The organism is Duganella sp. FT27W (genome assembly GCF_009295655.1).
GTDB classification, from domain to species: Bacteria; Pseudomonadota; Gammaproteobacteria; order Burkholderiales; family Burkholderiaceae_D; genus Rugamonas; species Rugamonas zoogloeoides.
In genome coordinates this window covers 114469-170170 of sequence record NZ_WHIV01000005.1, presented here as the reverse complement: position 1 = coordinate 170170, position 55702 = coordinate 114469, and the positions used below count along the sequence as shown (strand labels likewise).

The 55702-nt window shown below is 64.1% G+C and carries 58 protein-coding genes (2 of these 58 running past the window's edge); 20 read left to right on the top strand and 38 right to left on the bottom strand.

Annotated elements, in window-relative coordinates:
- The 3 genes in view from F8197_RS22785 to F8197_RS22775 are tightly spaced (at most 8 nt apart) and all read right to left on the bottom strand, a layout consistent with a single transcriptional unit that may run on beyond the window.
- Positions 1-562 carry the 5' portion of a heme A synthase gene (locus F8197_RS22785; RefSeq protein ID WP_227012376.1) on the bottom strand. It extends 602 nt beyond the left edge of the window, so the window shows 562 of its 1164 coding nt (coding positions 1-562); the start codon lies at positions 560-562; the stop codon falls past the left edge of the window.
- Positions 563-570: 8 nt separating this feature from the next.
- On the bottom strand, positions 571-1191 hold the full coding sequence (locus F8197_RS22780) for an SCO family protein (RefSeq protein WP_373996947.1): 621 nt from the start codon (positions 1189-1191) through the stop codon (positions 571-573).
- Positions 1169-1906 carry an SURF1 family protein gene (locus F8197_RS22775; protein ID WP_152883830.1) on the bottom strand — a complete coding sequence of 246 codons (738 nt, stop codon included), beginning with the start codon at positions 1904-1906 and terminating at the stop codon, positions 1169-1171. Before F8197_RS22775 ends, F8197_RS22780 begins: the two co-directional genes overlap by 23 nt.
- A 34-nt stretch (positions 1907-1940) precedes the next feature.
- On the opposite strand from F8197_RS22775, the gene F8197_RS22770 reads away from it, so the two are divergent.
- Entirely contained in the window at positions 1941-2141 is a 201-nt protein-coding gene (locus F8197_RS22770) for a twin transmembrane helix small protein (protein ID WP_056137660.1), read from the top strand.
- Positions 2142-2229: 88 nt separating this feature from the next.
- On the opposite strand, the gene F8197_RS22765 is transcribed toward F8197_RS22770, so the two are convergent.
- From F8197_RS22765 to F8197_RS22740, 7 genes are all read right to left on the bottom strand, one after another.
- A complete protein-coding gene (locus tag F8197_RS22765) occupies positions 2230-3090 on the bottom strand; it encodes a cytochrome c oxidase subunit 3 (protein ID WP_152883828.1) in 861 nt (286 codons plus the stop codon).
- A gap of 28 nt (positions 3091-3118) precedes the next feature.
- The gene (locus tag F8197_RS22760) at positions 3119-3316 is read right to left on the bottom strand and encodes a DUF2970 domain-containing protein (protein ID WP_056137662.1); all 198 of its coding nucleotides are present in this window, start codon (positions 3314-3316) and stop codon (positions 3119-3121) included.
- Positions 3317-3871: a cytochrome c oxidase assembly protein gene (locus F8197_RS22755; RefSeq protein ID WP_152883826.1), complete on the bottom strand. Its 555-nt coding sequence runs from the start codon at positions 3869-3871 to the stop codon at positions 3317-3319.
- Position 3872: 1 nt separating this feature from the next.
- Positions 3873-3974, bottom strand: a complete 102-nt coding sequence (locus F8197_RS28985) for a cytochrome oxidase small assembly protein (protein WP_227012375.1) — start codon at positions 3972-3974, stop codon at positions 3873-3875.
- Positions 3971-5566, bottom strand: a complete 1596-nt coding sequence (gene ctaD / locus F8197_RS22750) for a cytochrome c oxidase subunit I (RefSeq protein WP_019921378.1) — start codon at positions 5564-5566, stop codon at positions 3971-3973. Before ctaD ends, F8197_RS28985 begins: the two co-directional genes overlap by 4 nt.
- 25 nt (positions 5567-5591) lie before the next feature.
- The gene (gene coxB, locus F8197_RS22745) at positions 5592-6776 is read right to left on the bottom strand and encodes a cytochrome c oxidase subunit II (RefSeq protein WP_373996979.1); all 1185 of its coding nucleotides are present in this window, start codon (positions 6774-6776) and stop codon (positions 5592-5594) included.
- A 404-nt stretch (positions 6777-7180) separates the two neighbouring features.
- Positions 7181-8104 (bottom strand): methyltransferase domain-containing protein, encoded by a 924-nt coding sequence (locus tag F8197_RS22740; protein ID WP_152883822.1) that lies wholly within the window; start codon positions 8102-8104, stop codon positions 7181-7183.
- Between the two features lie 142 nt (positions 8105-8246).
- Here F8197_RS22740 and F8197_RS22735 point away from each other — a divergent pair, with 142 nt between their 5' ends.
- Together F8197_RS22735 and trmL are read left to right on the top strand one after the other, a co-directional pair.
- Positions 8247-8984 (top strand): ComF family protein, encoded by a 738-nt coding sequence (locus F8197_RS22735; protein WP_152883820.1) that lies wholly within the window; start codon positions 8247-8249, stop codon positions 8982-8984.
- 19 nt (positions 8985-9003) lie between these two features.
- Positions 9004-9474 carry a tRNA (uridine(34)/cytosine(34)/5-carboxymethylaminomethyluridine(34)-2'-O)-methyltransferase TrmL gene (gene trmL / locus F8197_RS22730; RefSeq protein WP_373996946.1) on the top strand — a complete coding sequence of 157 codons (471 nt, stop codon included), beginning with the start codon at positions 9004-9006 and terminating at the stop codon, positions 9472-9474.
- Between the two features lie 143 nt (positions 9475-9617).
- On the opposite strand, the gene F8197_RS22725 is transcribed toward trmL, so the two are convergent.
- The 5 genes from F8197_RS22725 to F8197_RS22705 form a co-directional block, all read right to left on the bottom strand.
- Entirely contained in the window at positions 9618-10619 is a 1002-nt protein-coding gene (locus F8197_RS22725) for a LacI family DNA-binding transcriptional regulator (protein ID WP_152883817.1), read from the bottom strand.
- Positions 10620-10689: 70 nt separating this feature from the next.
- Positions 10690-12093 (bottom strand): MFS transporter, encoded by a 1404-nt coding sequence (locus tag F8197_RS22720; protein ID WP_152883815.1) that lies wholly within the window; start codon positions 12091-12093, stop codon positions 10690-10692.
- A 158-nt stretch (positions 12094-12251) separates the two neighbouring features.
- A complete protein-coding gene (locus F8197_RS22715; protein WP_056137669.1) occupies positions 12252-13535 on the bottom strand; it encodes an MFS transporter in 1284 nt (427 codons plus the stop codon).
- 103 nt (positions 13536-13638) lie between these two features.
- On the bottom strand, positions 13639-13965 hold the full coding sequence (locus tag F8197_RS22710) for a thioredoxin family protein (RefSeq protein WP_152883814.1): 327 nt from the start codon (positions 13963-13965) through the stop codon (positions 13639-13641).
- Positions 13962-14822: a ChaN family lipoprotein gene (locus F8197_RS22705; protein ID WP_227012374.1), complete on the bottom strand. Its 861-nt coding sequence runs from the start codon at positions 14820-14822 to the stop codon at positions 13962-13964. Before F8197_RS22705 ends, F8197_RS22710 begins: the two co-directional genes overlap by 4 nt.
- A gap of 253 nt (positions 14823-15075) precedes the next feature.
- Here F8197_RS22705 and F8197_RS22700 point away from each other — a divergent pair, with 253 nt between their 5' ends.
- A complete protein-coding gene (locus F8197_RS22700) occupies positions 15076-15384 on the top strand; it encodes a hypothetical protein (protein WP_152883813.1) in 309 nt (102 codons plus the stop codon).
- 43 nt (positions 15385-15427) lie between these two features.
- On the opposite strand, the gene F8197_RS22695 is transcribed toward F8197_RS22700, so the two are convergent.
- The gene (locus F8197_RS22695) at positions 15428-16987 is read right to left on the bottom strand and encodes a sensor histidine kinase (protein ID WP_152883811.1); all 1560 of its coding nucleotides are present in this window, start codon (positions 16985-16987) and stop codon (positions 15428-15430) included.
- Between the two features lie 184 nt (positions 16988-17171).
- Between F8197_RS22695 and F8197_RS22690 the strand changes: the two genes are divergently transcribed.
- Together F8197_RS22690 and F8197_RS22685 are read left to right on the top strand one after the other, a co-directional pair.
- Entirely contained in the window at positions 17172-17516 is a 345-nt protein-coding gene (locus tag F8197_RS22690) for a hypothetical protein (RefSeq protein ID WP_152883809.1), read from the top strand.
- Entirely contained in the window at positions 17509-18354 is an 846-nt protein-coding gene (locus F8197_RS22685) for an HDOD domain-containing protein (RefSeq protein ID WP_152883808.1), read from the top strand. Before F8197_RS22690 ends, F8197_RS22685 begins: the two co-directional genes overlap by 8 nt.
- 77 nt (positions 18355-18431) lie before the next feature.
- Here F8197_RS22685 and F8197_RS22680 read toward each other — a convergent pair whose 3' ends face one another.
- Positions 18432-18770, bottom strand: a complete 339-nt coding sequence (locus tag F8197_RS22680) for a hypothetical protein (RefSeq protein ID WP_019921364.1) — start codon at positions 18768-18770, stop codon at positions 18432-18434.
- A gap of 329 nt (positions 18771-19099) precedes the next feature.
- On the opposite strand from F8197_RS22680, the gene F8197_RS22675 reads away from it, so the two are divergent.
- From F8197_RS22675 to F8197_RS22625, 11 genes are all read left to right on the top strand, one after another.
- On the top strand, positions 19100-20200 hold the full coding sequence (locus F8197_RS22675; RefSeq protein WP_152883806.1) for a PhoH family protein: 1101 nt from the start codon (positions 19100-19102) through the stop codon (positions 20198-20200).
- Positions 20184-20675, top strand: a complete 492-nt coding sequence (gene ybeY, locus F8197_RS22670) for an rRNA maturation RNase YbeY (RefSeq protein WP_152883804.1) — start codon at positions 20184-20186, stop codon at positions 20673-20675. Before F8197_RS22675 ends, ybeY begins: the two co-directional genes overlap by 17 nt.
- 98 nt (positions 20676-20773) lie before the next feature.
- Positions 20774-21658, top strand: a complete 885-nt coding sequence (locus tag F8197_RS22665) for an HlyC/CorC family transporter (protein WP_152883803.1) — start codon at positions 20774-20776, stop codon at positions 21656-21658.
- Positions 21658-23253 (top strand): apolipoprotein N-acyltransferase, encoded by a 1596-nt coding sequence (gene lnt / locus F8197_RS22660; protein ID WP_152883801.1) that lies wholly within the window; start codon positions 21658-21660, stop codon positions 23251-23253. The genes F8197_RS22665 and lnt overlap by 1 nt, the downstream gene beginning before the upstream one ends.
- Positions 23254-23359: 106 nt before the next feature.
- The gene (glyQ, locus tag F8197_RS22655) at positions 23360-24316 is read left to right on the top strand and encodes a glycine--tRNA ligase subunit alpha (RefSeq protein ID WP_152883799.1); all 957 of its coding nucleotides are present in this window, start codon (positions 23360-23362) and stop codon (positions 24314-24316) included.
- A 15-nt stretch (positions 24317-24331) separates the two neighbouring features.
- Positions 24332-26446 carry a glycine--tRNA ligase subunit beta gene (glyS, locus tag F8197_RS22650; RefSeq protein ID WP_152883797.1) on the top strand — a complete coding sequence of 705 codons (2115 nt, stop codon included), beginning with the start codon at positions 24332-24334 and terminating at the stop codon, positions 26444-26446.
- Positions 26447-27034, top strand: coding sequence for a D-glycero-beta-D-manno-heptose 1,7-bisphosphate 7-phosphatase (gene gmhB / locus F8197_RS22645; RefSeq protein WP_152883795.1), 588 nt, complete (start codon positions 26447-26449; stop codon positions 27032-27034).
- A 66-nt stretch (positions 27035-27100) separates the two neighbouring features.
- On the top strand, positions 27101-27802 hold the full coding sequence (locus tag F8197_RS22640; RefSeq protein ID WP_373922119.1) for a lysophospholipid acyltransferase family protein: 702 nt from the start codon (positions 27101-27103) through the stop codon (positions 27800-27802).
- Positions 27803-27837: 35 nt separating this feature from the next.
- Positions 27838-28815, top strand: coding sequence for a M48 family metallopeptidase (locus F8197_RS22635; RefSeq protein WP_373996978.1), 978 nt, complete (start codon positions 27838-27840; stop codon positions 28813-28815).
- An 81-nt stretch (positions 28816-28896) separates the two neighbouring features.
- Entirely contained in the window at positions 28897-29076 is a 180-nt protein-coding gene (locus F8197_RS22630) for a hypothetical protein (RefSeq protein WP_082488493.1), read from the top strand.
- 98 nt (positions 29077-29174) lie between these two features.
- Positions 29175-29903, top strand: coding sequence for a hypothetical protein (locus F8197_RS22625; protein WP_152883793.1), 729 nt, complete (start codon positions 29175-29177; stop codon positions 29901-29903).
- Here the strand turns inward: F8197_RS22625 and waaA are convergent.
- From waaA to rfbB, 9 genes are all read right to left on the bottom strand, one after another.
- On the bottom strand, positions 29900-31198 hold the full coding sequence (gene waaA / locus F8197_RS22620; RefSeq protein ID WP_152883791.1) for a lipid IV(A) 3-deoxy-D-manno-octulosonic acid transferase: 1299 nt from the start codon (positions 31196-31198) through the stop codon (positions 29900-29902). The two genes, F8197_RS22625 and waaA, sit on opposite strands and share 4 nt — an antisense overlap.
- 1 nt (position 31199) lies before the next feature.
- The gene (gene waaC, locus F8197_RS22615) at positions 31200-32210 is read right to left on the bottom strand and encodes a lipopolysaccharide heptosyltransferase I (RefSeq protein ID WP_152883789.1); all 1011 of its coding nucleotides are present in this window, start codon (positions 32208-32210) and stop codon (positions 31200-31202) included.
- Between the two features lie 4 nt (positions 32211-32214).
- Positions 32215-33597, bottom strand: coding sequence for a phosphomannomutase/phosphoglucomutase (locus F8197_RS22610; RefSeq protein WP_152883787.1), 1383 nt, complete (start codon positions 33595-33597; stop codon positions 32215-32217).
- Positions 33598-33793: 196 nt separating this feature from the next.
- Entirely contained in the window at positions 33794-34108 is a 315-nt protein-coding gene (locus tag F8197_RS22605; RefSeq protein WP_056137692.1) for an H-NS family nucleoid-associated regulatory protein, read from the bottom strand.
- A 65-nt stretch (positions 34109-34173) separates the two neighbouring features.
- Entirely contained in the window at positions 34174-35265 is a 1092-nt protein-coding gene (locus F8197_RS22600; protein WP_152883786.1) for a glycosyltransferase, read from the bottom strand.
- A gap of 256 nt (positions 35266-35521) precedes the next feature.
- Complete coding sequence (rfbD, locus tag F8197_RS22595) at positions 35522-36379, bottom strand: dTDP-4-dehydrorhamnose reductase (RefSeq protein ID WP_152883784.1); 858 nt, start codon at positions 36377-36379, stop codon at positions 35522-35524.
- A complete protein-coding gene (gene rfbC / locus F8197_RS22590) occupies positions 36376-36921 on the bottom strand; it encodes a dTDP-4-dehydrorhamnose 3,5-epimerase (RefSeq protein WP_152883783.1) in 546 nt (181 codons plus the stop codon). Before rfbC ends, rfbD begins: the two co-directional genes overlap by 4 nt.
- Positions 36918-37826: a glucose-1-phosphate thymidylyltransferase RfbA gene (gene rfbA, locus F8197_RS22585; protein WP_152883781.1), complete on the bottom strand. Its 909-nt coding sequence runs from the start codon at positions 37824-37826 to the stop codon at positions 36918-36920. Before rfbA ends, rfbC begins: the two co-directional genes overlap by 4 nt.
- The gene (gene rfbB / locus F8197_RS22580; protein WP_152883779.1) at positions 37823-38896 is read right to left on the bottom strand and encodes a dTDP-glucose 4,6-dehydratase; all 1074 of its coding nucleotides are present in this window, start codon (positions 38894-38896) and stop codon (positions 37823-37825) included. The genes rfbA and rfbB overlap by 4 nt, the downstream gene beginning before the upstream one ends.
- Positions 38897-39036: 140 nt before the next feature.
- Here rfbB and F8197_RS22575 point away from each other — a divergent pair, with 140 nt between their 5' ends.
- Positions 39037-39915, top strand: a complete 879-nt coding sequence (locus F8197_RS22575; protein ID WP_152883777.1) for a symmetrical bis(5'-nucleosyl)-tetraphosphatase — start codon at positions 39037-39039, stop codon at positions 39913-39915.
- Here F8197_RS22575 and F8197_RS22570 read toward each other — a convergent pair.
- Genes F8197_RS22570 through F8197_RS22545 form a run of 6 tightly spaced genes read right to left on the bottom strand, consistent with a single transcriptional unit; the run spans position 39912 to position 44562 of the window.
- Positions 39912-40676, bottom strand: coding sequence for a 1-acyl-sn-glycerol-3-phosphate acyltransferase (locus F8197_RS22570; protein ID WP_193333537.1), 765 nt, complete (start codon positions 40674-40676; stop codon positions 39912-39914). The genes F8197_RS22575 and F8197_RS22570 overlap by 4 nt on opposite strands.
- Positions 40677-40680: 4 nt before the next feature.
- Positions 40681-41985, bottom strand: a complete 1305-nt coding sequence (locus tag F8197_RS22565) for a dihydroorotase (protein WP_152883775.1) — start codon at positions 41983-41985, stop codon at positions 40681-40683.
- 8 nt (positions 41986-41993) lie between these two features.
- Positions 41994-42959 (bottom strand): aspartate carbamoyltransferase catalytic subunit, encoded by a 966-nt coding sequence (locus F8197_RS22560; protein WP_019921341.1) that lies wholly within the window; start codon positions 42957-42959, stop codon positions 41994-41996.
- 17 nt (positions 42960-42976) lie between these two features.
- Positions 42977-43492: a bifunctional pyr operon transcriptional regulator/uracil phosphoribosyltransferase PyrR gene (gene pyrR / locus F8197_RS22555; RefSeq protein ID WP_152883774.1), complete on the bottom strand. Its 516-nt coding sequence runs from the start codon at positions 43490-43492 to the stop codon at positions 42977-42979.
- Positions 43493-43494: 2 nt separating this feature from the next.
- Positions 43495-43881, bottom strand: coding sequence for a Holliday junction resolvase RuvX (gene ruvX, locus F8197_RS22550; RefSeq protein ID WP_056137713.1), 387 nt, complete (start codon positions 43879-43881; stop codon positions 43495-43497).
- A 12-nt stretch (positions 43882-43893) separates the two neighbouring features.
- The gene (locus F8197_RS22545) at positions 43894-44562 is read right to left on the bottom strand and encodes a YqgE/AlgH family protein (protein ID WP_152883772.1); all 669 of its coding nucleotides are present in this window, start codon (positions 44560-44562) and stop codon (positions 43894-43896) included.
- Between the two features lie 136 nt (positions 44563-44698).
- On the opposite strand from F8197_RS22545, the gene F8197_RS22540 reads away from it, so the two are divergent.
- Positions 44699-46147 carry a deoxyribodipyrimidine photo-lyase gene (locus F8197_RS22540; RefSeq protein ID WP_152883770.1) on the top strand — a complete coding sequence of 483 codons (1449 nt, stop codon included), beginning with the start codon at positions 44699-44701 and terminating at the stop codon, positions 46145-46147.
- Here the strand turns inward: F8197_RS22540 and F8197_RS22535 are convergent.
- From F8197_RS22535 to F8197_RS22510, 6 genes are read right to left on the bottom strand one after another with little or no spacing between them, the layout of a single operon-like run.
- Positions 46128-51560, bottom strand: coding sequence for an Hpt domain-containing protein (locus F8197_RS22535; protein ID WP_152883768.1), 5433 nt, complete (start codon positions 51558-51560; stop codon positions 46128-46130). The genes F8197_RS22540 and F8197_RS22535 overlap by 20 nt on opposite strands.
- Before the next feature lie 30 nt (positions 51561-51590).
- The gene (locus F8197_RS22530; RefSeq protein ID WP_152883767.1) at positions 51591-53819 is read right to left on the bottom strand and encodes a methyl-accepting chemotaxis protein; all 2229 of its coding nucleotides are present in this window, start codon (positions 53817-53819) and stop codon (positions 51591-51593) included.
- Between the two features lie 15 nt (positions 53820-53834).
- Complete coding sequence (locus F8197_RS22525) at positions 53835-54422, bottom strand: chemotaxis protein CheW (protein ID WP_152883765.1); 588 nt, start codon at positions 54420-54422, stop codon at positions 53835-53837.
- 3 nt (positions 54423-54425) lie between these two features.
- A complete protein-coding gene (locus tag F8197_RS22520; protein WP_019921333.1) occupies positions 54426-54791 on the bottom strand; it encodes a response regulator transcription factor in 366 nt (121 codons plus the stop codon).
- Between the two features lie 19 nt (positions 54792-54810).
- Positions 54811-55194, bottom strand: coding sequence for a PleD family two-component system response regulator (locus tag F8197_RS22515; protein WP_019921332.1), 384 nt, complete (start codon positions 55192-55194; stop codon positions 54811-54813).
- Positions 55195-55240: 46 nt separating this feature from the next.
- On the bottom strand, positions 55241-55393 hold the full coding sequence (locus tag F8197_RS22510; protein WP_019921331.1) for a rubredoxin: 153 nt from the start codon (positions 55391-55393) through the stop codon (positions 55241-55243).
- Positions 55394-55489: 96 nt separating this feature from the next.
- On the opposite strand from F8197_RS22510, the gene F8197_RS22505 reads away from it, so the two are divergent.
- On the top strand, positions 55490-55702 hold the start of the coding sequence (locus F8197_RS22505) for a bifunctional hydroxymethylpyrimidine kinase/phosphomethylpyrimidine kinase (protein WP_056137728.1). It continues 657 nt past the right edge of the window; only the first 213 of its 870 coding nucleotides appear in the window; its start codon is at positions 55490-55492; the stop codon falls past the right edge of the window.

Below are 55702 nucleotides of genomic sequence, written 5' to 3'. Positions count from 1 at the left end.
GGCCGCCGTACCACACCAGCAGCGCCAGCAAGCCCATGCCCAGCAGCAGGTGGATGGTGACGATCACCGGTTGCAGCTTGAGCGTGACTGTCCAGGCGCCGAACGCCCCTTGCAGGCAGACAAAGAAGAACAGGAAGGTCGGCATGCCCGGCTTGTACTCGGGCCGGGTGCCCTGCGACTTGCGCCACTGGTACCACGCCTGCGCCATCATCGCCACGATCAGCACGCCGATGGCCATGGCCAGGTAGCGGTGGATCATCTCGATCCAGGCCTTGGCCACGGTGACCGGGCCGGTGGGGTTCAGGGTTTCGGCTGCCACAATGTCCGCGTGCGCCAGGAACGGGTTGGCGGCGCCGTAGCAGCCGGGCCAGTCCGGGCAGCCGAGGCCGGAATCGGTCAAGCGCGTAAACGCACCGAACACGATCAGGTCGAGCGTGAGAAACACGCTCACCCAGATCAGCTTGCGGTACTTGTTGGCGTCGGACGACGTCCATACCAGCGACAGCGGCAGCAGCGCCACCAGCAGCGCCGTGATGGCCATTTGAGCGAGAGTCAGGTGCATCGTATTCTTTATCCTATGGCAGAAGCTTTAAGCAGTTTGGCGATGTCCTTGTGGACCTTGCCCGCCTTGGCGGTGTCGCTGGAGACGGCGCCTTTCGGGAAGCGCATCATCAGGTTGCCCAGCGGGTCGATCAGGTACACGTAGTCGGCGGCGCGCTCGCCCTGCTCCACCGGCAGCCATTTGGCAACCACCGCAGCCGGCGCGCGCAGCATGTGGGTGCCGTCGTTGACGCGCATGATCATGGTCTCGAGCGGCTGCTCGTCGGTGATCAGCCATACCCGTTCGACCCGGTCCATGGCCTTGCCCTGCATGGTGCGCAGCTGGCGCATGGCAAACAGCTGGTCCTGGCAGTCCTGCTGGCAGTCCGACGGTCCCACCTTGAGCATCACCCACTTGCCGCGATAGTCTGCCAGCGTGGCCGGGCTGCCGTCGAGCTGTTTGCTGGCCATCGACGGGATCGGATACTGGCGCGCATCGAGCAGGGTGCCGTAGTTGGTCTCGCCGCCCTTGGGCTTGACCACGTAATACATGAAGTACGACGCCAGCAGCGGCGCGGCGCACACGGCGATCACCGCCAGCAGCTTCCAGCGTCCGCGCGCCGTTTGTTTAGTGTTTGCCTGATTTTCCACGTCTGAATCCGTTCACGACAAAAAAGATGACCGCCATCGCCGCCAGCGCATACCACTGGAAGGCGTAGCCCTGGTGTTTTTCGGGATTCATGCCCGAAGCCGGCCATTCGCGGCCCATGCGCAGGTCGTCGCCATACGGGCGCGCCGGCGTGCCTTGCTGCAGTACGAACGGTTGCATGGTCAGACCGCTTGCTTTGGCCACTTGCAGCGGGTCGGCGTTTTGCACGATGGCGCCGGGCGCCACGGCGGGCCCCGCGCCCAGTTCCATCACGTGGCCCGAGTGCAGGCGCGCCACGCCGTCCACCGTGACGGTGCCCGTTGGCGTATTGAACGCGGGCAATTTGTCGCGCGCCAGCGGATCGCGCGGCAGCCAGCCGCGCTGCACCAGCACGTGCATGTCCGAGCCGTCGATTTTAAACGGCATCAGCAGGTACACGCCGGCGCGGCCCTGGTACGGACGGTTGTCGAGGTACAGCGGCCAGTCCTGGACGAAATGGCCGGTGGCGCTGACGCGGCGGTATTCCACAGCGGCTGCGGCCAGCGGCGCCCCGGTCAGCGCCAGGGGTGCGGCGGCGGCGCCGTGGTCGAGGCGCGCCCGGGTGGCGATTTTCTCGTCAGCGCGGCGTTCCTGCCAGTTGCCCAGGGCGATGCCCAGCGCCACCACCAGGACCGTGGCGATCAAGGGAATCAATTTAAATCGGAAGGCAATCGGCATTACAATGAAGCCTCACTCATCTCGCTGCCCTGTCATGAAAATTGTCGTCGCCATCGCGTTCGTCCTGATCATCGGCAGCCTCGGTTCCGCGCTGTTCTTCCTCATGCGCGACAAGGGCAAGAGCAACAACACGGTCCGCTCGCTGGCGGTGCGGGTGGGCTTGTCGATCACCCTGTTCGTGATGATCCTCGTGGCTTACAAGCTCGGCTATATCCAGCCTACCGGCCTGCGCTGATCCTTATTTACAGCACCAGAAAAAACGGCCGCACCGGACATTCCCGTGTGCGGCCGACAGCATTATAGCGCCGATGTTTGGGGTATGTTCACAGCCAGTAGATCACCACGTACAGGCCCAGCCACACCACGTCCACGAAGTGCCAGTACCATGCCGCCCCTTCGAAAGCGAAGTGGTTGTCAGGTGTGAAATGTCCTTTTAATACCCGGTATAACACCACCGACAGCATGATTGCGCCCATCGTCACGTGGAAGCCGTGGAAGCCGGTCAGCATGAAGAAGGTCGAGCCGTAGATGCCGGATGTCAGCTTCAGGTTCAGTTCGCTATACGCGTGGATGTATTCATAGACCTGGAAGCCCATGAAGGTGGCGCCCAGCAGCACGGTGGCAAACAGCCAGATTGCCGTCTGCGCGCGGTGGCCGGCGCGCAGCGCGTGGTGGGCGATGGTGAGCGTCACGCCCGACGTCAGCAGCAAGGCGGTGTTGATGGTCGGGATCGGGAACGGTCCCATGGTGCGGAACTCGTCGACGGTACCGGCCGGGCTGGCGCCACCCCAGTGCGCGGCAAAGTCGGGCCAGATGAATTTATGGTCGATGTCGCCCAGCCACGGCATGGAAATCACGCGGGCGTAAAACAGCGCGCCGAAAAAGGCGCCGAAGAACATGATCTCGGAAACGATGAACCACGCCATCGACCAGCGGAACGAGTAGTCGATGCGCTGGCTGTACAAGCCGCCCTCGGATTCACGGATGGCATCGCCGAACCAGAAGTACAGCACCGCGATGATGCCGGCCAGGCCGACCATGTTGACCGGCATGCCCCACGCCACATCGTTGACCCACGCCGAGGCGCCGGCCATGGTGACCAGCAGCGCGATACCGGCCAGCAGCGGCCAGCGCGACGGCCCCGGCACGAAGTAATACGGTGCTGCGGTATTGTGTGCGCTCATCTCGATCTCCCCTGTCATTTTGTAAGGATTATTTTGCTACCGCCCACTGCACGGCCAGGATCAGCAGCCCGATGAACAGGGCCACGGCGATCAGCGCCGCGATCACGATGTGCACCGGGTTGAGCCGGGCGTCATCGTTGTCGAAATCACTTTTGCGGCGCAGGCCGAAGAACGACCACACCACCGCTTTCAACGAATACCAGAACGACGCCGGCTGCTTGTCCATCTAGTTCGCCGCCGTCTTGTCCATGCCGCCCACTTCGAAGAACGTGTACGACAGGGTGATGGTCTTGACGTCGCGCGGCAGCTTGGGGTCGATGTAGAACATCACGGGCATCTGCCGCGCTTCGTTCGGCTTCAATGCCTGCTGCTTGAAGCAGAAGCACTCGACCTTTTTAAAATGCTGCATGGCGTTCTGTGGTGCGTAGCTCGGTATCGCCTGCGCCGCCACGTCGCGGTTCTGGGTGTTGACCACCTCGTACGTCACCGTGGCCAGTTCGCCCGGGTGCACCGTCATCGATACCACCGTGGGCCGGAAGCGGTACGGGCCCTGGCTGTTGGCGTCGAACTCGATGGTGATGCTGCGGGTGGCGTCCACCTGCGTGTTCTGGTCGTATTCGACCGTGCCGTCCTTTTGCGTGAGCACGTTCAGGCCCAGCGCTTCGCAGATCTGGCGGTAGAACGGGTTCAAGGCATAGGCAAAGCCGAACATCACCACGGCCGTGACCAGCAGCTTGCCGAGCAAGGTACGATTCAATCCGGAGGCGCCGGTTTTCTTCATGTCAGCTCAGCCAGATACGCTTGACGAACACCGACAGGAAAAACAGCACCGCCAGTCCGGCCAGCCACAGCGCCATGCGCACATTGTTGGGCTTTTTGTTCATTTGAATTGCGGTGGCGTTTCAAACGTATGGAACGGCGCCGGCGACGGCACGGTCCACTCGAGGCCCTCGGCGCCCTCCCACGGCTTGGCTTCCGCTTTCTTGCCGCCGCGAATGGTCGGGATCACCACGCCGAACAGGAAGAACACCTGCGACAGGCCGAAACCGAAAGCGCCGATGGTGGCGATCATGTTGTAGTCGGTGAACTGCGCCGAGTAATCGACATAGCGGCGCGGCATGCCGGCCAGGCCCAGGAAGTGCATCGGGAAGAACGTCACGTTGAACGAAATCAGCGACAGCCAGAAGTGCGCCTTGCCCATGGTTTCGTTGTACATGTGGCCGGTCCACTTGGGCGACCAGTAGTAGAAGCCGGCAAATAGCGCGAACAGCGAACCGGCGACCAGCACGTAGTGGAAGTGCGCCACCACGTAATACGTATCCTGCAGCTGGATGTCGATCGGCGTGACCGCCAGGATCAGGCCGGTAAAGCCGCCGATGGTGAACACGAAGATGAAGCCGACCGTAAACAGCATCGGCGTCTCGAACGTCATCGAACCCTTCCACATGGTGGCGATCCAGTTGAACACTTTAACGCCGGTGGGCACCGCGATCAGCATGGTGGCGTACATGAAGAACAGTTGCGACGTCACCGGCATGCCGGTGGTAAACATGTGGTGGGCCCACACGACAAACGACAGGATCGCGATCGACGCAGTGGCATAGACCATCGATGCGTAGCCGAACAGCTGCTTGCGTGCAAACGCGGGCAGGATCTGCGAGACGATGCCGAACGCCGGCAAGATCATGATGTACACCTCGGGGTGGCCGAAGAACCAGAAAATATGCTGGTACATCACGGGGTCGCCACCGGCGGCCGCGTTGAAGAAGGTGGTGCCGAAGTGGCGGTCGGTCAGGGTCATGGTAATCGCCCCGGCCAGCACCGGCATCACCAGGATCAAGAGGTAGGCGGTGATCAGCCAGGTCCAGCAGAACATCGGCATTTTCATCAGCGTCATGCCCGGTGCACGCATGTTGAGGATGGTGACGATGATGTTGATCGAGCCCATGATCGACGAGGCGCCCATCAGGTGCATGGCGAAAATCGCCATGTCCATGCCCGGTCCCATCTGGGTGGACAGCGGCGCGTACAGGGTCCAGCCGGCGGCCGTGGCGCCACCCGGCACCAGGAACGACGTGGCCAGCAGCAGCGCGGCCGGCGGCAGCAGCCAGAACGAGAAATTGTTCATGCGCGCAAACGCCATGTCGGACGCGCCGATCTGCAGCGGTATCATCCAGTTGGCGAAGCCCACGAAGGCCGGCATGATGGCGCCGAACACCATCACCAGGCCGTGCATGGTGGTCAGCTGGTTGAAGAACTCGGGCTGGAAGAATTGCAGGCCGGGCTGGAACAGCTCGCTGCGGATCATCAGCGCCAGCACCCCGCCCGACAGCAGCATCACAAACGAGAACCACAGGTACAGCGTGCCGATGTCCTTGTGGTTGGTGGCGAACAGCCAGCGTTTCAGGCCGGTCGGATGGTCATGGGCGTGATCGTGCGAGTGATCGTGGCCGTGATCGATGGTGCTTGTGCTCATTGTGTCTCCTGCTGTTCTGCTGGATTTATTTACGTGCAGCCACGATTTCGGCCGGTTGGACGATGTTTTGTTCTGGCTTGTTCGACCAGCTGTTGCGGGTGTACGTGATCACGGCCGCGATTTCGGTGTCGGACAGCTGCTTCCACGCCGGCATTTCGGCGGGATATTTACCGCTCTTCTGGCCATTGAGCAGCACGTGGATTTGCGCTGCCTTGTCGCCGTTGACCACGGCCGAGCCGTCCAGCGGCGCGAAGGCACTGGGCACGCCCTTGCCGTTGGCCTGGTGGCAGACCGCGCAGTTGGCGGTATAGACTTTTTCGCCGCGCGTTTTCAGCTCGTCGATGGTAAAGGTTTTGTTCGGATCGTCGGCCAGCGCCGCCATTTCCTTTTTCTTGCCATCGACCCAGGCTGTGTAATCGGCGTCGGACACCACGCGCACGACGATCGGCATGAACGCGTGCTCCTTGCCGCACAGCTCGGAGCAATAGCCGCGATAGGTGCCGGTGTGTTCAGCCTTGAACCAGGTGTCGCGCACGAAGCCGGGAATCGCATCCTGCTTGACGGCAAACGCGGGGATCGACCACGAGTGGATGACGTCGGCGGCGGTGGTGACGATGCGGATCTTTTTATGGACCGGCACCACCATCTCGTTATCGACGTCCATCAGGTACGTGTCGCCACGCTTTTCGGTGGGGGCAAAGCCGGGCGCACCCACTTGCGCGCGCGGCGTGGCCAGGTTGGACAGGAAGGAAATGCCGGTGCCCTCCCCGCTCAGGTAGTCGTAGCCCCACTTCCATTGCATGCCGGTGACCTTGATGGTGATGTCGGCATTGCTGGTGTCTTTCATGCCGACCACGGTGCGGGTGGCGGGCAGCGCCATGCCGATCACGATCAGGAACGGCACCACGGTCCAGGCGATTTCGACGGCGGTCGATTCGTGGAAGGTGGCCGGTTTGTGGCCCAGCGATTTGCGGTGCTTGAAGATCGAGTAGAACATCACGCCGAACACGGCGACGAAGATCACCAGGCACACGACCATCATCCACGTGTGCAGGTCGTAAACCTCGGTGGCGATGCGGGTGGCGGGCGGCTGCAGGTTCAGTTGTTTTTCAATCGGACCGCCGGTGCCGCCGGTGGCCGGGCCGTACGTTCCGGCGGTTTCCGCTGCCCTCGCTGCAATACTGGCTGCCGTCATCGTAAAGCCGAGCATGAACGATGTAAGTCGCTTCGCAAGTGTCATGTTTTCCCCAACAAACCCAAGTGTAATTATTTTGTAACGACCTGGATTCCGGTAAACCAAACCCGCGTCGCTCCTTAAACAACTTCAGGTCCCGTTTGCACACTGCCGGGACTCTGAAGCCTTTGTCTCCATCCCCTACGTCACAGCGTGCTGCGAGAGAACAATACAAAAGCCTGATGCTGCTTAAATCAACTGCTCGCTTCGTTTCAATTGGTGCCCGGATAACGGCTTTGCCCATGATTCACAGGCAAAGTTGGTTATTGATTATATAGAACAAAAACCACGCACATCAACAAATAAACGATTTTGCAACTCTGTTGTCCCCGGGACGCATTTTGCTTGCGTCCAAGGCGTGATCGCGCTATGTGCGACCTTTAATTCTTCTTGCGCGGCAGGTCGAAGCGGATGATCGCCTCGCCCTTGGACGTGGTGCGCGGCGCCGGCCGGAACGCGTGGCCGTAGATCACCTCGAACGTCAGCGCCAGCTTGCCGTCGGGCCAGCGCTGGCGTTCCAGCGCCGCCAGCATGCGCTGCCAGGCCTGCTTGCCCATCAGCCCCTGGCTGCGCGTACCGAGCGGATTGCCGCCCAGCGCGCGCACGTCGGCCAGCAGCGCTTGCGCCGTGTCGTACGTGACCGTGATCACTTCCATGTCGAGCACCGGCGTGGAAAACCCCACTTCCACCAGCTGGTCGCCGAAGTCGTGCATATCGACAAACGGCAGCACGTGCGGCGCCAGGTCGGCCTCGGCAAACGCCGTGCGCAGCTCGCGCAGGGTGTCGGGCCCGAAGCACGAAAACATCAGCAGGCTGTTGACCCGCAGCACCCGGCGCCATTCGGCAAACACGCGGTCGGGCTGCGGATGCCAGTGCAGCGCCAGGTTGGACCACACCAGGTCGATCGAGTTCGGCGCCAGCGGCAAATCGGCAAAATCGCCGCACAGCAGGTCGATGCCGGCCTTCAACGGCAGCAGCTTGGACAGCAGCTGGTTCAGCGACGACTGCCTGGCGCCCTGGCTGCGCACGGCGCGCAGCGGCGCCTCGGCCGCATCGACGCCGAGAATCTGGGCGGCAGCGTACATTTTTTGCAACACACCAAGGTCGGCGCCGTCGCCGCAACCGGCATCGAGCACGCGCAAGGGCGCGATTTTAACCAATTCCAGCCGGTCCACCATCCGCGAGGCAATTTCCCGGCGCAAAAAATCGGCGGGGCGGGTGCGGTCGAGACGGGAAAACAGGGCGCGCACATGATCGAGATCAATCGGAGCGCTGAGTTTGGGCGGGTTGGCAGGCACGTGCATATATGGTTGACAGTTGGGTTCCACCTGCGATGGGCCGTGCCGGATGACGCCAGGCGGCCGCAGGTTGATGCGATAATGTCGGCAGTGTACATGGTTGGCGCCCGGCTGGCCGCCATGGGCCGCGTTTTTTGGGAAACATGGCATGAATGGCAAGCTGATCCGGCGAGCGCTCCACCTGCTGTTGCCCACCTCGTGCGCGCTGTGCGGCGCCGGCAGCGACGACACCCTGTGTGCGGCCTGCGTGGACCAGTTTTTCGGTACCGCTGCCGCCGTGCCGCGCTGCCCTTGCTGCGCCAATCCGGTCGTGGCTGGCGCCACGCTGTGCGGCCACTGCATCGCCGCGCGGCCCGCATTCGACCGCACCGTGGTCGCTTGCGACTACGCGCTGCCGGTCGATCAACTGGTGCTGCAGCTGAAATTCGGCCACCGGCTGGCCCTCGCGGCGCTGATGGCGCGGCGGCTGGCGGTCGTGGTCGCGGCGGCAACTGCGGCGGACGGCAGTCCCGGCGCCCTGCCCGATCTGCTATGCCCGGTGCCGCTGGGCCCGCGCCGGCTGGCGCAGCGCGGCTACAACCAGGCGCTGGAAATTGCCCGGCCGCTGGCGCGCAGCCTGGGCGTGGCGCTGCATGCCAGGCTGGTGGCGCGTATCCGCGAGACAGCCGCGCAAAGCAGCGTGGCGCCCGAGGACCGGCGCGCCAATATCGCCGGCGCGTTTGCCGTGCCCGCCCCGGCGCTGGCACTGCTACGCGGCCGCCATATCGGCGTGGTGGACGATGTGATGACCAGCGGCGGCACGCTCGACGAAATGGCGGCCACCCTCAAGCGCCACGGCGCAGCGCGCGTGAGCAACCTGGTGTTCGCGCGCACCCCGCCCCATTGAATTTTTGAAGGAGAACAAAGTGTTTCACGTCGTACTGGTCCACCCCGAAATTCCGCCCAATACGGGCAACGTCATCCGCCTGTGCGCCAATACCGGCGCCCAGTTGCACCTGATCGAGCCGCTCGGCTTTCCGCTCGAAGATTCCAAGCTCAAGCGCGCCGGCCTCGACTACCACGAGTACGCGAAAATGAAGGTGCACGCCGACTGGCAGTCGTTCTGCGCCGACCTGCAACCGGACCCGTCGCGCATGTTCGCCATGACCACGCGCGGCTCGTCGCCGTTCGCGGACGCCAGCTTCCGGCCGGGCGATGTATTCGTGTTCGGTTCGGAAACCGCCGGCCTGCCGCCCACCCTGCGCGACAACTTCCCCGCCGAACAACGGATCCGCCTGCCGATGCGGCCCGACAATCGCAGCCTCAACCTGTCCAATACCGTGGCAGTGGTCGTTTTCGAAGCCTGGCGCCAAAACGGCTACGCCGGCGGCGTCTAGCGCCTGACAACACCGCCATAGCGGCGTTGCAGCTCCTTGCCGTACTAGCGTACTGTCTTCGTCGCTGCGCCTTGCTCTGGCGGCGTTCTCAGGTGCTATTACCAGCCAATACGGCGAGGAGTTGCAACGCCATGGAGGCTTCGTCAGGCGCTCGCATTTCGGCGGGATGTGGAGGCGCGCAGGATGAGTTGCGGTTCGATCATGCCGGTCTCCGGCTCCGGCTTGCCATCGATGGCGGCGATCAGTTTTTCCATTGCAGTCGCCCCCATCCGCTCGCTTTGCATATCGACCGTGGTCAGTGCCGGCGACGTGTACTGACCGTACGAGATATTGTCGAAGGCCGCCACCGACAGGTCGTCCGGCAGCGAAAAGCCCAGGGTTTGCGCTGCCTTCATGAAGCCCAGCGCCATCAAGTCGTTGTAGCAGATCAGCGCATCGGGCGGATTGCCGCCCAACAGGATCGCCGAGCACACGCGTTCGCCCTCGGCCGAGGTGGGCGTGCCGCCCTCGTACACATCCAGGTCCAGGTCATGTTCGGCCAGGCACGCGCGGATGGCGTCGAGCCGGTCGTGGTCGCGCCGGGCGCGGGCAAAGCGCAGGTAGGCGAACCGGCGGTGCCCGAGCGACAGCAGGTGCCGCGCCAGCATGGCGGCGCCGCGCGTATCGTCGCTGCTCACCCACTGCAAGGGCAGCCGCGTGGGCCGGCCGAAGTACACCAGCGGCTTGCCCAGGTCCATCAGCCAGTCCATCTCCGACTCGACCATGCGCGAAAACAGGATCAGGCCATCGACGCGGCGGCTCAGCGCCTCGACCAGCGGCCGCTCGCGGTCGGCGTTTTCTTCGGTATCGACCAGCAGCAAGGTGTAGTTATGGGCCAGGGCCACGCGGTTGGCGCCCTTGACGATGCTGGTGAAATGGGGATTGTTGATGTCGAGGATGGACAGGCCGATGCTGCGCGTGCGGCCCGTGATCATCGACTGCGCCAGCGGATTGGACCGGTAGCCCAGCTTGGCGATCACTTCCTTGATGGTGGCTTCGACTGCCGGTGAGAACCGTTGCGCGCCGTTGACGAACTTCGACACGGTGGCGGTCGAAACACCGGCGGCGGCGGCCACGTCACGGATGGTTGCTACGTTTTTTTTCATTGCAGGCAGGAAGTGGGCGCGTGATCGATCGTGGCAACGATCTTAGCACGCGCCCAAGGTGCTTCAAGCCTTACAGATCGGTAATTTCCTTGTGGCGCGGCACCAGGATTTTCATGACGGTCCACGCTGCCAGGTAAGCCACGGCGCAAATCGCGAACATGATCATGTAACCGGTGTAGATATCGTTGACGGCCTTGTAGTGATCGAACACCCAGCCGCCCAGCTTGGTCAGCAGCACGCCGCCGATACCGCCGGCCATGCCGCCGATACCGACCACCGACGCCACCGCTTTTTGCGGGAACATGTCCGACACGGTGGTAAAGATGTTGGCCGACCAGGCCTGGTGGGCCGAGGCGCCGATACCGATCAGGATCACGGGCACCCAGAAGCTGATCGAACCGAGCGGTTGCGCCAGCAGCACCAGCAGCGGGAACAGCGCAATCACGAACATCGCCCGCATGCGGCCGTCATACGGCGCATAACCACGGGCCATGAAGTAGCTGGGGAACCAGCCGCCGCCGATCGAACCGATCATGGTCATACTGTAGAGCACGGCCAGCGGCACGATGATGGCGTCGCCTTTCATGCCGTACTGGGCCGACAGATAGGTTGGCAACCAGAACAGGAAGAACCACCACACGCCGTCGGTCATGAACTTGCCGAAAGCAAAAGCCCAGGTCTGCGGGTATTTCAGCAGCTGGAACCACGAGGTTTTACGGGCGGCAGCGGCCGACGCTTCCTCGGTGGTTTCGGTTTTGACCACCTGGTCGCTGCGGATATAGGCCAGTTCGGCAGCGCTCATGCGCTTTTGCTGTTCCGGCTTGTCGTACAACCACAGCCACAGCGCCATCCAGAAGAAGCCGACCGCGCCGATGATGATGAACGCCCACTGCCAGCCCCACACGGAAGCGATCAGCGGCACGCTGATCGGCGCCAGGATCGCACCCACGTTGGCGCCGGAATTGAAGATACCGGTGGCGAACGAGCGCTCTTTCTTGGGGAAGTATTCGGCGGTGGCCTTGATCGCGGCCGGGAAGTTACCGGCCTCGCCGATCGCCAGCACTGCACGCGACACCATGAAACCGATAATCGACGGTACCACCACCAGGCCGAAGGCGCCGGCCACCACGGCAATGCCCTCGCCCATCGGCACCGCAAACGCGTGCAGGATGGCGCCGAGCGACCAGATCACGATCGCCACGACATACGCGGACTTGGTGCCGATACGGTCGACCACGCGACCGGCCAGCAGCATCGAGACCGCGTAAACGAACTGGAACGCGGCAGCGATATTGGCGTAATCGGTATTGGTCCAGCCGAATTCCTTGGACAGGTCCGGCGCCAGCAGGCTGAGCACCTGGCGGTCGAGATAATTGATGGTGGTGGCAAAAAACAACAAGGCACAGATGGTCCACCGGTATTTACCGACGGCCTGGCCGACTGACTGCGGGTTGACGGGCTCGCTCAGATTCATGGCATCACTTTGTATTATGTTTATGTTGATGATCTCTCTGTCTCCACGAGATCATGTCATATGTCATCGTACAACCATCAAAGTTGTGAAGCAAGAAAAAAGAAGTGGCTGCTCAGAGGCAGCCACCAAATGATCAAATCGTTGCGCGAAGCGTGTTTTTATGCCGCTGCCGCCATCCTCGGGCGGGCCAGCAACAAGGCGACCAGGCTGATCACCGCCGCCCCACTCAAGTAGTAGCCCACGTACTGCAAGCCATAGTTGGTGGCCAGCCAGGTAGCGATGTACGGTGCCAGCGAGGCGCCGAGTATGCCCGCCAGGTTGAAGGTGAGCGAAGCGCCGGTGTAACGCACCTCGGCCGGGAACAGCTCGGACAGGATGGTGCCCAGCGGACCGTAAGTCAGCCCCATCAACCCCAGGCCCAGCGACAGGAACACCGTCACCTGCGCGGTGCTGCCCGAGCCGAACAGCGGCGCCAGCGCCAGCCCGAAGATGGCGATCGCCGCCGAAATCCAGATCAAGGTGCGGGCGCGGCCATGGCGGTCGGCCCACACCGCCGCAACCGGAATTGTCAAGCCGAAGAACAGCACCGCAAACAATTGCTGGATCAGGAAATCCTTGCGCGAGAAGTGCAAGGCGGTCGTGCCCCAGCTCAGCGCGAACACCGTCATCAGGTAAAACAGCACGAAGGTGGCCAGCGCGATCAGGGTGCCCAGCACCAGCATGGCGCCATGGTCGCGGAACACCGTCACCACCGGCACTTTGACCCGTTCGTTCTTTTCCAGCACTTTCTGGAAGTCCGGCGTCTCGTGGATTTTCAGGCGCACATACAGGCCCACGATGACCAGCAGCGCGCTGGCCAGGAACGGGATGCGCCAGCCGTAGGCAAAGAATTCGGCATCGGTCTGCACCTCGGTGAGCAGCAGGAAAATGCCGCCCGACAGGAAGAAGCCGATCGGCGCGCCCAGTTGCGGGAACATGCCGTACCAGGCGCGCTTGCCCGGCGGCGCATTCTCGGTGGCCAGCAGCACCGCGCCGCCCCACTCGCCGCCCAGGCCCAGGCCCTGGCCAAAGCGGCACAGCGCCAGCAGGGCCGGGGCCCAGGTGCCGATGGTGGCATACGTGGGCAGCAGGCCGATCACCACCGTCGAGAGCCCCATGGTCAGCAACGCCGCCACCAGCGTGGCCTTGCGGCCCACGCGGTCGCCGAAGTGGCCGAACACGGCCGAACCGATCGGCCGCGCAAAGAAGGCGATGGCAAACGTGGCCAGCGACTGCAAGGTGGCGGCGGCGGGGTCGGCGGCGGGGAAGAACAGCTTGGGGAACACCAGCACGGCAGCGGTGGCGTAGATATAGAAATCGAAGAATTCGATGGTGGTGCCGATCAGGCTGGCGAACAGCACGGTGGCCGGCTTGTTGGTCTGGGCCGGTTTGGACGGACTCATGCGTAAAGCTCCTGCAAATAAACGGTGCGGCCCATCATACACACGCCATTGGCAGGATGCCAAGCAAAGACAGCGGCAGCAGGTAGTACTGCTTAGAGAAACCTCACCCCTTGGGATCGATCTGTTGCAAACCGTCCGCGATCGCGGCCGCTTCCAGCGGGCGCACCACGCGCGCCACTTCCACGCCATCCTTGAGGAAAATCAGGGTGGGCCACAGCTTGACGCGGAACGAGCGGCCCAGCGCACGGCCGGGGCCGTCTTCGACCTTGTAGTGAGTCAACTGCTCATGACCGGCAAACGCCTGCGCCAGCGGCGCCTGGGCGGCCTGGCAGTGGCCGCACCAGTTGGCGCCGAACTCGAGCAGGACTGCGCCCGGCAGAGCATCGATCTCGGCGCGCTGCGGCGCCTCGGCTTGGTAGTGTGTTTTCATTTTTTCCTGAATTTGGCGCAGGGATCGGGACGTTCCTGCGTGCTCAGCGCATAGGTTTGATCATAGCGGCCGGCATGGTCGCCCGGCTCAACGTAGCCTTCGGCGCGCACCGTCAGTATAGGCTCGATCAGGTTAAGCCAGCGCGCGACGCCGATATCCTTGCGCACGTGGCCGTTGCCGGCGATGAGCACCACGTCGCGCGGGCGCTGGTCGCGGATGATCTTGGCCATCCACAGATCGCGCGCCAGTTGGGCGTTGACCATGCCATCGACCATCATGGCCGGCAACATGCCGCAATGGCCGGCTTCGATTTCATGCTGCTGGGCGGTGCGCAGGTCGGCCGGGATAGCCTGGTCCAGGCGGTAGTCCTTGATGCTTTGCGGGTCGAACGTGGCCTGGATGCCGTCGCGCACCACGCGCGAAGCGTCGGCGCGCGACAGGTTGCCCGCCACCAGCGGCAAGTGGTACGTGAGCGCCAGCTGGATCACCGGATAGTACAACTGCCAGTCCCAGCGCGGGCCGTGGACCAGCTGGATCACGCACTGGGCGTCGAGGCAGCCCTTTTGCGCCTGGTCGAGCACATCCTGGTTTTCGCGGTCGAACTGCTCCATCACGATGGCCGGGCGCCAGCCCGCTTCCACGCGCTGGCGCAGCAACTCGTAGCGCAAACGGTGGCCTTGTCGGTTGTCATGCACTTCGCCCAGCAGCAGCACCTGGGGATTCGCGCCCTGCGGCGCCGGCGCAGCCTCAGCGGCAGGGACGGCGGCGGCGGGCCTGGCCCCGCCCGCGCAGCCGCTCAACAGTGCGAGGGTGGCCAGTGCGCTGGCGCCACACATGAATCGGAGTCTGTACATCATGGGATATCGCCCCTTGCATGCTAATTGGTTGATTTGATGGATTTAATTTATGGCGCACTGCGCGCAGCGTTTGACACTGTTGGTGCAGTGCAATAATAAATTTCTATTGAATAAACTAAAATAGCAATATGTTATGAATTGTGGTTAAATACCAGTTCGGTCAGTTGTCAATCCGATCTGGCGCAAAAATTATACGGATAACGCATTAAATTGTTGTTAAGCCGGGCGCCCAGTACAGTTTCAGGAGTGTCATGTGAAAATTTTATCGTTGTTGAGCACCACCATCTTCGCGCTGTGTCTGTGTGGTGCTGCCGCCGCAGCCACCGCCACGCCTGACGCACTCGCAACATCGGCCTTCCACGAATGTACGGCAGATGCCCCGTGCGACAAGCTTGCACAGCAAGAAGGCCAACCGGCTGCGCAGGACCGGCAACCGGTTGCCAAGGTCGAGGAAGCACCGCTGCCGGTGCCGGAACTGCAAACCTCGCTGATGTTCATGATGGGGTTGCTGGTCCTGGGCGTGACCTCGCGGCGCCGGTCGTCGGAACGTTTCGACCGCTGAGCGTAGCCTGCTTCACCGACATCCCGCCTGGTGCGGGATTTTTTTATTCCGGCGCGGCCGGCGCCACCGGTGTCACGCACGGCATGCGCAGCGTAAAGCTGGCGCCCTGCCCCAGCACGCTGGCCACCGTGATGGTGCCGCCGAACTGCTTGGCCATCAGGTTGAACACGATGTTCAGTCCCAGGCCGGTACCGCCCTGGCCGCGCCGGGTGGTGACGAACGGGTCGAAGACCTTGTCGATCATGTCCGGAGCGATGCCCTTGCCGTTGTCGCTCACCTGCATCTCGATCCAGTCGCCCTGGCGCGCCACCCCGATCGTGATGCGCCCTTCTTGTTCCGCCTCGAACGCATGTTCCACGCAATTGAGCGTCAGGTTGGTGAGCACCTGGGCCAGCGCGCCGGGATAGCTGTCGAGCATCAGGTCGGGGGGGCAGGCGATGCTGACCGTGATCCGGGTCTTCTTGAGCTTCGGTTGCAGGCTCGACACCACCTCGTTGATATAGTCGCGCAGCTCGAAGCGGCGCCGCGCCTCGCTCACCTGGTCCACCGCGATCTGCTTGAAGCTGTGGATCAGGTGAGCGGCGCGGTAGGCGTTGTTCATGATCAGGCGCGTGCTTTCGGCGGCGGTGTCCAGGTAGCGGGTGATGTCCGATTTCTTGACCGTGCCTTCGGCCACCGCCGCGTGGACCTTCTCGGTCGCCTCCATCAGCACCGAGGCGCTGGTGAGCGCGATGCCCACCGGGGTGTTGATCTCATGGGCCACGCCGGCAACCAGGCCGCCAAGCGATGCCAGCCGCTCGGCCTGCAGCAACGACTCCTGCGCGCGCCGCAGTTCGTCCAGTGCGCGGGTAGTGGCCAGGGCGGCCTGGCGCGCCTCGTCCTCAGCCTCGCGGATGCGCTGGATATTCGATTTGACCTTGCGCTGGATGGCATTGAAGCCACGGATCACTTCGCCCAGCTCGTCGCGGCGGTTGTCGGGCAACTCTTCGACCTCGTCGCTGTCGCGGGTGGCCAGGTCGAACAGGCCGTCGCGCAGGCGCTTGAGCGGGTGGAACACGATGCGCAGCGACAAGGCCAGCGCCGCCACCAGGATCAGGTCCAGCAGCAACACTTCAATCACCTTGCGCCGTACCTCGGCCGCCAGCGTGGCCTCGATCTGGGCGCGGCTGAAATTGACCACCACCCGGCCCACGATCACCGGCTTGAGCGCGGCGCCGGCGCCGCCGGAATCGCGGTAGGCCAGGTCGGCCACCACCGGCGTACCACCCACGGCGGCATCGGTTTCGATCGGCACCAGGGTGCCGTCCTCACGCCGCAGCCGGCCGGAGAACAGCCCGACCGACGTGTCGTACACACGGATCGAGACCAGTTCGGGCGGCATCATCTCGGCAGCCACGATGTTATCGACCTTGGCCTTGTCCAGGTCCCACAGCGCCGAAGGCAAGCTCGTCTGCAGGCGCGCCAGCACGCCCTGGCGCAGCCGCTGGCTGCCGGCCTCGAGTTCCTGGGACAGGCTGTGCTGGGCGTAGGTGCCGGAAATGCCGAGCACCAGGGTAACGATCACCACGAACAGCAGCGTCAGGCGGCCTTGAATGCCAAACATCGAATTTAACCTCCCTTACGCTGATTTAACGGCAACAAGCCAATGTAAGGTAAGCAATGCATCTTGGCAAGCAAGGCTTGGCCGCCTCCCCCGTGCGTGATAACCGCAACACTGGCCGGCGTTGCAGACTCAGGACGTTCTCAATGGTAATATCGACCAAAACAGGGATCTTCGGGAGACGGCAATGACGGGAAATTATCATCAACTGGCGCTGGCCGATGTGCGGCCGGGCATGGTCCTGTCGGACGTGCTGCTCGACGTGCAGGGCCAGGTCCTGCTGCCGCAAGGCGCGGTGCTGACCGAAGCCATGCTGGCGCTGATGCCGCGCCATGGCATCGAAATGCTGCCGGTGGAAGCGGGCGAAGCGTCGCCCGAGGAAACCGCAGCGACCCGCCAGCACCACGAGGCGCGCATCGCCCACCTGTTCCGCAAGACTGATGCCGACGCTGGCGACGACTGGGCCACCAGCCTGCTGCAACGCTTCGTGCGCGATTTCCGCCTGGGCCGCCAGGAGCACGACCATGAGTAATACCGTCAGCTACGACGACGTGGTGCGCAACCTCGACGACCTGCCCTCGCTGCCGGCGGTGGTCATGGAGCTGCTCAACAGCATCGACCAGGAAGACGTCGATATTTCCGTGCTGGCCAAAAAAGTGTCGCACGACCAGGCACTGACCGCCAAGACGCTGCGCCTGGCCAATTCGTCGCTGTACGGCCTGCAAGTGAAAGTGACGACCATCCAGCAGGCCATCACGTACCTGGGCTTCCAGACCACCCGCAACCTGATCACGGCTGCCGCCGTCACCGGCTACTTCGCCCAGGGTCACTGCCCCGGTTTCGACGACAAGGCGTTCTGGCGCCATTCGATCGCCACCGCCGCCTGCGCCAAAGTGCTGGCGCGGCACATGCGCTTCAACCAGGATTACGCGTTTACGGCCGGACTGCTGCACGATATCGGCCGGCTGGTGCTGGTGTCATGCTTTCCGAACCAGTATTCGATGACGATTGCTTACCGCGAAGAACACGACTGTTATTTGCTGGCGGCGGAGCGCCAAGTGCTGGGCGTGGACCACGTGCAGGCGGGCGTGGCGCTGGCCGAACACTGGAATTTCTCCGATACCATGCGCCAGGCGATTGCCTACCACCATACCCCGGAAGTGCCGGGCGCGGGCTTTTTGGCCACCATCATCCACGTGGCGGATGCAATCGTGCACGCGCTCGACCTGGCGCAGGTGCAGGACGACCTGGTGCCGCAAGTGTCGAACGTGGCGTGGACGGCGCTGGGGTTAGACGAGGAAATTTATTTGCAGATATTCCGCGAGACGGAATTGCAATACGAAGAGATTTCGATGGTGTTGCTGAGCTGAAGCTGTCGTACTAAAGGCCGCGGCTCCCTGCCGTGCCGGTCAGAAACCGGCGCGACAGGTGCGGAGCGCGGGGCGCATTAGTGATGTGCTACGTTTCCGGCCGAAGCCTTGTCGTTGCTGCTGCGGTCTTCAGGCTTGGGACGGCCCTGGGCGTCGGACAGGCGGTACTTGGTGCGGCGGTCGCCCATCAGGTCGCGCAGGTCGCGGATGCTCATGCCGGTCACTTCGTGCATGCGGATCAGCAGCGAAGCGCCGACCGGCAGGCGGTGGTGGCGGATTTTGCTGATGACCGGCGGCGCCACTTCCAGCAGGCGCGAGAGCGCGGCGTCGTTTTTCAGTTGCATCTTGCCCAGCAGAATGTCGAGCAGGTGGTTGGGGTTGTAGCTTTCCTGCGATGCGAGTGCGTGGTGTGCCATGATGTGTCCTCGTTGGTTGGGTGAACAGATATTGCTGGTCCGAACTTAAGGAAAACTTAGAGTTTTCAATAATTAACAAATGGACTTTTCAGACTTTTCTGTGAATTGCTTTTAAAGCAATATTATTCTATGCGCAAAAGCCGGGCTGTCCGATAGACCGCTCGAAGCAAGATTGTGCGGCATCAATCGCCATGTAGAAAACATGGCAACCATGCCATTCCAACACAGCGGGCGGCTGCGTGGCGCACGCAAGGGCGGCGGCCGGTCGTTTTACGCTAAACTAACGGTTGCGCGCACCGGCGCCCCATCCTCCATAAAGCCCAACGCCATTGAAAACCAAGACCCCAGTTCAGCCGCACTACTTCGTCCCCGAGCCGCTCGATAACACGCGCCTGGCCCACCTGTGCGGCCCCCTCGACGAAAACCTGCGCCAGATTTCGGCGGCGCTGGACGTCACCATTTTCCGGCGCGGCGAGAAATTCATCGTCAGCGGCTACAACGCCGAACGCGCGGTGCAAATCCTCGAAAAGTTCTACGCCATCGCCAACAAGGTGGTGCCGATCGAGGAAGTGCAACTGGCGCTGGTCGAGCAACGCGCCGGCCTCAACGCTGCTGCCGCAGCCGCGTCCGCCGCCATCTCGGATGCGTCCGCACCGGCGAAGGAGGCCGCGCGCGTGGTGGCTGCCGCGCCGTTCGTCGAGCCCGACATCAACAGCCCGGTGCTGAAAACCCGCCGCGCCGACCTGCGCGGACGCACCCCGCACCAGATCCGCTACCTGCGCAACATCCTCGAGCACGACATCAGCTTCGGCGTGGGTCCGGCCGGCACCGGCAAAACCTACCTGGCCGTGGCCTGCGCGGTCGATGCGCTCGAACGCGACGCCGTCAAGCGCATCATCCTCACCCGCCCGGCCGTGGAAGCGGGCGAACGCCTGGGCTTCCTGCCCGGCGACCTGACCCAAAAAGTCGATCCGTACCTGCGCCCGCTGTATGACGCGCTGTATGACCTGCTCGGCTTCGACCGCACCCAGAAGATGTTCGAGAAACAGGTGATCGAGATCGCCCCGCTGGCGTACATGCGCGGGCGCACGCTCAATCATGCGTTCGTCATCCTCGACGAGGCGCAGAACACCACGGTCGAACAAATGAAGATGTTCCTCACCCGTATCGGCTTCGGCAGCAAGGCCGTGGTGACCGGCGACGTCACGCAAGTCGACTTGCACAAGAGCCAGAAAAGCGGCCTGGTCGATGCAGTCCAGGTGCTCAAGGACGTGCGCGGCGTGGCCTTCAGCCATTTCACCAGCGAAGACGTGGTGCGCCACCCGCTGGTGGGGCGGATTGTCGATGCCTACGAGACCGCGCAAAACCACGAGGCGGAAATCGCCCCCCTGCTTAAAACCACCGCCCTGAAAAATGTCCGAAAAAAATAATCCGCAGTCACTGACGCTGTCGGTGCAATATCCCGACCCGCGCCTGAAAACCCTGGTCACCCGTGCCAAGCTCAAGCGTTGGATCGGCGCCGCGCTGTTCGCGCCGGCCGAGCTGACCATCCGCTTTGTCGATGCCGACGAAGGCCGCACCCTGAACCGCGACTATCGCGGCAAGGACTACGCCACCAACGTGCTCACGTTCGCCTACAACGAAGGCGAAGAATTGCCGGACGATGCGCCCACCGTGGCCGACATCATCCTGTGCACCGACGTGCTGGAGCGGGAAGCCGCCGAACAGAACAAGACGGTGGAAGAACACACGGCGCACCTGATCGTGCACGGCGTGCTGCACGCCCAGGGCTATGACCACGAGGACGACGAGGAAGCGACCGAGATGGAAACGCTCGAAACGGAACTGCTGGGAACGCTCGGTTTTGCCGATCCCTATGCCCAGGAGAAGACCGGTCAACAGTAGGAACTTCCGCGAACATGACTGGTTTTTTTGACAAAAGCCTCTGATCGACACCATTTGGTGTATCCTATACCCCTTCAAAACAATGGCTCACGCCTACTATGCAAGAGCACTCTAGTGGCGTCAAAACTGACGCCAAACCCCATCGGTCGCTGTTTGAACGCCTGACCGCCTTTATCTCCCCCGAGCCCGAGAACCGCGCGGAACTGCTCGAGGTTCTCCATGACGCCCACGAACGCAACCTGATCGACGCCGACGCCTTGTCGATGATCGAAGGCGTGTTCCAGGTGTCCGACCTGTCCGCCCGCGACATCATGGTGCCGCGTTCGCAAATGGACGTGATCGACATTTCCCGCCCGATCGAAGAATGGATGCCGATCGTGCTGGAAACCGCCCACTCGCGCTTCCCCGCCATCGAAGGCGAGCGCGACAAGGTAATCGGCATCCTGCTGGCCAAAGACCTGCTGCGCTACTACGCCGAAGAATCGTTCGACGTGCGCGCCATGCTGCGCCCGGCCGTGTTCATCCCCGAATCGAAACGCCTCAATGTGCTGTTGCGCGACTTCCGCGCCACCCACAACCACATGGCCATCGTGGTCGATGAATACAGCGGTGTCGCCGGCCTGATCACCATCGAGGACGTACTCGAGCAAATCGTCGGCGATATCGAAGACGAGTACGACTTCGACGAGGAAGAGGACAACATCCTGTCGATCAAGGAAGGTCCGCGCGGACCACGCTGGCGCGTCAAGGCACTGACCGAGATCGAGCAATTCAACGAAGAGCTCGATACCGAACTGCCGGACGACGATGTCGACACCATTGGCGGCCTGGTCGCCAAGCACCTGTCGCGCATGCCACACAAGGGTGACGTCTTCAATTACCAGGGCTTGCGCTTCGAAGTCCTGCGTGCCGACGCCCGCCAGATCCACGTGCTGCTGGTGGAAAAACTGCCACCGGCCCCAAGCGACAGCGACGTCCTGTAATGCGCTTTCGCCGCGCCGATCCCAACGCCCCACCCAAGCCACAGCGCAGCACCCAGGGCCGCATGCTCGTCACGGCCCTGGCCGGCGCGCTGTGCGTGCTGGGCTTTGCGCCGTTCGGCTGGTGGCCACTGGAAATCCTGGGCCTGGCCACCCTGTTCTACCAGGTGCTGCGCAGCAGCAGCGTCAAAGCTGCCGGCCTGATCGGTTGGGCGTTCGGCTTCGGCTGGACCGCTGCCGGCGTCCACTGGCTCTACGTTTCCCTGCACGACCACGGCGGCATGGCCGCACCGCTGGCGGCGGTCGCTGTCGCCCTGCTGGCCTGGGCCATGGGCTTTTACGTGGCGCTGGCCATGGGCACGGCTGCCTGGCTGCGCAAAAAATGGGCGCTGCCGCTGCCGGCCGCCAACTTGCTGCTGCTGCCGGCCTTGTGGGCGCTGTTCGAGTGGCTGCGCGGCTGGCTGTTTACCGGTTTTCCGTGGCTGTCGTCGGGCTATGCTCACAATCACAGCCCTCTTGCAGGTTTCGCGCCCATCGTTGGCGTGTATGGCCTGGGCTGGCTGGCGGCGCTGATCGCCGGCGCTTTGCTGCTGGTCTTCCACCGCACCCGCCTGCGCGCGCTGGCCCTGGTGGTGGCGGTGTCGGTGGTTGGCGTGGGCCTGAGCTTTATCACCTGGACCCACCCGCAAGGCAAGCCGATCTCGGTACGCCTGATCCAGGGCAATGTGCCCCAGGCAGAAAAATTCGACGGCGCGCGCGTGGCGGCCGTGATGCGCCAGTACCAGGACGCGATTACCGCCGCGCCGGCCGACCTGATCGCCACGCCGGAAACGGCCATCGTCATGCTGCCGCAGCAACTGCCGCCCGACTACCTGCCCGGCCTGGCGCAGTTCATGCACCAGACCAATAGCAACCTGATCCTCGGCATCCCGATGGCCGACAGCCGCACCGCGTATTTCAACAGCGTGCTCGGCATCGCCGCCAATCCGGGCGCGGCGCAGGTGGCTGGCGGCTACTACCGCTACGACAAGCACCACCTGGTGCCGTACGGCGAGTTCATTCCGTGGGGCTTCCGCTGGTTCGTCAACCTGATGTCGATCCCGCTTGGCGACCAGACCAGTGGCCCGGACATCCAGCCCGCGTTTGCCATCCGCGACCAGCTGGTGCTGCCCAATATCTGCTACGAGGACTTGTTTGGCGAGGAAATCGCCGCGCAACTGAATACCCCGGCGCAGGGCCAGCAGCCGGCCACCATGCTGCTCAACGTCTCGAACCTGGCCTGGTTTGGCGACACCATCGCCATCCCGCAGCATTTGCAGATCTCGCAGATGCGCACGCTGGAAACGGGACGCCCGATGCTGCGGGCCACCAATACCGGTGCCACCGCCATTATCGATGGCCGCGGCGTCGTGCGCGAACAGCTGGCGGTAAACACCACCGGCACGCTGGCCGCCAACGTCCAGGGCATGGCGGGCACCACGCCGTACATCGTGCTGGGCAATAAACTGTTCCTGGCGCTGGCGCTGCTGTCATTGGGCGGGGCGTGGCTGTGGGCAAAACGGTCACGGGCGGCGAAAAACGCCGCCGCCGCAGCGTAAGAGCCGATAGTTTGGCGCCAGCCCCCGTAAAACCCGCTAAAATTGCTCCTTTAGTGAAACTGCAACCCGCGCGCCCGCCCACCTGGCGCGCCCTAGACCACACACGATGCTGACATTCCAACAAATTATCCTGACCTTGCAAACCTATTGGGACCAGCAAGGTTGCGCCCTGCTCCAGCCATACGACATGGAAGTCGGCGCCGGCACGTTCCACACCGGCACCTTCCTGCGCGCGATCGGCCCCGAGCCATGGCGCGCCGCCTATGTGCAGCCGTCGCGCCGTCCCAAGGATGGCCGCTACGGCGAAAATCCGAATCGCGGCCAGCACTACTACCAGTACCAGGTAGTGATGAAGCCGGCGCCGGAAAACATCCTCGACCTGTACCTCGGTTCGCTGGCTGCGCTGGGCCTGGACCTGAAGCAGAACGACGTGCGCTTCGTGGAAGACGACTGGGAGTCGCCAACCCTGGGCGCCTGGGGCCTGGGCTGGGAAGTGTGGCTGAACGGCATGGAAGTGACGCAGTTCACCTATTTCCAGCAAGTGGGCGGCCTCGACTGCAAGCCAGTGCTCGGCGAAATCACCTACGGCGTCGAACGCCTGGCGATGTACCTGCAGGGCGTGGAAAATATGTACGACCTGGTGTGGACCACCTGGGAAGAAAACGGCGCGGCCGGCGAACCGGTGACGAAAACGCTGAAATACGGCGACGTGTTCCATCAAAATGAAGTGGAGCAGTCGGCCTACAACTTCGAGCACTCGAACACCGATCTGCTGTTTGCCCAGTTCAACAACCACGAGTCCGAAGCCAAGCGTCTGATCGAAGCGCAGCTGACCTTGCCAGCCTACGAGCAGATCATGAAGGCGTCGCACAGCTTCAACCTGCTCGACGCACGCGGCGCCATTTCCGTGACCGAGCGCGCGGCCTACATCGGCCGTGTACGCGCCCTGTCGCGCCTGGTCGCGCAAGCATATTACGAATCGCGCGAACGCCTCGGTTTCCCGCTGGCCCCTGCCGCTGCCGCTGCCGTTGCTGACACTGCCACTGCCACTGTCGCCGAATAATCAGAATTGAATAACATGACTCACACCCTGCTCATCGAACTGCTGACCGAAGAACTGCCACCCAAGGCGCTTGCCAAACTGGGCAAGGCATTTGCCGACGGCATCGTCAACGGCCTGAAATCGCGCGACTACCTGGAAGCCGACAGCGTTGCCACGTCGTACGCCACGCCACGCCGCCTGGCCGTGTCCATCACCCGCGTGCGCGCCACGTCGCCCGATAAATCGATTCGCGAAAAAGTGCTGCCGGTGTCGGTGGCGCTCGATGCATCGGGCAACCCGACCGCGCCTCTGGCGAAAAAACTCAATGCCCTGGGCTTCCCCAACCTGACCGTGGCCGAACTCGAGCGCGCCCAGGACGGCAAGGCCGAGAGCTTCTTCTACACCTATACCGCCGCCGGCAGCGCGCTGCAAGCAGGCCTGCAAGCGGCTTTGGTCGAGTCGGTCGCCAAGCTGCCGATCCCGAAAGTAATGAGCTACCAGCGCCCTGACGGCGCCACCGTGCAATTCGTGCGCCCGGCGCACCGCCTGGTCGCGCTGCATGGCGCCACCGTGCTGCCCTTGACCCTGCTGGGTTTGACCGCGTCGAACGTGACCGAAGGCCACCGCTTCCTGACCGCTCCCGGCCAGCGCGACGTCACCATCAGCGACGCCGACAGCTACGCCGCCACCCTCGCAGCACAAGGCAAAGTCCTGGCAGGCGTGGACCAGCGCAAGGAAAAAATCCGCGCCGAGTTGCTGGCCGCTGCCGGCGCCGACCAGGTGCTGATGCCCGAAGCGCTGCTCGACGAAGTGACTGCCCTGGTCGAATGGCCGGTGGTGTACGCCTGCCATTTCGAGGAAGCGTTCCTGGCCGTGCCGCAGGAATGCCTGATCCTCACCATGCAGACCAACCAGAAATACTTTGCGCTGACCGATGCCGACGGCAAGCTGCGTTCGCGCTTCCTGATCGTCTCCAACATTGCCACCGACACGCCGCAGGCGATTATCGGCGGCAATGAGCGCGTGGTGCGCCCGCGCCTGTCCGATGCCAAGTTCTTCTTCGAGCAGGACAAGAAGAAGACACTGGAGTCGCGCCTGCCGCTGCTCAAGCACGTCGTGTACCACAACAAGCTGGGCACGCAAGCCGAGCGCAGCGAGCGCGTCTCGGGCCTGGCCGGCTTCATCGCCACCCAGATCGGCGGCGACACTGCCATGGCCACCCGCGCCGCCAAGCTGTCGAAGGCCGACCTGCTGACCGACATGGTCGGCGAGTTCCCCGAGCTGCAAGGCATCATGGGCACCTACTACGCCCGCAACGACGGCGAGCCGGAAGACGTAGCGTTGGCCGCGTTCGAACACTACCAGCCGCGCTTTGCCGGCGACGCGCTGCCGTCCACCGTCACCGGCACCGCCGTGGCGCTGGCCGACAAGCTCGAAACCCTGGTGGGCATCTGGTCGATCGGCCTGCAGCCTACCGGCGACAAGGACCCGTTCGCGCTGCGCCGCCACGCCCTGGGCGTGCTGCGCATGCTGATCGAAAAACGCCTGATCCTGTCGATCAGCGGCCTGCTCGAAGCGGCGGCCCAGCAATTCACCGGCGTGGCCGGCTTTACCGATCCGGCGCGTGACGTCTCCGCCTTCATGATGGACCGCCTGCGCGGCATCCTGCGCGAGCGCGGCTTCTCGCCAAATGAAATCGAAGCGGTCGTGGCGCAAAACCCGGACCGCCTGGACGACATCGTGCAACGCCTGGAAGCAGTCAAAGCCTTTGCCGCGCTGCCGGAAGCGGCGTCGCTGGCTGCCGCCAACAAGCGCATCACCAACATCCTGAAAAAGAACGAGGCTGCCCTGGCCGCCGCCGGCGAGAGCGCCACCGTGGTCGATACCGCCCTGCTGCAAGACCAGGCCGAAAAAGACCTGGCTGCTGCGGTCACCCGCGTGCAACCGGACATCGACGCAGCGTTCATCCGCGGCGACTTTGAAGATGCCTTGAAAACCCTGGCGCAGTTGCGCGACGCGGTCGATGCCTTCTTCAACGACGTGATGGTGATGGCCGAGGACGTTGCCCTGCGCAACAACCGCCTGGCCTTGCTGTCGTCGCTGCACGGCATGATGAACCGCGTGGCCGACATTTCGAAGCTGGCGGCGTAAATGGGTGCGCCGGCCGTCAAGCTGATCATCCTCGACCGCGACGGCGTGATCAATCACGACTCGCCCGACTTCATCAAGTCGCCGGCCGAGTGGATCCCGGTGCCCGGCTCGCTCGAGGCGATTGCGCGCCTGAACCAGGCCGGCTACCGGGTGGTGGTCGCGTCGAACCAGTCGGGCATCGCCCGCGAACTGTTCGACATGGTCACCCTCAACGCCATCCACCACAAGATGCACAGCCTGGCGCAGCAAGTGGGCGCCGACATCGACGCGGTATTCTTCTGCCCGCACGCGGCGGCCGACAACTGCGATTGCCGCAAACCGAAGCCGGGCATGTTTTCCGAAATCGCCCAGCGCTACAAGCTCAGCCTCAAAGGCGTGCCGGTCGTGGGCGATTCGCTGCGCGACCTGCAGGCGGGGTATGTCAGCGGCTGTGTGCCGTACCTGGTGTTGACCGGCAAGGGCGAAAAAACCCAGGCCACCGGCGGCCTGCCGCCCGGCACGCAAGTGTTCGCGGACCTGGCGGCCATGGTGGCGCACCTGCTCAAGACCGCCGCCGTGCCTGCAACGGCGCCTGCCATCAATCAATAAAAGTATCTGGAGTCTGCATTGGGTCATCCCGTTTTGTTTTTGCGTTCGCTGCTGTTCACCATCGTGATGATCGTGGCCACCGTGATCTGGTCGCTGGTATGCTTCCTGGCCGCGCCGCTGCCGTACAACAAGCGCTTCTGGGTCACGTCGCGCTGGAACGTGTTCATCGTCTGGTGCCTGAAGGTGATCTGCGGCATCCGTTACGAAATCCGCGGCGCCGAAAACTTCCCGGATGCGCCGGCCGTGGTGCTGTCGAAGCACCAGTCCGCATGGGAGACCATCTTTTTGCTGCCCAACTTGCCGCGTCCGCTGGTGTTCGTGTTCAAGAAAGAGATCCTGTACATTCCGTTCTTCGGCTGGGCCATGGCGCTGATGCGCATGATCCCGATCGACCGCAAGCAGGGCAAGAACGCCTTCAAGCACGTGGTGCGGATCGGCAAAAAACGGCTGGCCGACGGCCAGTGGATCATCATGTTCCCTGAAGGCACACGGATTCCCGTGGGCCAGGCCGGCAAGTACAAGAGCGGCGGCACCCGGCTGGCGATTGCCACCGGCGCGGTGGTGGTACCGATCGCCCACAACTCGGGCGAATGCTGGCCAAAAAATTCTTTCATCAAACGGCCCGGGCTTGTTACAGTATCGATTGGCAAGCCTATTTCTTCCGAAGGACAAACGCCGGACGGCATGATGCAACAGGTGGAAAATTGGATAGAATCAGAAATGCGCGTCATTTCGCCCCACGCCTACAACGCTGGCTCGACGACCTGACCACGCAGGCACGGCCAGACCCGCTGCAACAGCAGGTGCCAGCGCAGGCAGCGACGGCGGTACAGCCCGCCGCAGCTGCTGCTATCGACCAGCCCGACCTGTTCGGACGCGAGGCGGCCCCGCCGCCCCGCTCGGTGTACACGGCGCCGGTCTGGTCGGTACCCCCGCCGGCCGCCAAGCCGCCGCCGGTTTCTCCCTATATCACGCCTGCTACGCCGGTTACCCCGCCCGCCATCGCGGTACCCGTCAAATCCCGCCCGCCAGCGCCCCCGCCCGAACACAGTTCCAAGCGCCAGCTGCAAGTGGGCGAATTCATCCTCGAATACGAACTACGCCGCTCGACGCGCCGCTCGATCGGTTTCATGATCGACGACGATGGCCTGCGCGTGACCGCCCCCAAGCGCGTGACCATCACCGAGATCGACAACGCCATCCGCACCAAGCAGGGCTGGATCCTGGCCAAGCTCAAGGAACGCCGCGAACGCCGCGCCGCCCGCCTGCAAAAGCCCCCGGTGGAATGGATCGACGGCGCCCAGCTGCCCTACCTTGGCGCCGACATCACGCTGCGCCTGCTGGTCGGCGGCCGCCACCGCAGCAGCTTCGATGCCGCCACCCGCGAACTGACCATGGTGCTGCTGCCCGGCGCCACCGAACACACGCTCAAGGAGCGCGTCAAAGCGTGGTATCAGCACGAAGCGAAGCAGTTGTTCGTGCAGCGCCTGGATTTATACGCGGAACGGCTGGGCGTGCATTACAGCTCGTTCGGCCTGTCATCGGCCGGCACCCGCTGGGGCTCGTGCACGGCCGACCGCAAGATCCGCCTGAACTGGAAACTGATCCACTTCTCGCTGCCGCTGATCGACTACGTGGTCGCCCACGAACTGGCGCACACGCTGGAGATGAACCACAGCGCCGCCTTCTGGGACACGGTGGGCCTGATTTATCCAGAATACGACGACGCCCGCAACCTGCTGCGCAAACGGGCGCAGGAACTGCCGGTCCTGTTCAACTAATCCAGTTGCTTAGTCGAAACGAGTGCGGCTTGTCAGGCGAACGTGTAAAAATGACACTTCCTTTTATTTTTCGAGGTCGTCATGGCAAACGCTCCCACACGCAATCCCGGCGATGATGCGCCCGCCGGTACGCCCGGCACTGGTGAAGATGTCTGTCCGATGTGTCACGGCAGTGGCCAGATCGAGCAGGATGGCGATCACGTCGCCTGCGCCAATTGTGGCGGCACCGGCGTCATCATCGAGGGTATTGGGGGCGGTTGAGATTGTTGGGCGTGTGCCTCATGAATTAAATTGTTCTGGCCAGAAATGATATGGAGGCAGCAAAATAGGCGCCTTATTATCATCTCTATCAGGAAATCATGTTCGTTCAACGCCTGCGCCAGTTTTTCCCTTCCACTGTCACCCTGCTCGTGTTCGCCTCAGTACTGAGCGGCTGCGCGGCGACGCCGCCGCGCACCGCTGAGGAGGACCGCAATATCAAAAAAGTTGCCATCGTGTCGCTTCTCGAGGAAAAGACCCCGGTGGTGCACTTCGGCCTGACCGTGTTCAATAACGACCACAAGGTCGTCGATCAGAAAGGCGAATTGAATCGCACTGCCTTGCGCGTGGTGGAGCAACGCCTGCAAGCGGCCCGTCCGCAATGGTCGGTCGTGGCGGTCCCGCCCGATACCGCGCTGGCGGAAAAATTGAACGGCGGCACCCCCTGGATCTCCCTCACCCATCGCGTCAAGCCCGAATTGCAGGCGATTGCGCGCGACACCGGTGCCGACCTGGTGTTCGTGGTCCTCGATACCACCAGCGACAACCCCTATGCGCGCGGCATGGGCATCCGCACCAGGACCATGAACAAGGAAAACGTGGGTGCGGCCACCATCCATGCGCGCATCGTGCTGGCGCTGCTGGACAAGAATGGCGAGGAAATCCGGATGTCCGGCGGCCCGGACGGCAGCGTGCCTGCTACGGAAATCGGACTCAACTACGATTTGTCGAGCCTGCAGGACCCCGCCGTGGAGCAGCGTACTGCCGCAGCAATCCGCAAGCAGCTCGACACCACGCTGCAGCAAGCAGCCGGCAAAATGGGTTACTAATCACCCGCAGCCCTGCGCAGCAGCGGCGGCAATAGCGCTAGCGTACGCGCGGTGGCGCCGCGGTGCTGGCTGGCGAATGCCAGAGCCCTGGCGCCCATGGCGCTGCACGCCTGCGCGTCGTTGAGCAGGCGTGCCGCCTGCTCCATCATTTCGGGGGCGTCCACCACGCGCACGGCGCCGCCGGCGACGACTGCCTCCTGCGTGACCAGTTCGAAATTGAAGGTGTGCGGGCCGATCAGTACCGGCTTGCCCAGCGCAGCCGGTTCGATCAGATTCTGGCCGCCCAGCGGCAGCAGGCTGCCGCCCACGAAAGCGACATCGCACACGTCGTAGTAAGCAAACATCTCGCCCATTGAGTCACCGAGCACCACGTCGATATGGGACGCCAGCGGCGCGCCCGTATCGATAGTGCTGCGCCGCTGTACATTCATTCCCTGCCATCCGATCATTTTTTCCACGTCGTCGAAGCGCTGCGGATGGCGCGGCACGATCAGCAACAAGGTTTTGGCAGGCAGTACTGCGCGGTCGCGGCGGAAGGCTTCCAGGATCAGCGCTTCCTCGCCGTCGCGGGTACTGGCGCACAGCAGCACCGGCCGCGCGCCGATGGCCGCGCGCAAGGCGGCGCCCACGGCCAGCGCCGCCGGCGGCACCACCACGTCGAACTTGATGCTGCCCGTGACTTCCACGCGTGGCACGCCAAGCGACCGCACGCGCGCGGCATCGGCCTCTGTCTGTGCGGCTACCAGGGTGATGCCTTGCGCCGCCGCGCGGATCAGCGCACCGAGGCGCTGCGCCTTGCCCAGCGACCGCTGCGACAGGCGGGCATTGGCCAGCACCACCGGCACGCCGCGCCGGCCGCACGTGGCGATCAGGTTGGGCCACACCTCGGTTTCCATCAGGATGCATACCGACGGCTTGAAATGCCTGATGAAGCCGGACACCATTAAGCCGGTGTCGTACGGCAGGTACGACTGCACCAGCCGCGCGCCATGCCTGGCAAACAGGGTACGGCCGGTCTCGCGGCCGGTGGGCGTCATATGGGTGAGCACGACGCGGCTATCCGGATACGCGGCCAGCAGGGCGTCGACCAGCGGCTCCGAGGCGCGCGTCTCGCCCACCGAGACAGCGTGCACCCACAGTACTGGCGCCGCTGCGGAAGGTGCGGCCTTGCCATACAGCCCCAGGCGCTCGGCCCAGTGCTGGCGATAGCCCGGCTCGCGGCGGCCGCGCAGCCACAGCCGCGCCAGCACCAGCGGCAGGGCCAGCCACCACAGCAGCGTATAAAGCAGGCGCATCTCAGGTCCCTGCCAGCAGGGTGCGGGCAGCGTCCAGCACCTGCTCTACCGTCGGCGGCGTGCCGGTGTCGCCCAGGTTGATGATGCGTTGTGACCAGTTGCCCTCGGTCTTCCAGCGCGGCGAATCGGCGTAGATTTCCACCGTGGGCCGCACGAAAGCGGCAGCGATATGGGTCAGCCCGGTATCGACGCCAATCACCAGGTCGGCGCGGCGCGCCAGCAGCACCGCGTCCGCCATCGACAGCTTGGGCAGCAGCCGGGCATTGGGCAGGCTGGCTGCCAGGTGTTCGGCTTCCGCCTTTTCCTTGGGCGAACCCCACGGCAGCAGGATGGTCATGGGGGCCAGCGCACGGCCCAGGGCGATCCAGTGCTCGGGCGCCCATTTCTTGGCGTCGCGCGCGGTGCCGTGGAAGAACACGGTGTACGCGGACGGCATCCAGTCGGGACGCGGGGTATCGTCAGCCAGCGGCGCCAGGCCGAAGTCGGCCGGCGTATCCACCGGGTAGCCGAGCGCGGCGCCAGCGACGATGCGCCCACGCGCCACCGCGTGGGTGCGCGGGTCGGTCGGCACGCTGAGGTTGTGGAAGATGCGCGAGATGCCTTCGTAGCCCGAGCCTTCGCTGCCGTTGGCCATGCCGACCTTGCGCCCGCCCTTGACCACGCGCGCCGCGCCCATGATGACGCCGGTCTTGAGCAAGCCCTGGGTGTCGAACACGTAGTCATACTCTTGTGCGCGCAGGGTGCGGAAAAACGCCTTGATTTCGGCCCGTGTTTCAGGCTTGCCCAGGCTTTTGCGCCAGCGCCGCAGCGCAAACGGAATGATGGTGCGCACGCGCGGGTTGAGCCGCACCAGGCTGACAAAGCCCTCCTCCACCACCCAGTCGATATTGGCGTCCGGGAAGTGGCGGGCGATGTCGGCCACCATGGGCAGGTTGTGCAGCACATCGCCGAGCGACGACACGCGCACCAGCAAAATATTCAACGGCTTGCCGCCGCGCGCTTGCGTCGCCATGGGTCTAGAACGGCAGCTCGGCGTCCGGTTTGGCAGCCAGGATCACGTCGCGGAACTGGCCCTGGATGCGCGCCAGCGCGGCTGGTGTTTCGGCTTCGAACCGCATCACGATCACCGGCGTGGTGTTGGACGAACGCGCCAGGCCGAAGCCGTCTTCGTATTCCACGCGCAGGCCGTCGATGGTGATGATCTGCTTGTTGCCCGGGAACTGCGCGTTGGCGCGCAGGTGGTCCATCACGATGAAGTTTTCGCCTTCGGCCAGGTGCAGGTGCAGCTCGGGCGTGCTGTCGGACTGCGGCAGCGCGTTGAGCAGCGCCGACGGATCGGCCTGCTTGGTGAGAATTTCCAGCATGCGGGCGCCGGCGTACAGGCCGTCATCGAAACCGTACCAGCGGTCCTTGAAGAAGATATGGCCGCTCATCTCGCCGCCCAGTGGCGCGCCGGTTTCCTTGAGCTTGGCTTTTACCAGCGAGTGGCCGGTCTTGTACATCAGCGGCACGCCGCCCGACTTCTCGATGTACGGCGCCAGGTGGCGCGTGCACTTGACGTCGTAGAGGATCTGCTCACCAGGGTTACGCGACAGCACATCTTCCGCAAACAACATCATCTGGCGGTCCGGGTAAATGATCTGGCCATCCTTGGTCACCAGGCCCAGGCGGTCGCCGTCGCCGTCGAAGGCCAGGCCGATTTCAGCGTCGGACTCCTGCAGGGCGCGAATCAGGTCTTGCAGGTTTTCCGGATGGGCCGGATCGGGATGGTGGTTGGGGAAGGTGCCGTCCACTTCGCAGAACAGTTCGATCACTTCGCAACCCATGCCACGGTACAGGTCGCCAGCAAATGCGCCGGCCACGCCGTTGCCGCAATCGACAGCGATCTTGATCGGACGCGCCACCTTGACGTCGCCGATGATGCGCTCGAGGTACTGGGCGCGGATGTCGTGGGTGCTATAGCTGCCAGGCACGGCAGCCTGGGAACCATCGTGATCGACGATGCTCTGGTACAGCGCGGTGATCGATTCACCGTGGATCGCCTCGCCGGCGAGCACCATCTTGAAACCGTTGTAGTCCGGTGGATTATGGCTGCCGGTGACCATGATGCCGGAGGCCGCGCCCAGCACGTTGGTGCCGAAATACACCATTGGCGTGGCCACCACGCCCAGGTCGATCACGTTGACGCCGGCCGCTTGCAAGCCCTGCGCCAGCGCCGCGGTCAGTGCCGGACCCGACAGACGACCGTCGCGGCCGATCACCACGGTTTGCTCGCCCTTGGTCAGGGCAGCCTGGCCGAAGGCCTGGCCGATCTGGCGCGCGACGCCCTCGTCGAGGGTTTTATCGATGATGCCGCGAATGTCGTAAGCCTTGAAGATCGTCTTGGATAAGGAAACCATAATGAATGTCAGTCGTGCCCTTGCTGGCGGTGCAAACCGTCAGAGAGAAGCGGGATTGGAAGGAACCCTGATGGGAAGTTGCGGCAGTGGCTAAAAACTTAACCACTTGATGTAAATACCAGAATGCTGACATAGTAAGTGCGATGGCGGCGACAGGCAAGCCCCGGCGCCGTCTTGCAGGGACCGACAGAGGACGTCAGATTTTCAGGCCGGCGATATCGTTGCCCCCGTCCACCCAGTCCTTGACCCATTTCGGCTGGCGGCCGCGACCGGTCCACTGTTGCGAGGCATCGGCCGGGTTGCGGTAGCGTGCTGCCACCGGTCCGGTACGGCCGCTGCGCACCGGGGCGGCGCCCAGCAGTTCCTTGAGCGGCAAACCGACGCTGCGCGCGATGGCGTGGATTTGCTCCAGCGCCTCCGAACGGTCCTGGCTGGCGCGCTGCTTCAGTTCGTCTTTTAACTGCTCCTGCAAATCACGTAATTGTGCAGAAGTTAATTTACTCAAGTCCATATTGATCCTTTAAGTGATGACTATATATTTTCACTGCCAGAATATATTACTCCATCAGCGAGAAATTACGGTTTCTTATGCCTGATCATCCAGCGCGGCGCTTTAAAACGCACGATGCGCACATAAATCCAGATGTAACTGGCCATAAATACCAGGCAACACGCAATTAATACTGTGGTGTTATTCCAGAACAGCGTGGCCGGTATCACCGCCGACAGCGAAAACAGCCACAGATAAGGCGAGGTCAGCGAATTGCGGCGCACCAGTGCCCGCGCTTCCTTACGCCCCACGGCCCACTGCACCACCCGCCGAAAAATCAGGCTGTGCAAATGTATGCCATCGGGAATTGCCGGTGACTTTCCACGTACAAACATTCTGCGATACACCGAGAACAGCGTTTCAAATGCCGGATAAATCAGCAACAACGCCGCATACCAGGTCGATACCTCGGGATTGCGCATGACCAGCAGCAGAGCCAGCTCGCCCAGCATGAAACCGATGAAATAGGCGCCGCCATCGCCGAGAAAGATCAGCCCCACCGGGTAGTTCCAGATCAGGAAGCCGGCCGTGGCGCCAGCCACCATCAGTGCGGCCACCAGCACGAAGGTGTCGTTCACTTGCAGCGCGACATAGCCAAGCGACAGCAACATGCAAATGCACACCACGCTGGCCAGTCCATTGAAACCGTCGATGATATTAATCGCGTTGGCGATGCCCGAGACCGCCAGCACCGTGAGCGGCAGGGTGAACCACCAGTACCCCAGCGGCAGCACGGCAAATGGCCAGTCGATGCGGTCGATGCGGGCGTCGAGCAGGAAAAAGCCGAGCGCGGCAGCGGCCATGGTCAACAGCAGGCGGCGCGCCGGACTGACCCGGCCCGTGTAGTCTTCGACGATGCCGCCGGCGAACGCTACGGCCGAACACAGCAGCAAAGCCGCCAGCCACGATCCCATGGTGGGCACGCGCCAGATGGAAATGGCGGAACTGAGCGCCACCGCCAGGAAAATCGACAGTCCGCCGATGCGCGCCACCCGGTGCGCATGCACCTTCTGCACGCCGGCGACGGCATCGAGCGCCGACCCATGCAGGCGTGACTCCTTGATCACCAGCAAGGTCAGGAGTGCGGAAGCGATAAAGCTCAACAAGAAAGAGAACATAGGTGGTCCATATTACCGAAGGCGCCTGCTACGTCGGACGGCTGGGTTGTCAGCACGTCAACTCGATTGTACCGGATAGCCGGCCACAGACACGTATCGGTGGAGATCTATGCGCAAAGCAAGGGAGAGTGGCGATGCGCGGCGCAAAAAATGTGCGCCGCGATCTTAGCAGTGGAATATTGGTAAAGCTTGCTTGCTTACCAATCGATACAAACTCGCCAGGTTTGTAACGTGATGTTGCGGTAATGCCAGGTGATCAGCCCATGCAGAGATGCAAGGCCTGCTTCCAGTCGGGCAGGTGGCAGAAACGTGATACCAGGCGCTCGGACGACATCACCGAGTACTGTGGACGACGGGCGGGGGTCGGGTAATCCGCGCTGCCGATCGGCAGCACGCGGCACGACAGCCCGGCCGCTTCGACGATGGCCTGGGTGAACTCGAACCAGGTGGTCTGGCCTTGTGCACTCAGGTGATAGACGCCGCTGTTCTGGCGCCACCAGTCGGCACCGGCCGGACCGGCCTGGGCCAGCACCAGGGCCGTGGTGTCGGCGATGGTGCGGCTCCAGGTCGGTGCGCCGTGCTGGTCGGCCACGACCTTCAATTCCTCGCGTTCCTTGGCCAGGCGCATCATGGTCAGCAGGAAGTTCTTGCCGCGCATGCCATACACCCAGCTGGTCCGGAAGATCAGGTGGTCGATGCCGGCAGCGGCAATCGCCTGCTCGCCGGCAAGCTTGCTGGCGCCATACACATTGAGCGGGCCGGTGGCATCGTCCTCGCCGCGCGGCGACGGGTCGCTGCCATCGAATACGTAGTCGGTGGAGTAATGCACCATGGCCGCGCCCAGCAGTTTCGCTTCCTGCGCCATCAGGCCCGGGGCTTCCGCATTGACGCGGTAGGCCAGTTCCGGCTCGCTCTCGGCCTTGTCCACGGCGGTGTAGGCGGCCGGGTTGACGATCAGTTGCGGACGCACGGTGCGGATCACGTCGCGCACCTGGTCCAGGTTGGACAGGTCCATGACGTTGCGATCGACCGCCACGACTTCGCCCAGGCCTTGCAGGCTGCGCGCCAGCTCGTAACCGACCTGGCCGGTGCTACCGGTCAGCAGGATCTTCATGCGAAGACCTCGGCATCGGCCAGCAGCGATGCCACTTGATCCTTGCCGGACAACTGCGGCTCGCCATCGAGCGGCCAGTCGATGCCGATCGCCGGATCGTTCCACAACACCGCGCGCTCGAATTCGGGCGCCCAGTAATCGGTGGTCTTGTACAGGAACGAGGCGACCTCGGAGGTGACCACGAAGCCATGCGCGAAACCGGCCGGCACCCACAACTGGCGCTTGTTCTCGGCCGACAACTCGATGCCGAACCACTTGCCGAAGGTTGGCGAGCTCTTGCGCAGATCGACCGCGACGTCGAACACCGCGCCTTCGGTCACGCGCACCAGCTTGCCCTGGGCTTGCTGGATCTGGTAATGCAGGCCGCGCAACACGCCCTTGGCCGAACGCGAATGGTTGTCCTGCACAAAGACCGGATCAACGCCCGACAATTCCTTGAAACGGCGGGCGTTATAACTTTCGAAAAAGTAACCACGGTCGTCACCGAAGACGCGCGGTTCCAATACCAGCACGCCTTCAAGCGGCGTAGTAATGACGTTCATCGGGTAACCACCTTATCTTCCAAAATCTGCAGCAAATACTGGCCATAATTGTTTTTCTTGAGCGGCTCGGCGAGCTTGCGTACTTGCTCGGCAGTGATGTAGCCCTTGCGATAGGCAATCTCTTCCGGGCAAGCGACTTTCAGGCCCTGGCGCTTTTCGATGGTGGCGATGAATTGCCCCGCTTCCAGCAGCGAATCGTGGGTGCCGGTGTCGAGCCAGGCCATGCCGCGTCCCATCACTTCCACCTTGAGCTTGTTCTGCTCGAGGTAGACGCGGTTGACATCGGTAATTTCCAGCTCGCCGCGCGGCGACGGTTTGATGCTGGCGGCGATGTCGCACACCTTGTTATCGTAGAAATACAGGCCGGTGACCGCGTAGTTCGACTTTGGCTTGAGCGGCTTTTCCTCGATCGAGATGGCGGTGCGGCCGTCGTCGAATTCCACCACGCCGTAACGCTCGGGATCCTGCACGTGGTAGGCGAACACGGTGGCGCCTTGCGGCTCCTGGTTGGCGCTGCGCAGCAGTGCATCGAGATCGTTGCCGTAATAGATGTTATCGCCGAGGATCAGCGCCGATGGCGCATCGCCTATAAATTCCTTGCCGATGATGAACGCTTGCGCCAGGCCGTCCGGCGATGGCTGGACCGCGTAGCTGAGCTTGATGCCCCACTGGCTGCCGTCACCCAGCAGTTCCTCGAAGCGCGGCGTGTCTTGCGGTGTCGAAATCAGCAGGATTTCAGTGATGCCAGCCAGCATCAGCACCGTCAGCGGATGATAGATCATCGGCTTGTCGTAAATCGGCAGCAATTGCTTCGATACGGCCATCGTCACTGGGTACAGACGGGTACCGGAACCGCCGGCCAGGATGATGCCCTTGCGGTTCAGGGTATTGTTTGCGGCGCTCATTGCTGGCCTTCGCGGTTGAAGTAGTTGGTTTCCACCCAGTTGGCATAGCTGCCCGACTGCACGTCGGTGACCCAGGCCTGGTTGTCCAGGTACCATTGCACGGTTTTGGCGATGCCGGTCTCGAAGGTCTCGGCCGGCTTCCAGCCCAGTTCGCGCTCGAGTTTGCGGGCGTCGATGGCGTAGCGGCGGTCGTGGCCCGGACGATCCTTGACATAGGTGATCTGGGCGCGGTAGCTGCTGCCGTCGGCCTTCGGCTTTTGTTTGTCGAGCATGTCGCACAGGGTGTTGACCACGTCGAGGTTGGCCATTTCATTCCAGCCGCCGACATTGTAGGTCTCGCCCAGGCGGCCCGCTTCGAGCACGCGGCGGATCGCCGCGCAGTGGTCGCTCACGTACAGCCAGTCGCGCACCTGCTGGCCGTCGCCGTAAATCGGCAGCGGTTTGCCGGCCTGGGCGTTGGCGATGATCAGCGGAATCAGCTTTTCCGGGAAGTGATACGGACCGTAGTTGTTCGAGCAGTTGGTGGTCACCACCGGCAGGCCATAGGTGTGGAAGTACGAGCGCACCAGGTGGTCGGACGCCGCTTTCGATGCCGAATACGGGCTGTTAGGCGCAAATGCGGTGGTTTCGGTGAACGGTGCATCGTCCGGGCCCAGGGTGCCATACACCTCGTCGGTGGATACGTGCAGGAAGCGGAACGACGCTTTTTCTGCTTCCGGCAGCGTCGACCAGTAAGCTCGTGCGGCTTCGAGCAGGCTGAAGGTACCGTTGATGTTGGTATTGATAAATTCTCCAGGGCCCACGATCGAACGATCGACGTGGCTTTCGGCGGCAAAGTGCACCACCGCGCGTGGCTTGTGTTCCTGGAACAGCGCCAGGACCTGGGCCTGGTCGCAGATGTCGCCGCGCACGAAGATGTGGCGCGCATCCTGCTTCAGGCTGGCGAGATTGTTGAGATTGCCGGCATATGTGAGCTTGTCGAAGTTGACAACTGGCTCATCGGACTGGGCCAGCCAGTCGAGGACAAAATTTGAACCGATGAAGCCGGCACCACCTGTAACAAAAATCATTTAGTATCCTGCAGCAAGCGTTAGTTAATATTAGGCGATATTTTATGTGAAACTTCGGTGCAAATGGGAAAAAAGCCATCCTGGACACCGATTTACCCGCCATTTCAAATCCCCCAAACAACGAATAATGAGTATTTAATATGCAAACCTATGTCATCGGGGATCTGCAAGGCTGCCACGAGCAAGCGCTGTCCATGCTCGACCGCATCCGTGCGCATGCTGCCAAGTGCGGCAATATGGCGCCGTCCATCCTGTTTGCAGGCGACCTGATCAACCGGGGCCCCGACTCGCTGGCGACGCTGCGCCATGTGCGCCAACTGGCGCTGGCCAGCGACGGGCGCATCGACAGCGTGCTCGGCAATCACGACCTGCACCTGCTGGCGGTGGCCTATGGCATCCGCGCCGAGCACAAGTCCGATACCCTGGCCGAGATTCTCGACGCCCCCGACCGCGACGACCTGATCGACTGGGTGCGGCGCCGGCCGCTGGCGATCTCGGTCCACGCCGCCGGCCGCGAACACGTGCTGGTGCACGCCGGCCTGCTGCCGCAATGGAACGCGCAACAGGCGCTGGCCCTGGCCGGCGAAGTGCAGGCAATGCTGCGCGGTCCCGACCACGCCTTTGCAGAATTTTTGGCGCAGATGTACGGCAACGAGCCGGCGCAGTGGTCGGACCAGCTGGCCGGCGCCGAACGCCTGCGCTGCATCATCAACGCCATGACGCGGCTGCGTTTTTGCGATGCGGCAGGCGTGATGGACTTCAAGATGAAGGAAAGCGGCAAGGCCGACCCGTCGTCCGGCCTGATGCCGTGGTTCGAGGTGCCGGGCCGCCAGAGCGCAAACGCCACGGTGGTGTTCGGCCACTGGTCGGCGCTGGGGCTGACCGTGCGCCCCGACCTGATCGGCCTCGACAGCGGCTGCGTATGGGGCGGACAGTTGTCGGCCATGTGCCTGGAAGACCGCAGCCTGCTGCAAGTGCAGTGTCCGCAGTTCCAGGAACCGGCCAAAAAGAAGGCTTAGTGTGAGGCGGAAGCCACGCCCAGTGCGCTGGCAACCGCCTGGTGCGCCACTTCGGCCAGCTCGCGCCGGTGCGCCCCGACAGTTGCGATGGCCGGCATGATGGCCACGCGCGCGGTCACCGGCGGCCCGTCCAGGATTGCCACGATGCTCTCGGCAAACGTCATCTCGCCGATGAAATCGACCGAGTGGTGCAAGGCGCCGGCGGCGTCCACGTAACGCAGCGCAAACGGCTGCACCGGCACCTGGGCGTCGATGGCAGCCTCGAACAGGTTGGCGTGAAACGGCAGCAACTCCCCTTGCGAAGCAGTCGTACCTTCCGGGAAGAACGCCACCCGCTCGCCGCGCTGCAAGGTCGTCACCAATCCTTCGAAAATCAGGCGCAGGTCGCGCCGGTTACCGCGTGCGATAAAGACGGTACCGGCCTTCTGCGCCAGCCACCCGGCCAGCGGCCATGACCGGATTTCGGCCTTGGCCACGAAATGGCTCGGGTACAGGCTGTGGATCACGAAAATATCGAGCCACGAGACGTGGTTCGACACCACCATCGCCTGCGACAGCACCGGCGCCGGCGCGGCAGCGCTGACGCCGCCGTCCTGCACCACCGTCACATTACACAACGACAGCAACTGGCGCGACCAGCGGCGGATGTGGCCATTGCGCCGCTCCTGCCCCAGCCACGGGAACACGACAGCGCAAATCGCCATGCCCTGCAGCACGTGCATGAGCACGCGCGCCAGGCGCAACATGGTAGATAACTTCATGCCATCAAGAACGCTGGAACGCGACGTGACCCGCCACGATGGTCGTGCGTACCTGCCCGGCCAGGTTGTAGCCGAGGAAAGGCGTATGCTTGCCCTGGCTGGCCAGGGCAGCTGCTTCTACCGTCCAGTGCGCTTCCGGATCGAACACCACCACGTCGGCCACCGCGCCCACCGACAAGGTGCCGGCAGCCAGTCCCGCCACGCGGGCCGGCTCGGACGTGATGCGGGCGATCGCCCGCGCCAGCGGACGCATATCGCCAGTATTTTGCTGGGCGGCGTAATCGGTGGCCCATTTCAGGCTCAGCGACAGCAGCAGTTCCAGTCCGGTAGCACCTGGAGAAGCTTCGCCGAACGGCAGCAGTTTCTCGTCGTCGTCCACCGGCGTGTGGTCCGAGCACAGCGCGTCGATGGTGCCGTCGAGCAGGCCCAGGCGGATCGCATCGCGGTCGCGCTGGCTGCGGAACGGTGGCGTCATGCGCGCGTTGGAGTCGAAGAAGCCGATGTCGGCATCGGTCATGTGGACGTGGTGGGCACCGACGTCGCACGTGACCGGCAAGCCTTCGGCCTTGGCGCTACGGATCAGCTCGAGACCGGCAGCCGACGAAATACGGCACAGGTGCACGCGCGCGCCGGTAGCGCGCATCAGCTCGAAAATCGTGTGCAGGGCGATGGTTTCGGACATGACCGGCACACCGGGCAAGCCCAGGCGCGAAGCCAGCGGACCGCTGGCAGCGATGCCGCCCCGGCCGATATGCGCATCCTGCGGACGCAGCCACACGGTGAAGCCGAACGTGGCCGCGTATTGCAGTGCGCGCAGCAGCACGTTGGTGTCTTCGATGACTTCCTCGGCCTGCGAAAAGCCGATGCAGCCCGATTCGGTCAGCTCGGCCATTTCGGTCAGCGCCTTGCCTTTCAGGCCCATGGTCAGCGCGCCCAGCGGGTGCACGTGGGCCTGGTTCAGCGAGCGGGCGCGGTGTTTCAGCATTTCCACCAGGCCAGGTTCATCGAGGACCGGGTCGGTGTCGGGCGGGCACACCAGGCTGGTCACGCCGCCTTGCATGGCAGCCTGCATTTCCGAGTCCAGCGTGGCCTTGTATTCGTAGCCCGGCTCGCGCAGCCGCGCGGCCAGGTCGACGAAGCCGGGCGACACGATCAGGCCGGCAGCGTCGATGGCCTGGTCGGCGGTAAAACCTTGCGGCGCGGTGCCGATGGCGGCAATCTTGCCCTCGACAATGTACAGGTCGTGCTGGCCGTCGATGCCGTTGGCCGGGTCGATCACCTGGCCGTTTTTGATAACAATGTTTTTCATACCTGCGCTCATCCCTGCGTACCTGCCACGATGCTCATCACCGCCATGCGGACGGCGATCCCGAAAGTTACTTGCGGCAAAATCACCGCTTGCGCGCCATCGGCCACGGCCGAATCGATTTCCACGCCACGGTTCATCGGACCGGGGTGCATCACGATGGCGTCGGGCTTGGCCAGCGCCAGGCGCTCGGGGGTCAGGCCGTAGCTCTTGAAGTATTCCTGCGCCGACGGCAGCAGCGCGCCACTCATGCGCTCGTTTTGCAGGCGCAGCATGATGATCACATCGACGTCTTTCAATCCCTCATCCATGTTGGTGAAGGTGCGCACGCCCATTTGCTCGAGACCGCCCGGCAGCAGGGTGTGCGGGCCGATCGCGCGCACTTCCGGCACGCCCAGCGTGGTCAGCGCGTGGATATCGGAGCGCGCCACCCGGCTGTGCAGGATGTCGCCGACGATGGCCACGCGCAAATTCGTAAAATCTTTCTTGTAGTGGCGGATCGTGTACATGTCCAGCAACCCCTGGGTAGGGTGGGCATGGCGGCCGTCACCAGCGTTGACCACGTGCACGTGCGACTGCTTCGTCTCCATCAGGTGCTTGGCGATCAGGTACGGCGCGCCCGACTGCGCGTGGCGCACCACGAACATGTCGGCGTGCATGGCCGACAGGTTGTCGATGGTGTCGAGCAGGGACTCGCCCTTGCTGGCCGACGAGGCCTGGATGTTCAGGTTGATCACGTCCGCCGACAGGCGCTTGGCGGCGATCTCGAACGTGGTGCGGGTGCGGGTGGAGTTCTCGAAGAACAGGTTGAACACCGATTTGCCGCGCATCAGCGGGACTTTTTTCACATCGCGGTCGGAAATGCCGACGAACGACGAGGCGGTATCCAGAATGTGATTGAGGATGGACTTGGGCAGTCCCTCGATCGACAGCAGGTGCTGGAGTTCGCCGTGTTTGTTCAGTTGCGGATTGAGCATGGTGAATGGGCGTAGAGTTAAGCGTGGTCTATGGTTAGCGTGAATTGTCCGTCGTCGGCGCGCTTGAGCACCAGCGCCTGCCCTTTCTGCACGGTGACATGGGCGGCCACGAAATCGGCCGCGACCGGCAGCTGGCGTTCGCCACGATCGACCAGGGCCGCGAGCATGATGCGCGCCGGGCGGCCGTAGTCGAACAGTTCGTTGATCGCGGCGCGCGTGGTGCGGCCCGTGTACAGCACGTCATCGACCAGCAGGATGTTGGCGGCGGCCACATCGAAGGTGATGTTGGTGGGCTTGACCTCGGCCGGCAGGCCTTTCTTGGCGTAGTCGTCGCGGTAGAACGAGACGTCGAGCACGCCGCAGCGCGCGGACAGGCCCAGGTCGGCTGCCAGGCGTTCGGCGATCCAGGCGCCGCCGGAGTGGATGCCGACGATGGCGACATCGGATACGCCGGCCAGGCCGGCTTTGACGTCGGCCAGCAGCGTCGCGTACAACGCTTCGGCATCGAGTTGGTTGGGGTTGATTGTAGGCATGGTCAGTTGGCGTCGAAATATTGTTGCAGGATGATGGCAGCAGCGCGGTCGTCGATGACCTCGCCGCGCCTGGCGCTGATCACGGCGGAGGTATAGCGCTCGTCTACCAGCTCCACCGGCAGGTTGAAGCGGCCGTGCAGCTGGTTGGCGAACTTGCGTGCGCGCGCCGTCATGTCGTGGGGCGTGCCGTCCGGGTGCATCGGCAGGCCGACGACCAGCAGCGTGGGCTGCCATTCGTCGAGCAGGGTTTGAATTGCGGCAAAGCGGGTGGCGTTGTCGATGGCGGCAATCACCTTGACGGGCGTGGCCTGGCGGATCAGGGTATTGCCCATGGCCACACCGATGCGTTTGACGCCGAAATCGAAGGCAAAGATGGTGTCAGCGTTCACAAGACAGGCTTCTTACGCATGGCCGGCCTCGGACGCGAGCATCAGCGGGTCGATGCCCAAGAGGCGTATCGCCGCCGTGTAGCGTTGCTCGATCGGCACGCCGAACAGGATCTCGGGATCGGCGCCGACCGTGAGCCAGCCGTTGCGGCCGATCTCGTCTTCGAGCTGGCCCGGGCTCCAGCCCGAGTAGCCGATGGACACCAGCATGCGCGGCGGACCGTCGCCGGACGCCACCGCCTCGAGCACGTCGATCGACGTGGTGAAAGCCACCTCGCTGGTGACGGTGAGCGACGACGAATAGCGCTGGCCCGGCGTGTGCAGCACAAAACCGCGGTCGTCCTGCACCGGGCCGCCGAACATGACGGGCTGATCGACCGCGCTGTCATGGTCGCCCTCGAGCTTGAGGTCGATCCGTTCGAACAGCACTTGCATGGTCATGTCGGTGGGCTTGTTGATCACCACGCCCAACACGCCGTTTTCATTGTGTTCGCAGACATACACCACGGTGCCGCCGAAGACCGGATCTTGCATGGAAGGCATGGCGATCAGGAAATGATTGGCCAGGTTCAGTTGCGGGACCGGGCTGTCGCCCTCGGTGGCGGTGGCGCTCAATGGGGCCAACGGGTCTTCCTGTAACAAGCCGGGGACAGGAAGCGTTTTGCCGATTTTGCTCTTCTTCATACGCATTGCTCTCTGTGTGCGGGGCCGCGCAGGGCGGTCGGTGCTAGTATTCGCATCTAGCAAGTCACCGCGTAGTTTACACTGAAATCGCAGCGCACCCACGATTGCGTTGCCCCACAAGATAGACACAGACTCAATGAAACACGATTCAACCCTGGTATGGCTGCGCCGCGATCTGCGCGTTTTCGATCATGTTGCCCTGCATCAGGCACTGCAAGACAGCCACAAAGTCTACTGCGCATTCATCTATGACAGCACCATCCTCGACGCTTTGCCGCGCCAGGACCGGCGCGTGGACTTCATACACGCCAGCGTGGCCGAGGTCGATGCCGAACTGCGCCAGATGGGCGGTTGCCTGCTGGCACGCCACGGCGATCCGCTGACGGCAATCCCGGCGCTGGCCGCCGAATTGCAGGTCGATGCCGTGTATTGCAACCACGACTACGAACCGCAGGCCATCGCCCGTGATGCCGCAGTCGCCAAAGCGCTGCAAGCCGACGGCCGCGTGCTCGCCAGCTTCAAGGACCAGGTGGTGTTCGAGAAAAGCGAAGTGCTGTCGCAAACGGGCGGCGTGTTTTCCGTCTTCACCCCGTACAAGAATGCCTGGCTCAAGAAACTCGACGCCGATCCGAGCGTGATCGCGCCGTACCATATCGAACCGCACGCCGCGCGCCTGGCGCCGCCGCCCTCGCCCACACCCAAGTTGCCGACCTTGAAGCAGCTTGGTTTCGAACCGAGCAACCTGGCCGAACTGAAGATTCCCACCGGCATGTCCGGCGCCGCCCAACTGTTCGAGGATTTCCTGCCGCGCATCGCGCAGTACAAGACCGCGCGCGACTTCCCGGCCGTGAAAGGCCCATCGTATTTATCGCTGCATTTCCGCTTCGGCACGCTGTCGGTGCGCCACCTGGTGCGCACGGTGGTGGACCTGATGGCGCGCGGCGGCGGCGGCGAAGGCGCGCCGGTGTGGCTGGCGGAACTGATCTGGCGCGAGTTCTACGCCATGATCCTGTTCCACAACCCGCACGTGGTAGGCAGCGCCTTCAAGCCCGCCTATGACGCCATCGAGTGGGAAACCGGCGAAGAAGCCGACGAACTGTTCGCCGCCTGGTGCGAAGCGCGCACCGGCTACCCGCTGGTGGACGCAGCCATGCTGCAACTGAACCAGACCGGCTATATGCACAACCGCCTGCGCATGGTCACCGCCTGCTTCCTGATCAAGGACCTCGGCATCGACTGGCGCCGGGGCGAGGCATATTTCGCGCTGCACCTGAACGACTTCGACCTGGCGTCGAACAACGGCGGCTGGCAGTGGGCGTCGTCGTCGGGCTGCGATGCGCAACCGTACTTCCGCATCTTCAACCCGATCACGCAGTCGGAAAAGTTCGACGGCGCCGGCAAATTCATCCGCCGCTACCTGCCGCAACTGAAACACCTGACCGACAAGGAAATCCACGCGCCGTGGCTGCACGGGCGCATGGAACCGCTCAAGTACCCGGGCCCGATCGTCATGCACGACGAGGCGCGCAAGCGCACGCTTGAACGCTACGAAGTCGTCAAGAAGGTCAAACCGCCGGAAGATTGAGCAGTTTTTCCATGGTCTCGAGCAGCTCCGGCTCCTGGAACGGTTTGCCGAAGAAGGCATTCACACCCAGGTCCAGCGCGTAGTTGCGGTGCTTGTCGGCGCTGCGCGACGTGATCATGATGATCGGGATGCCGGCAGTGCGTTCATCGCCGCGCACCTGGCGCGTGAAGTCGAAACCGTCCATGCGCGGCATTTCGATATCGACCAGCAGCAGGTCGGGCTGGTGCTCGCGCAGCTGTTCCAGCGCATCGACGCCATCCTTGGCCAGCAGCACCCGGTAGCCTTCGCGCTCGAGCAGGCGCCCGGTCACGCGGCGCACCGTCATCGAATCATCGACCACCATCACCGTGGCCGCGTGCGCACGCGTCACCGTGCCGGCGTCGGCAGCGGTGTCACCGTGGACCGCCTGCGCATACTGGGCGCGCGCCTCCGGGTTTTGCGCCAGGTGGTGCAGCAGCGCCACCGGGTTGAGGATCAACACGATGTCGCCCGAACCCAGCACGGTGGCGCCGGCGATGCCTGCCATGCGCGCGAGCTGCGGGCCGATATTCTTTACCACCACCTCGCGGTTGCCCAGCACCTCGTCCACCTGCAATGCCAGCCGCTCGGTGCCATTTTTGAGCATCATCACCGGCGCCGACTGGTTGACCTGCGGCTGCATGTCAATGTCGCCCAGCAGCGCAGGCAGGTAGTGCAGCGCGGCCTGGCGGCCGTGCAGCGCCACGTGACCGGCTTGATGGGCGGCGGCCAGCGCCTCGCCATTCATCTGCTGCACCTGCTCGACCAGGATGGCCGGCAGGGCGTAGCTGCGCCCTCCGGCCGCCACCAGCACCACCTGGGTGACCGCCAGCGTGAGCGGCAGGCGAATCACGAAACGCGTGCCCTGCCCCGGCGTCGATTCCAGGTCCACCCGGCCGCCCAGGGCCTGCGCCTCGGACTGCACGATGTCCATGCCCACGCCGCGGCCCGACAACTCGGTCAGCGCTTCGGCAGTGGTGAAACCGGGTTCGAAAATCAGGTCGGCCACCTGCGCCTCGGTGACGTCTGCGCCCTCTGCCAGCAAGCCGCTGGCCACGCCCTTGGCACGGATGCGTTCGAGGTCCAGGCCGGCGCCGTCGTCGGAAAATTCGATGACGACCTCGTTGCCCTGCTGCGTCACTTCCATCAGCAATTCGCCGGTTTCGCTCTTGCCGGCGGCCGTGCGCGCGGCACGCGGTTCCACGCCGTGGGCAATCGCGTTGCGCAGCAGGTGTTCGAACGGCGCGGCCATGCGTTCGAGCACGCCGCGATCGATTTCCACGCCGCCACCGCGCAGGTCGAGGTTGACGCGCTTGTCCACTTCCTTGGCGCTCTGGCGCGCCACCCGGAACAGGCGCTCGGCAATGCTGGCAAACGGCACCATGCGTACCCGCATCAGGTCGCGCTGGAGGTCGCGCGTGAGGCGCGCCTGCACCACCAGGTCGTCGCCGGCGTGGTTGACGCTGTGCTCCAGGTGCTCGTGCAGGCTGGCCGCGTCGTTGACACTTTCGGCCATCATGCGCGTGAGTTCCTGCAGGCGCGTAAAGCGGTCGAATTCGAGCGGATCGAAATCGCGCTCGTTGATGTCGGCCATGCGCGACATGCTCGAGGCAATCTGCGATTCGGCCTGCATTTCGATTTCGCGCAGCTGCCTGCGCAAGCGGGACAGGTTATCGGACACGTCGCCCAGCGTGGCGCGCATGGCGCCCACTTCGTTGTCCAGCCGCGACCGGGCAATCGACACTTCGCCGGCCTGGTTGACCAGGCGGTCGAGGATATCGGCGCGCACCCGCACCAGTGGCGATTTATTGGCCGGCTGGTCGTCGGCGCACGGCGCGGACGGCGCATCGGCGCATGGCGCGGCGCCAGGATCGGCCGCCGCATCGGTTTCCACGGCAGCGGCCATGCCGCCCTGCTGCAACTGCTCGAACAGCAGCAGCGCGTGGTCGTAATGGGCCAGCAGTTCGTCGAACGCCAGCGGCGTGGCGGAACCTTCGTGCACCATGTTTTCGATATGGGTTTCGATCTCGTGCACGTGCTGGCCCAGGCGCATGGCGCCGGCCATGCGCGCGCTGCCCTTGACCGTGTGCAGCAGGCGCAGCAAACCTTGCGCGTGGCCGGCATCAAGCGGTGCACCCTGCCAGGCCCGCAAGGCCTCGCCTACCTGCGGCAGCAGGTCGGCGCCTTCTTCGAGGAACACGGCCAGCAGTTCGGCGTCCAGTTCATCGTTGAAAATGGCCGGCAGGGCGTCGCGCTGCGCCGGGGCGGCCAGTGGCAGTTCGGTGATGCCGGTGTCGGCGTGGAATGGTGCCGGGACTGCTACCGGGTCTGGTGCTGGTTCCGAGACCGGTGCAGATACTGGTTCAGGGGTGGCTTCGGCCGGTGCGGGCAGTGGCTGCGTAGTCATTTCGGCGGCCGGTGCGGCGATGTGCAGCGGCGGCTCGGCAAAGGTTTCGTCGAAGGCAGCGTTGAACAGGTCGTCGATATCGTCATCGACGCGCGGCTCGACCTTGCGCCAGCCCTTTTTCGGTGCGGGCGCCGGCGCTTCGGATGCCGGCACGGTCCCGCTCAGCTGGTCGTACACTTGGCGGAACATGGCGTCCAGCGGCGATTCGTCGTGCGCCGCCGCGCCAGGCGCCTGTGCGCCAGCCACCAACTGGTCGAGTTGCGCGTCCAGTGCTGCGTTGGCCGCCGGTGCGCTCGCTTGCAACTGCGCACGCAGCGCCGCCAGCGCGGCGATCAATTCCGGCTGGGCGGATGGCATGTCGCTGCGGCCCACGGTATCGACCATTTGCCGCAGGCGCTGCGCCGTGAAATCGAACAGGTCGTGCTGCGCCTGGTCGAGGAAAGGCGCGGGCGCTTGCAGCGCGGCCAAAGTGTCCTCCAGCGCCAGCGCCAGTTCGCGCAGCACGGGCACGCCCACGGTGCCCGAAATGCCGGCAAGCGTGTGCGCGGCCCGCAGCGACTGCGGCTCGGCGGCGCGTTGCGGGATCTGGCGCCAGGCGCCGAAGTCTTGCGTCAGCTGGTCCACCAGTTGCCCAGCTTCCGCCAGAAAGATGGCGAGCAGCGGGGCCGGGATAGCCGCGTCACCAGCGGGCGCGTTGTCCGCACCTTCCAGGCTGGCCAAAGCGTCAGAAGCGCCGGAGGCGTCGGCGTTAGCGGGGGCCTCGGCGGCGCCGGTAAAGTCAGCGCCAGTGAAGGAATCGGTGGGGTCGGCGGAGTCAGCGACAGTCAGGATGTCGGCGTCACCGGGGGCGTCAGCGACAGTGGAGGCATCGGCGGTACCAGCGGAATCAGCGACAGCGGAGGCATCGGCGGAATCAGCGACAGCGGGGGCATCGGCGGAATCAGCGACAGCGGGGGCATCGGCGGAGTCAGCGCCAGTCGGGATATCGGCATCACCGGCGGCGTCAGCGATGGCGAGTACGCCGGCATCGCCGGGGGCATCGGAAATAGCGGGGACGTCGGCGTTGCCGAGGGCATCAGCGGTGGCTCGGATATCGGCATCGGCAGTGTCGGCAGTCTCGGCCGCATCGACAACGCCATCGAGCACGCGCCTGGCGTCGGCAGCCAGGGCTTGCGCGCGGGCGGTCAGCGATACCTGCGCACCTACGCTGGCCAGCAGGTCGGTCCAGGCGCGCAGCTCGCGGGCGGCGCGTTCCAGCAAGGCGGTCAGCGCGGCGTCCACCGGCCGTTCCTCGGCCAGCCAGGTATTCATCACGCGCTCGATGGCGTGGGCGCCGTCGGCGAAGTCGTCCAGCGCCACGGTGCGGGCGCTGCCCTTCAGGGTGTTGAACGAGCGGCGCAGCATGATCAGGAACTGTTCGTTGCCAGGTCCATCGACGGCCAGCGTGGTATCGGCGAAGTCCAGCGTCTCACGCGCCTCAGAGAGGAACAGTTCCAGCAGGTGCGGGGTGTTGGCGGCCGTCTCCACGGCGGGCACGGTTTCCGGCGGCGGTGCGGCGGGGGGCGGCGCCGGCACTGCGTCGTCGAGCACCGGGATCGATTCCGCGCCTGCCATCTTGGAAAACGGCACCGCGCGGAAGCTGCCCTGCCGCGCATCGTAGGCAAAGCGCTGGCGCGCCCCGGCCGCATTGTGCGCCAGCAGCTCGGCAAAGAAACCGAGCGCGCTGAGGTTGTGCACCACGTCGTCGAGCGTTTTCGCCTCCTGCGCCGGATCGGCGCAGTCCTGCGCCAGGGCCGCTACCTGCGACTGTACTTGCAGGGCGGCTTGCGCGGCGACCGGCTGCTCCAGTTCCGTCAATGTCGCCTGCAAGCCATCGAGCGCCGGCGCCAGGCCGGTGAGCGCCACGCGCTGCTGCGGGTCGGCGTAAAACCGGTCCAGCGCGTGTTCCACCGCGCGCAGCGCCGCCTTGATCTCGGCGGTGCTGCGCTCGGGTGCGGCGTCCTGCCAGCTGCGCGCCTGCGCGGGCGCCAGCGCATCGCGCTGGCCGTAGCGGCGGCTGTCGTAGTCGGGCGGCGCCAGGCCGTCCAGCGCAAACGCTGCGTGCAACGCGCGCGCCGTGGGCGAACCGCTGTCCGGGCCGGCAACGGCGATGAAGAACAACGCATCGCGCAGCATGGCGTCCGGCTGCGCGGCGTTGCCCTGGGAGAGGCGTCGCAATTGCAGGTTGATCATGCCGAACAGCTGCTTGACCTGCACGCTGCCGGCAATATCGCCGCCGGCCACCAGTTCGGCAAAAGCCTGCAGCGCCAGCCAGAACGCACGCGGCTTTGCCTGCTGCTGGACGGCGGCCACCGCCGCCACCGCATCGGTCAGGGCGGCGGCGTGTTCGCGCTGCTGCGCCGGGTCGGCGCTTTTCAGGTAGGGCAGCAGCGCGCGCTCGAAGCGCTGGCGGCAGGCGGCGTAGTCGGGGGCGGTGTCGGGCACCGCCTCGGCAGCAGCCGGCAATTCCACTGCGCGCGCCAGGTCGGGGAAAAACAGGTCGGCCGGATGGATGCGCTCCGCGCCGACGATTTCCTGCACCGCGCGGTAGTACGGGTACAGCCTGGCCGGCTGCGATGGCGCGCCTGCCAGCAGCTCTTCCAGGTATTCGACCAACGCCTGGTACAGCTGGGTGACCGCTTCTACATGGTCGGTGGTGCATTTGACGGCGCCCGACTTGAAGCGTTCGAGCGCGGTCTCGGCCAGTGCCGTGACCTGCCCCACGCCTTCCACATCGACCATCTGCAAGGCGCCATGGGCCTGGTGCAAGTGGGTCTTGGCGTGCTGCAGCTGGGTGGCCTGGTCTTCGGCGGCGCGCCCGCCCGCTTCCTGCAAGGCGGTGCGCGAACGGGCCAGCGCTTCGCGGATTTCCTCCATCACCCACGACAGCGGACCGGTGTCGATCGGGGTTGCGGTGGTGATTGCGTGAGCAGTGTCAGTGGTCGTCATGCTGGTACCGGCCTTTCAATGTTGTGCCGCTCAGGAGGCGATGCGGAACCGCGCCACCGAGTTTTTCAGTTCCTGCGCCAGCACCGACAGTTTATGGATCGACTGCGCCGTGTGCTGGGTGCCGTCCTGGGTCTGTTCGGTGACGGTCAGGATCAGCTGGATGTTGCGCGCCACACCGCTGGCCGACGTGGCCTGCTCGCCGGTGGCCTGGGCGATGCCGGAAATCAGCTCCGCTAGGTGGTGCGACACATTCGAAATATCGTTCAGGGCCGCGCCGGCGGCGTCGGACAGGCGCGTGCCCTCCACCACCCCGCGCGTGGATTTTTCCATGGCCGCCACCGCATCGTGGGTGTCGGTCTGGATGGTGCGCACCAGCGCGCCGATCTGCTTGGCGGCGGCGGCCGACCGCTCCGCCAGCCGCTGCACTTCCTCCGCCACCACCGTGAAGCCGCGTCCCGCCTCGCCGGCGGACGCCGCCTGGATGGCGGCATTCAGCGCCAGCACATTGGTTTGCTCGGTGATGTCGGAAATGAGTTCGGTGATTTCGCCGATCTCCTGCGACGATTCACCGAGGCGCTTGATGCGCTTGGACGTATCCTGGATCTGGTCGCGGATCTCGTGCATGCCGAAGATGGCGTTGGCCACGGCGGTCGATCCCAGGTTGGCAGCGGCCACCGATTGCCGCGCCACGTCGGCCGATTCGCTGGCGGAGCGCGAGACGTCGGTGATCTGGTCGGCCATGCGCACCACGGTGCTGCTCACGTCCTGGATTTCGCGCGACTGCTGCTGCGAAGCGCGCAGCAAATCGTTGGAAATGCTGTGCGCGTGCAGCGAGGCGCGCGTGACCTGTTCGGCAGTGGCGGTCACTCGCCCCACCAGCACCCGCAGCTCCTCCACCGTGTAGTTGACGGTGTCGGCAATCGCCCCGGTGACGTTCTCCGACACGGTAGCGCGCACGGTCAGGTCGCCGTCGGCCACTTTTTGCAGCTCGTTCATCAGGCGCAGGATGGCGGCCTGGTTCTGGGCGTTGGTTTCGCGGGCCGCTTCCTCCTTGCGCTGCGAGTCGATGCGCAGGGCGTCGGCCTCGCGGCGGCGGCGGTCGGCGCCGCGCGTGCGGTTGTTGGAATCGATCAGCAGCACGCGGCCGATGGCCACCGCCATCACCAACGTGAGCATGCCGCAGGCCACCATCAGCCAGAAGGTGAGGCCGAGCGAATCCTGCTCGGCGCGGTAGGACTGCTGCAGCGTGTAGAGGCGCTGGCGCAGCGCCTCGTTCTCGTTGAAGATCAGCCGTTCGGCGTTCTTGGCGGCGCTGAATTTATCGAGCTTGTCGAGGATGGCCGCCACCAGCTTCTGGTAGTCCTCGAACTGCGCCTTGAGAGCGACGATTTTCTCGCGCAGCTCCGGTTCGCGCGCGGCGCTCAAACCCTGCGCGGCGCTGCCGCTCAGAAAACCTTCGAGCGTGGTGCGGAACACCGTGGTGTCGCGCCCCAGCTGGAACGCGGTTTCGGAACTGATGCCGCCGGCGGTGAGGAATTCGCTGGCGCTGCGGCTCATGCGCTGGGTCAGCATGGTGAGCTTGCCCAGCGCGGCGATCTCGCGCGCCGAACCGCCACCGGCCACGCGCAAGGCGCTGATCTCCTCCGTGCGGGCCAGCAGGTCGGGCGACATGGCATTGAGCTTGTGCAGGGTCTGATCGACGCCACTGAGATCGGTCTTGAGGGTGAGGATGGTGGCGGCGGCCAGGTCGGTGGCGCCCCACTGCTTGCGCACCGATTCCACGGTTGCTGCCAGGTCGGCCCCCGGTGCGCGCAGCTGGCGGCCCTGCACCTTGCCGCCGCGCGTCATCAGCGTGATGTCGTTATTGAGTTCGCGCCGGCTTTCCTCGAGCTGGCGAAACGCTTCGTCGCTGCCCTGCACCGCGTTGGGCGCGGCCTTGCCGATGCGCTGCGAGTGCATCAGCGCGTCGCTGGCAACCTGGGTTTGCGCCGACCGGTTGGCGCTGTAGATGGTGTTGAGGGCGACGCAGGCGGCCGAGACGCTCAGGCTGATGCCAAGCGCGGTGGACAGGATGCTCAACTGGCGCTGGGTGGGCAGGCGGCCGATCAGCGGCAGCCGTTTCAGGCCAGGCCGCGCTTCGTGCTGACCGTCGGCTGCCGCCGTGGCGGCGCCGAGACGGTCGAGCGCATCGCGCAGGCGCACCGGCCCGCCCTGCTGCGCGCGCGCGGCGGCGATATGGTCGAAGGTCTCCTGGTCCAAACCCGTTCCTTCCCTTTAAAAGCCCACCAGCGCAAAGCGCGGCTCGCGCACCAGTTGCGCCAGGTCCAGCAGCGTCCAGCGCCGGTCCTCGCCGTCGTCGAACTGGTGAGCAGCCCAGGCGGGCGCACCGGCGCCAGGCACGGCGACTGCCTGCATCTCGGACGACGTGCGCAATCCCAGCACGCGGTCGGCCAGCAGCGCGCAGTTGAACCCCAGTTTAGGCGAAAAGGTAATCAGGCGGCGCTCGGCCGGCGTCCCGGCACTGGTACCGGCAACCGCACCGGGCTGGCCCTGGTAGCGCGCCAGGTCGATCACGCCGGTCAAGTCGCCGCGGATATTGGCCAGGCCCAGGTACCACGGGCGGGCCAGCGGCACCGGCGACACCGGTTGCGGCGTGACGATCTCGCCGATCTGGGTGAGATCCAGCAGGTAGTGGCGTCCGCCGATCACCACGCCCAGCTCGCGCACACCGGCGGCGGCGCCGCTCTTGGCCGCCTGCATGCGTTCGAGCAGCTGCACCTGGTACTGGCGCAGGCTGCTGCGGCGCTCGCCGGCTGGCGGACCGTCGGTGGGATCGAGGGGTGCGGGCGTGGCGGCGTCCATCGCTCAGCCGAGGGCGGCGATCTTGTCGAGCAGGTCGCCCGGCGTGACCGGCTTGACCAGGTAGTCGCGCGCGCCCTGGCGCATGCCCCAGATGCGGTCGGTCTCCTGGTCCTTGCTCGAGCAGATAATCACCGGCACTTCCTTGAGCACGGGGTCGCGCGCGATCGAGCGCGTGACCTGGAAGCCGTTCGCGCCCGGCATCACCACGTCCATCAGGATCAGGTCGGGCTTCTCGGCGCGCAGCTTGACGAGCGCTTCCTCGCCGCTTTCGGCGACATCGACGGTGTAGCCGTTGCGGACCAGGATGTCGGACAGGTAGTAACGCTCGGTGGGCGAGTCGTCGACGATCAGTATGCGTTGTATGGCCATGGTTCCCCCTGCGGGTATCTTAGTCTGGTGAGCTGGTGGCATGCGCGCGAACCGCTGCAAGCATGCCTTCCCGGGTGAATGGTTTGGCCAGGCACGCGGCGGAACCGGCCATGGCGCCGCGCGCGCGGTCGAACAGGCCGTCTTTCGAAGACAGCATGAGCACCGGCGTGGCGTGGAATGCCGCGCTGTTCTTGATCAGCGTGCAGGTCTGGTAGCCGTCGAGGCGCGGCATGACGATGTCGCAGAATACCAGCGCCGGGCGATGGTCGGCCAGCTTGGCCAGGGCGTCGAAACCGTCGTCGGCCAGCACCACGCGGTAGCCGGCGCCGGACAGGAAAATCTCGGCCGAGCGGCGGATCGTGCTGCTGTCGTCGATGACCATGATCGTCAGGGCGTTATTCATCACTGCACCTTAGCACATGCCGCAACTGCATGGATCGGGCTGCGGATCAGAGCGCGACCATCTCGAAATCGTCCTTGCGGGCGCCGCATTCCGGGCAGCTCCAGTTCATCGGCACGTCGGCCCAGCGGGTGCCGGGGGCGATGCCTTCGTCGGGCAGGCCGGCCTGTTCGTCGTAGATCCAGCCGCAGATCAGGCACATCCAGGTCTGGAAGTCCTGCGTTGTTTCATTGCTACTCACGTTCTGCCACCCTTCAATCAAGTAAAATGCCGAATCAGGTATCTTAATCTACCAGCCGTGCAAAACCAAACTTCTCCTCTCATATTAAGCTTCGGCGTCGCCGATCCCGCCGGCGCCACCGGTGTCCAGGCCGACCTGGCCGCGTTTGCCGCGCTCTCGTGCACCGGCCTGGCCGCCACCACCGCGTTGCTGATCGGCGACACCGCCCGCATCGAGGACACCCAGGAAATCGATCCTGACTGGGTGGCCGACCAGGCCCGCGTGGTCCTC

What these genes read in the sequence shown, in the direction of transcription:
- F8197_RS22775 (WP_152883830.1), bottom strand. Translation starts at nt 1,906, where the DNA reads ATGCCGATTGCCTTCCGATTTAAATTGATTCCCTTGATCGCCACGGTC.
- F8197_RS22770 (WP_056137660.1), top strand. Translation starts at nt 1,941, where the DNA reads ATGAAAATTGTCGTCGCCATCGCGTTCGTCCTGATCATCGGCAGCCTC.
- F8197_RS22765 (WP_152883828.1), bottom strand. Translation starts at nt 3,090, where the DNA reads ATGAGCGCACACAATACCGCAGCACCGTATTACTTCGTGCCGGGGCCG.
- F8197_RS22760 (WP_056137662.1), bottom strand. Translation starts at nt 3,316, where the DNA reads ATGGACAAGCAGCCGGCGTCGTTCTGGTATTCGTTGAAAGCGGTGGTG.
- F8197_RS22755 (WP_152883826.1), bottom strand. Translation starts at nt 3,871, where the DNA reads ATGAAGAAAACCGGCGCCTCCGGATTGAATCGTACCTTGCTCGGCAAG.
- F8197_RS28985 (WP_227012375.1), bottom strand. Translation starts at nt 3,974, where the DNA reads ATGAACAAAAAGCCCAACAATGTGCGCATGGCGCTGTGGCTGGCCGGA.
- ctaD (WP_019921378.1), bottom strand. Translation starts at nt 5,566, where the DNA reads ATGAGCACAAGCACCATCGATCACGGCCACGATCACTCGCACGATCAC.
- coxB (WP_373996979.1), bottom strand. Translation starts at nt 6,776, where the DNA reads ATGCTCGGCTTTACGATGACGGCAGCCAGTATTGCAGCGAGGGCAGCG.
- F8197_RS22740 (WP_152883822.1), bottom strand. Translation starts at nt 8,104, where the DNA reads ATGCACGTGCCTGCCAACCCGCCCAAACTCAGCGCTCCGATTGATCTC.
- F8197_RS22735 (WP_152883820.1), top strand. Translation starts at nt 8,247, where the DNA reads ATGAATGGCAAGCTGATCCGGCGAGCGCTCCACCTGCTGTTGCCCACC.
- F8197_RS22725 (WP_152883817.1), bottom strand. Translation starts at nt 10,619, where the DNA reads ATGAAAAAAAACGTAGCAACCATCCGTGACGTGGCCGCCGCCGCCGGT.
- F8197_RS22720 (WP_152883815.1), bottom strand. Translation starts at nt 12,093, where the DNA reads ATGAATCTGAGCGAGCCCGTCAACCCGCAGTCAGTCGGCCAGGCCGTC.
- F8197_RS22715 (WP_056137669.1), bottom strand. Translation starts at nt 13,535, where the DNA reads ATGAGTCCGTCCAAACCGGCCCAGACCAACAAGCCGGCCACCGTGCTG.
- F8197_RS22710 (WP_152883814.1), bottom strand. Translation starts at nt 13,965, where the DNA reads ATGAAAACACACTACCAAGCCGAGGCGCCGCAGCGCGCCGAGATCGAT.
- F8197_RS22705 (WP_227012374.1), bottom strand. Translation starts at nt 14,822, where the DNA reads ATGATGTACAGACTCCGATTCATGTGTGGCGCCAGCGCACTGGCCACC.
- F8197_RS22695 (WP_152883811.1), bottom strand. Translation starts at nt 16,987, where the DNA reads ATGTTTGGCATTCAAGGCCGCCTGACGCTGCTGTTCGTGGTGATCGTT.
- F8197_RS22690 (WP_152883809.1), top strand. Translation starts at nt 17,172, where the DNA reads ATGACGGGAAATTATCATCAACTGGCGCTGGCCGATGTGCGGCCGGGC.
- F8197_RS22685 (WP_152883808.1), top strand. Translation starts at nt 17,509, where the DNA reads ATGAGTAATACCGTCAGCTACGACGACGTGGTGCGCAACCTCGACGAC.
- F8197_RS22680 (WP_019921364.1), bottom strand. Translation starts at nt 18,770, where the DNA reads ATGGCACACCACGCACTCGCATCGCAGGAAAGCTACAACCCCAACCAC.
- ybeY (WP_152883804.1), top strand. Translation starts at nt 20,184, where the DNA reads ATGTCCGAAAAAAATAATCCGCAGTCACTGACGCTGTCGGTGCAATAT.
- F8197_RS22665 (WP_152883803.1), top strand. Translation starts at nt 20,774, where the DNA reads ATGCAAGAGCACTCTAGTGGCGTCAAAACTGACGCCAAACCCCATCGG.
- lnt (WP_152883801.1), top strand. Translation starts at nt 21,658, where the DNA reads ATGCGCTTTCGCCGCGCCGATCCCAACGCCCCACCCAAGCCACAGCGC.
- glyQ (WP_152883799.1), top strand. Translation starts at nt 23,360, where the DNA reads ATGCTGACATTCCAACAAATTATCCTGACCTTGCAAACCTATTGGGAC.
- glyS (WP_152883797.1), top strand. Translation starts at nt 24,332, where the DNA reads ATGACTCACACCCTGCTCATCGAACTGCTGACCGAAGAACTGCCACCC.
- gmhB (WP_152883795.1), top strand. Translation starts at nt 26,447, where the DNA reads ATGGGTGCGCCGGCCGTCAAGCTGATCATCCTCGACCGCGACGGCGTG.
- F8197_RS22640 (WP_373922119.1), top strand. Translation starts at nt 27,101, where the DNA reads ATGATCGTGGCCACCGTGATCTGGTCGCTGGTATGCTTCCTGGCCGCG.
- F8197_RS22630 (WP_082488493.1), top strand. Translation starts at nt 28,897, where the DNA reads ATGGCAAACGCTCCCACACGCAATCCCGGCGATGATGCGCCCGCCGGT.
- F8197_RS22625 (WP_152883793.1), top strand. Translation starts at nt 29,175, where the DNA reads ATGTTCGTTCAACGCCTGCGCCAGTTTTTCCCTTCCACTGTCACCCTG.
- waaA (WP_152883791.1), bottom strand. Translation starts at nt 31,198, where the DNA reads ATGCGCCTGCTTTATACGCTGCTGTGGTGGCTGGCCCTGCCGCTGGTG.
- waaC (WP_152883789.1), bottom strand. Translation starts at nt 32,210, where the DNA reads ATGGCGACGCAAGCGCGCGGCGGCAAGCCGTTGAATATTTTGCTGGTG.
- F8197_RS22610 (WP_152883787.1), bottom strand. Translation starts at nt 33,597, where the DNA reads ATGGTTTCCTTATCCAAGACGATCTTCAAGGCTTACGACATTCGCGGC.
- F8197_RS22605 (WP_056137692.1), bottom strand. Translation starts at nt 34,108, where the DNA reads ATGGACTTGAGTAAATTAACTTCTGCACAATTACGTGATTTGCAGGAG.
- F8197_RS22600 (WP_152883786.1), bottom strand. Translation starts at nt 35,265, where the DNA reads ATGTTCTCTTTCTTGTTGAGCTTTATCGCTTCCGCACTCCTGACCTTG.
- rfbD (WP_152883784.1), bottom strand. Translation starts at nt 36,379, where the DNA reads ATGAAGATCCTGCTGACCGGTAGCACCGGCCAGGTCGGTTACGAGCTG.
- rfbC (WP_152883783.1), bottom strand. Translation starts at nt 36,921, where the DNA reads ATGAACGTCATTACTACGCCGCTTGAAGGCGTGCTGGTATTGGAACCG.
- rfbA (WP_152883781.1), bottom strand. Translation starts at nt 37,826, where the DNA reads ATGAGCGCCGCAAACAATACCCTGAACCGCAAGGGCATCATCCTGGCC.
- rfbB (WP_152883779.1), bottom strand. Translation starts at nt 38,896, where the DNA reads ATGATTTTTGTTACAGGTGGTGCCGGCTTCATCGGTTCAAATTTTGTC.
- F8197_RS22575 (WP_152883777.1), top strand. Translation starts at nt 39,037, where the DNA reads ATGCAAACCTATGTCATCGGGGATCTGCAAGGCTGCCACGAGCAAGCG.
- F8197_RS22570 (WP_193333537.1), bottom strand. Translation starts at nt 40,676, where the DNA reads ATGAAGTTATCTACCATGTTGCGCCTGGCGCGCGTGCTCATGCACGTG.
- F8197_RS22565 (WP_152883775.1), bottom strand. Translation starts at nt 41,985, where the DNA reads ATGAAAAACATTGTTATCAAAAACGGCCAGGTGATCGACCCGGCCAAC.
- F8197_RS22560 (WP_019921341.1), bottom strand. Translation starts at nt 42,959, where the DNA reads ATGCTCAATCCGCAACTGAACAAACACGGCGAACTCCAGCACCTGCTG.
- pyrR (WP_152883774.1), bottom strand. Translation starts at nt 43,492, where the DNA reads ATGCCTACAATCAACCCCAACCAACTCGATGCCGAAGCGTTGTACGCG.
- F8197_RS22545 (WP_152883772.1), bottom strand. Translation starts at nt 44,562, where the DNA reads ATGAAGAAGAGCAAAATCGGCAAAACGCTTCCTGTCCCCGGCTTGTTA.
- F8197_RS22540 (WP_152883770.1), top strand. Translation starts at nt 44,699, where the DNA reads ATGAAACACGATTCAACCCTGGTATGGCTGCGCCGCGATCTGCGCGTT.
- F8197_RS22535 (WP_152883768.1), bottom strand. Translation starts at nt 51,560, where the DNA reads ATGACGACCACTGACACTGCTCACGCAATCACCACCGCAACCCCGATC.
- F8197_RS22525 (WP_152883765.1), bottom strand. Translation starts at nt 54,422, where the DNA reads ATGGACGCCGCCACGCCCGCACCCCTCGATCCCACCGACGGTCCGCCA.
- F8197_RS22520 (WP_019921333.1), bottom strand. Translation starts at nt 54,791, where the DNA reads ATGGCCATACAACGCATACTGATCGTCGACGACTCGCCCACCGAGCGT.
- F8197_RS22515 (WP_019921332.1), bottom strand. Translation starts at nt 55,194, where the DNA reads ATGAATAACGCCCTGACGATCATGGTCATCGACGACAGCAGCACGATC.
- F8197_RS22510 (WP_019921331.1), bottom strand. Translation starts at nt 55,393, where the DNA reads ATGTGCCTGATCTGCGGCTGGATCTACGACGAACAGGCCGGCCTGCCC.